This window comes from Novosphingobium sp. (genome assembly GCF_049240505.1).
Lineage (GTDB): Bacteria > Pseudomonadota > Alphaproteobacteria > Sphingomonadales > Sphingomonadaceae > Novosphingobium.
In genome coordinates, this window is record NZ_JBMLSM010000236.1 from 1 (window position 1) to 44,149 (window position 44,149).

At 63.0% G+C, this 44,149-nt stretch carries 37 protein-coding genes; 17 read left to right on the forward strand and 20 right to left on the reverse strand.

What is annotated here, in order from left to right; all coding sequences use genetic code 11:
- The first annotated feature begins 181 nt into the window (after positions 1–181).
- From ACOVQ0_RS19805 to ACOVQ0_RS19835, 7 genes are all read left to right on the forward strand, one after another.
- On the forward strand, positions 182–616 hold the full coding sequence (locus tag ACOVQ0_RS19805) for a ketosteroid isomerase-related protein (RefSeq protein WP_421888604.1): 435 nt from the start codon (positions 182–184) through the stop codon (positions 614–616).
- A complete protein-coding gene (locus ACOVQ0_RS19810) occupies positions 616–1,203 on the forward strand; it encodes a GNAT family N-acetyltransferase (protein ID WP_421888606.1) in 588 nt (195 codons plus the stop codon). The genes ACOVQ0_RS19805 and ACOVQ0_RS19810 overlap by 1 nt, the downstream gene beginning before the upstream one ends.
- Positions 1,197–2,093 (forward strand): carbon-nitrogen hydrolase family protein, encoded by an 897-nt coding sequence (locus tag ACOVQ0_RS19815; RefSeq protein WP_421888608.1) that lies wholly within the window; start codon positions 1,197–1,199, stop codon positions 2,091–2,093. Before ACOVQ0_RS19810 ends, ACOVQ0_RS19815 begins: the two co-directional genes overlap by 7 nt.
- Positions 2,094–2,138: 45 nt before the next feature.
- On the forward strand, positions 2,139–4,343 hold the full coding sequence (locus ACOVQ0_RS19820; RefSeq protein ID WP_421888610.1) for a dehydrogenase E1 component subunit alpha/beta: 2,205 nt from the start codon (positions 2,139–2,141) through the stop codon (positions 4,341–4,343).
- Positions 4,336–5,349, forward strand: coding sequence for an ACP S-malonyltransferase (locus ACOVQ0_RS19825; RefSeq protein WP_421888612.1), 1,014 nt, complete (start codon positions 4,336–4,338; stop codon positions 5,347–5,349). Before ACOVQ0_RS19820 ends, ACOVQ0_RS19825 begins: the two co-directional genes overlap by 8 nt.
- Complete coding sequence (locus tag ACOVQ0_RS19830) at positions 5,346–5,807, forward strand: low molecular weight protein-tyrosine-phosphatase (RefSeq protein WP_421888614.1); 462 nt, start codon at positions 5,346–5,348, stop codon at positions 5,805–5,807. The genes ACOVQ0_RS19825 and ACOVQ0_RS19830 overlap by 4 nt, the downstream gene beginning before the upstream one ends.
- 89 nt (positions 5,808–5,896) lie before the next feature.
- Positions 5,897–6,187: a hypothetical protein gene (locus tag ACOVQ0_RS19835; protein WP_421888615.1), complete on the forward strand. Its 291-nt coding sequence runs from the start codon at positions 5,897–5,899 to the stop codon at positions 6,185–6,187.
- Between the two features lie 2 nt (positions 6,188–6,189).
- On the opposite strand, the gene ACOVQ0_RS19840 is transcribed toward ACOVQ0_RS19835, so the two are convergent.
- The 3 genes from ACOVQ0_RS19840 to ACOVQ0_RS19850 all read right to left on the reverse strand — a co-directional run bounded on the left by ACOVQ0_RS19840 (position 6,190) and on the right by ACOVQ0_RS19850 (position 11,322).
- Complete coding sequence (locus ACOVQ0_RS19840) at positions 6,190–8,073, reverse strand: AMP-binding protein (protein ID WP_421888616.1); 1,884 nt, start codon at positions 8,071–8,073, stop codon at positions 6,190–6,192.
- Between the two features lie 138 nt (positions 8,074–8,211).
- Positions 8,212–9,888 carry an MFS transporter gene (locus ACOVQ0_RS19845; RefSeq protein WP_421888617.1) on the reverse strand — a complete coding sequence of 559 codons (1,677 nt, stop codon included), beginning with the start codon at positions 9,886–9,888 and terminating at the stop codon, positions 8,212–8,214.
- Between the two features lie 18 nt (positions 9,889–9,906).
- Positions 9,907–11,322, reverse strand: a complete 1,416-nt coding sequence (locus tag ACOVQ0_RS19850; protein WP_421888619.1) for a DcaP family trimeric outer membrane transporter — start codon at positions 11,320–11,322, stop codon at positions 9,907–9,909.
- Positions 11,323–11,569: 247 nt separating this feature from the next.
- Between ACOVQ0_RS19850 and ACOVQ0_RS19855 the strand changes: the two genes are divergently transcribed.
- Positions 11,570–12,193: a response regulator transcription factor gene (locus tag ACOVQ0_RS19855; RefSeq protein ID WP_421888621.1), complete on the forward strand. Its 624-nt coding sequence runs from the start codon at positions 11,570–11,572 to the stop codon at positions 12,191–12,193.
- On the opposite strand, the gene ACOVQ0_RS19860 is transcribed toward ACOVQ0_RS19855, so the two are convergent.
- Positions 12,170–15,583: a PAS-domain containing protein gene (locus ACOVQ0_RS19860; RefSeq protein WP_421888623.1), complete on the reverse strand. Its 3,414-nt coding sequence runs from the start codon at positions 15,581–15,583 to the stop codon at positions 12,170–12,172. The genes ACOVQ0_RS19855 and ACOVQ0_RS19860 overlap by 24 nt on opposite strands.
- 100 nt (positions 15,584–15,683) lie before the next feature.
- On the opposite strand from ACOVQ0_RS19860, the gene ACOVQ0_RS19865 reads away from it, so the two are divergent.
- The gene (locus ACOVQ0_RS19865; RefSeq protein ID WP_421888625.1) at positions 15,684–16,199 is read left to right on the forward strand and encodes a hypothetical protein; all 516 of its coding nucleotides are present in this window, start codon (positions 15,684–15,686) and stop codon (positions 16,197–16,199) included.
- A gap of 6 nt (positions 16,200–16,205) precedes the next feature.
- Here ACOVQ0_RS19865 and ACOVQ0_RS19870 read toward each other — a convergent pair whose 3' ends face one another.
- From ACOVQ0_RS19870 to ACOVQ0_RS19880, 3 genes are read right to left on the reverse strand one after another with little or no spacing between them, the layout of a single operon-like run.
- Positions 16,206–18,380: a CHASE2 domain-containing protein gene (locus ACOVQ0_RS19870; RefSeq protein ID WP_421888627.1), complete on the reverse strand. Its 2,175-nt coding sequence runs from the start codon at positions 18,378–18,380 to the stop codon at positions 16,206–16,208.
- 4 nt (positions 18,381–18,384) lie between these two features.
- The gene (locus ACOVQ0_RS19875; RefSeq protein WP_421888629.1) at positions 18,385–19,749 is read right to left on the reverse strand and encodes a FecR domain-containing protein; all 1,365 of its coding nucleotides are present in this window, start codon (positions 19,747–19,749) and stop codon (positions 18,385–18,387) included.
- On the reverse strand, positions 19,749–20,432 hold the full coding sequence (locus ACOVQ0_RS19880; protein ID WP_421888631.1) for a response regulator transcription factor: 684 nt from the start codon (positions 20,430–20,432) through the stop codon (positions 19,749–19,751). Before ACOVQ0_RS19880 ends, ACOVQ0_RS19875 begins: the two co-directional genes overlap by 1 nt.
- A gap of 147 nt (positions 20,433–20,579) precedes the next feature.
- Here ACOVQ0_RS19880 and ACOVQ0_RS19885 point away from each other — a divergent pair, with 147 nt between their 5' ends.
- The 4 genes from ACOVQ0_RS19885 (at position 20,580) to ACOVQ0_RS19900 (ending at position 23,293) form a co-directional block, all read left to right on the forward strand.
- The gene (locus ACOVQ0_RS19885) at positions 20,580–20,717 is read left to right on the forward strand and encodes a hypothetical protein (RefSeq protein WP_421888633.1); all 138 of its coding nucleotides are present in this window, start codon (positions 20,580–20,582) and stop codon (positions 20,715–20,717) included.
- Between the two features lie 246 nt (positions 20,718–20,963).
- Positions 20,964–21,323, forward strand: a complete 360-nt coding sequence (locus tag ACOVQ0_RS19890) for a hypothetical protein (protein WP_421888634.1) — start codon at positions 20,964–20,966, stop codon at positions 21,321–21,323.
- Between the two features lie 121 nt (positions 21,324–21,444).
- Positions 21,445–21,744 carry a hypothetical protein gene (locus ACOVQ0_RS19895; RefSeq protein WP_421888636.1) on the forward strand — a complete coding sequence of 100 codons (300 nt, stop codon included), beginning with the start codon at positions 21,445–21,447 and terminating at the stop codon, positions 21,742–21,744.
- Positions 21,745–21,769: 25 nt separating this feature from the next.
- The gene (locus ACOVQ0_RS19900; RefSeq protein WP_421888638.1) at positions 21,770–23,293 is read left to right on the forward strand and encodes a methyl-accepting chemotaxis protein; all 1,524 of its coding nucleotides are present in this window, start codon (positions 21,770–21,772) and stop codon (positions 23,291–23,293) included.
- 10 nt (positions 23,294–23,303) lie between these two features.
- Here ACOVQ0_RS19900 and ACOVQ0_RS19905 read toward each other — a convergent pair whose 3' ends face one another.
- From ACOVQ0_RS19905 to ACOVQ0_RS19945, 9 genes are read right to left on the reverse strand one after another with little or no spacing between them, the layout of a single operon-like run.
- Positions 23,304–24,227: a YncE family protein gene (locus ACOVQ0_RS19905; RefSeq protein ID WP_421888640.1), complete on the reverse strand. Its 924-nt coding sequence runs from the start codon at positions 24,225–24,227 to the stop codon at positions 23,304–23,306.
- Between the two features lie 24 nt (positions 24,228–24,251).
- Entirely contained in the window at positions 24,252–26,021 is a 1,770-nt protein-coding gene (atzF, locus tag ACOVQ0_RS19910) for an allophanate hydrolase (RefSeq protein ID WP_421888642.1), read from the reverse strand.
- Positions 26,018–29,614 (reverse strand): urea carboxylase, encoded by a 3,597-nt coding sequence (uca, locus tag ACOVQ0_RS19915; protein WP_421888644.1) that lies wholly within the window; start codon positions 29,612–29,614, stop codon positions 26,018–26,020. The genes atzF and uca overlap by 4 nt, the downstream gene beginning before the upstream one ends.
- Positions 29,611–30,246: an urea amidolyase associated protein UAAP2 gene (locus ACOVQ0_RS19920; protein WP_421888646.1), complete on the reverse strand. Its 636-nt coding sequence runs from the start codon at positions 30,244–30,246 to the stop codon at positions 29,611–29,613. Before ACOVQ0_RS19920 ends, uca begins: the two co-directional genes overlap by 4 nt.
- Before the next feature lie 16 nt (positions 30,247–30,262).
- Entirely contained in the window at positions 30,263–31,087 is an 825-nt protein-coding gene (locus ACOVQ0_RS19925) for an urea amidolyase associated protein UAAP1 (protein ID WP_421888648.1), read from the reverse strand.
- The gene (locus tag ACOVQ0_RS19930; RefSeq protein WP_421888650.1) at positions 31,084–31,563 is read right to left on the reverse strand and encodes a CopG family ribbon-helix-helix protein; all 480 of its coding nucleotides are present in this window, start codon (positions 31,561–31,563) and stop codon (positions 31,084–31,086) included. The genes ACOVQ0_RS19925 and ACOVQ0_RS19930 overlap by 4 nt, the downstream gene beginning before the upstream one ends.
- Positions 31,560–32,315 carry an ATP-binding cassette domain-containing protein gene (locus ACOVQ0_RS19935; protein WP_421888652.1) on the reverse strand — a complete coding sequence of 252 codons (756 nt, stop codon included), beginning with the start codon at positions 32,313–32,315 and terminating at the stop codon, positions 31,560–31,562. Before ACOVQ0_RS19935 ends, ACOVQ0_RS19930 begins: the two co-directional genes overlap by 4 nt.
- On the reverse strand, positions 32,312–33,127 hold the full coding sequence (locus ACOVQ0_RS19940; RefSeq protein WP_421888654.1) for an ABC transporter permease: 816 nt from the start codon (positions 33,125–33,127) through the stop codon (positions 32,312–32,314). Before ACOVQ0_RS19940 ends, ACOVQ0_RS19935 begins: the two co-directional genes overlap by 4 nt.
- 40 nt (positions 33,128–33,167) lie before the next feature.
- Positions 33,168–34,250 (reverse strand): putative urea ABC transporter substrate-binding protein, encoded by a 1,083-nt coding sequence (locus ACOVQ0_RS19945; RefSeq protein ID WP_421888656.1) that lies wholly within the window; start codon positions 34,248–34,250, stop codon positions 33,168–33,170.
- A 233-nt stretch (positions 34,251–34,483) separates the two neighbouring features.
- Here ACOVQ0_RS19945 and ACOVQ0_RS19950 point away from each other — a divergent pair, with 233 nt between their 5' ends.
- On the forward strand, positions 34,484–35,365 hold the full coding sequence (locus ACOVQ0_RS19950) for a sterol desaturase family protein (protein WP_421888658.1): 882 nt from the start codon (positions 34,484–34,486) through the stop codon (positions 35,363–35,365).
- 10 nt (positions 35,366–35,375) lie between these two features.
- Here the strand turns inward: ACOVQ0_RS19950 and ACOVQ0_RS19955 are convergent, their stop codons facing one another.
- Entirely contained in the window at positions 35,376–36,659 is a 1,284-nt protein-coding gene (locus tag ACOVQ0_RS19955) for a DUF3422 family protein (RefSeq protein WP_421888660.1), read from the reverse strand.
- A 238-nt stretch (positions 36,660–36,897) separates the two neighbouring features.
- Here ACOVQ0_RS19955 and ACOVQ0_RS19960 point away from each other — a divergent pair, with 238 nt between their 5' ends.
- The gene (locus ACOVQ0_RS19960; protein WP_421888661.1) at positions 36,898–38,097 is read left to right on the forward strand and encodes a molybdopterin-dependent oxidoreductase; all 1,200 of its coding nucleotides are present in this window, start codon (positions 36,898–36,900) and stop codon (positions 38,095–38,097) included.
- Positions 38,097–38,399 carry a cytochrome C gene (locus tag ACOVQ0_RS19965; protein WP_421888663.1) on the forward strand — a complete coding sequence of 101 codons (303 nt, stop codon included), beginning with the start codon at positions 38,097–38,099 and terminating at the stop codon, positions 38,397–38,399. Before ACOVQ0_RS19960 ends, ACOVQ0_RS19965 begins: the two co-directional genes overlap by 1 nt.
- On the opposite strand, the gene ACOVQ0_RS19970 is transcribed toward ACOVQ0_RS19965, so the two are convergent.
- The gene (locus ACOVQ0_RS19970; RefSeq protein ID WP_421888671.1) at positions 38,396–39,475 is read right to left on the reverse strand and encodes a YeiH family protein; all 1,080 of its coding nucleotides are present in this window, start codon (positions 39,473–39,475) and stop codon (positions 38,396–38,398) included. The genes ACOVQ0_RS19965 and ACOVQ0_RS19970 overlap by 4 nt on opposite strands.
- Positions 39,476–39,603: 128 nt before the next feature.
- Here ACOVQ0_RS19970 and ACOVQ0_RS19975 point away from each other — a divergent pair, with 128 nt between their 5' ends.
- Positions 39,604–40,839, forward strand: a complete 1,236-nt coding sequence (locus ACOVQ0_RS19975; RefSeq protein ID WP_421888665.1) for an MFS transporter — start codon at positions 39,604–39,606, stop codon at positions 40,837–40,839.
- Between the two features lie 6 nt (positions 40,840–40,845).
- Here the strand turns inward: ACOVQ0_RS19975 and ACOVQ0_RS19980 are convergent, their stop codons facing one another.
- Both ACOVQ0_RS19980 and ACOVQ0_RS19985 read right to left on the reverse strand, forming a co-directional pair.
- Positions 40,846–41,538, reverse strand: coding sequence for a hypothetical protein (locus tag ACOVQ0_RS19980; protein WP_421888667.1), 693 nt, complete (start codon positions 41,536–41,538; stop codon positions 40,846–40,848).
- Positions 41,539–41,729: 191 nt separating this feature from the next.
- On the reverse strand, positions 41,730–44,063 hold the full coding sequence (locus tag ACOVQ0_RS19985; RefSeq protein ID WP_421888669.1) for a TonB-dependent receptor: 2,334 nt from the start codon (positions 44,061–44,063) through the stop codon (positions 41,730–41,732).
- Positions 44,064–44,149: the final 86 nt, after the last annotated feature.

Here is a 44,149-nt window from a genome sequence, read left to right on the forward strand (position 1 = left end):
CAAAACCCCGGCATCGCGTTGGAGGCGAATCCATCGCAAGCGCCGGGGCGTTCTTCCGGCCCATAAGCGAACGAGCGCAAAAGTGCAATTGCACGCGCGGCTGCAATGAAGCGTTGCGGGGTGGGGTGCTGGAACGGCGCGGCGGTTGGCGTTAGGGTCCGGTGCAAAGGAGACACTGCCGATGACCAGCCCCGCCGCGCGTACTGATGCGATTGCCCTGCTTGCCCGCTATTATGCGGCCTTCAACGCTGGCAACTGGCAAGGAATGCTCGATTGCCTGAGCGACGATGTGGCGCATGATGTGAACCAGGGTGAGCGGGTGACGGGCAAGGCGAAATTCGCCGAATTTCTGGGGCACATGGAACGCTGCTACAAGGAGCGGCTGGAAGGTATCGTGCTGATGGCGAGTGAGGATGGCACCCGTGCTTCGGCAGAGTTCGTGGTCCACGGCGAATATCTGGCGACCGATGAGGGCCTGCCGGAGGCGGACGGGCAGACTTATGTGCTGCCCGCAGGGGCGTTCCTTGCCATCGACGGCGGGAAGATCACGCGGCTGACGATGTATTACAATCTGGCAGACTGGAATCGGCAGGTTATTGGGCAGGTGGTCGGCTGATGGCAATTTCGGTCAGGCCGCTGACCGGGGCTGAGATTGCCGACGCGCTGGACGATCTGGGACGGCTGCGGATCGCGGTATTTGCGGCCTTTCCCTACCTCTATGATGGCGATCCGGCTTATGAAGCAGGTTATCTGGCCGAATATGCCGCTGCGCCCGATGCTGTGCTGGTTGCGGCTTTCGACGGCGCGAGGATCGTGGGGGCAGCGACGGCGGCCCCGATGATGCATCAGAAAGCCGATTTTCGCAGGCCATTCGAAGCGCAGGGTATCAAGGTGGAGCGGCTGTTCTATTTCGGGGAAAGCGTGTTGCTGCCCGAATATCGGGGGCACGGTATCGGCCATGCCTTTTTCGATCACCGTGAGGCGCAGGCGAAGAAGTGCGGGGCGAACGCGGCGTGCTTTGCGGCCGTGGTGCGGGCGAACGATCATCCGGCGCGGCCTGGGGGCTATGTGCCGCTTGATGGGTTCTGGACGAAGCGGGGCTATGCGGTGGTGCCGGATCTGACCACGGAGCTTGCCTGGAAAGAGCATGGGGCTGAGGGTGAGCGGGTGAACACCATGCAGTACTGGCTTCGGCAATGGTGAAGTTCACGGTCGCTGCCGCGCAATACCCCGTCGATCAGCTGGATAGCTGGGATGCCTATGCGGCCAAGCTGACGCGCTGGGTTGAAGAGGCTGCCGAAGCTGGTGCCGCGCTGGCGGTTTTTCCCGAATATGGCGCGATGGAACTGGCCAGCCTCGATCCCGCTACGATGGGCGATCTGGCGCTTTCCATCGAAACAGTTTCGGCGCTGCTGCCGCGCGTCGATGCCTTGCACGCGGAACTGGCAGGGCGCACCGGCCTGCATATTCTGGCCGCTTCGGCACCACGCAAGGATGCGGACGGGCGCTTTCGCAACGCCGCGCGCCTGTTTGCGCCGAATGGCAAAGTGGGCGTTCAGGATAAGCTGGTGATGACCCGGTTCGAACGCGAGCAGTGGCATATTGCGGCGGGATCTGCCTTGCGCCTGTTTGATACGATGCTTGGGAAGATCGCTGTAAACATCTGTTACGACAGCGAGTTTCCGCTGCTGGCGCGGGCTGGTGTAGAGGCTGGGGCGGACCTGCTGCTCGTGCCATCGTGCACGGATTCGCTGCATGGCTATTGGCGGGTGCGGCTGGGATCGCAGGCCCGCGCTTTGGAAGGGCAATGCTATGCCGTGCAATCGCCCACGGTGGGCGAGGCGGCTTGGTCCCCTGCGGTTGACGTCAATCGCGGGGCGGCGGCAATCTATGGCCCACCGGATCGCGGGATACCGGAGGATGGTGTGTTGGCTGTCGGCGTGGAAGGGGCTTCGCAGTGGGTCTTGGCCGAAGTGGACACCGCACTGGTGGCAGAGTTGCGCGCCGATGGTGGCGTGCTTAACGCGCGGCACTGGACAGAGCAGCCGGGCGCGATGGCGCTTCCTGCGGTAGAGGTCGTGGACTTGCGCTGATCGCGCAGGTATCGATGGGTTTCGTTACGAAGGAAACCATCGAAGATGTCGCTTGATGCCGCCGAGCAGGTCCACCGGCAGTTTCTGAACGCACTGGAAAGCGGCACGCTGCGGCGCAGATCCAATCTTGGGCTTGGCGATGTTGGCCTTTCGCCTGAACGGGCAGCAGCGCTTTTTCGTTCTCAGGCCCTGTCTCGCCAACTCGACCGGATGAGCAGGAAACTGCAGGCGCGGGGCGAGGGGTTTTACACCATCGGGTCTTCAGGGCACGAGGGCAACGCCGTGCTGGCCGAAGTGCTGCGCGTGGATGATATGGCGTTCCTGCATTACCGCGACGCCGCGTTTCAGATCCACCGCGCGCATAGCGTGCCGGGCGAGAACCCAGCGTGGGATATGCTGCTGAGCTTTGCGGCGAGCGCGGAAGACCCGATTTCCGGCGGTCGGCACAAGGTGCTGGGATCGAAGCGGCTGTTCATTCCGCCGCAGACATCGACCATCGCCAGCCATTTGCCCAAGGCGGTGGGGGCGGCATTTTCCATCGGTATTGCGCGCAAGATGGGGTTTGAAGAGACGGTTCTGGCGCGCGATGGCGTGGTTCTGTGCAGTTTTGGCGACGCCAGCGCCAACCATTCGACCGCGCTGGGGGCGATCAACACCGCGTGCTGGGCGGCGTTTCAGGGCACGCCGATGCCGATCATTTTCCTGTGCGAGGACAATGGGATAGGCATATCCACCCGCACACCGCCCGGCTGGATCGAAGCGAACTTTTCGGGCCGGGCGGGGCTGACATATATTGCCTGTGACGGGTGCGATCTGATCGACACCTACGCGGCGGTAAAGCGCACAGAGGAGGTCGCAAGGCGGCAAAGGAAACCGGTTTTCCTGCACATGAAGACGGTGCGACTTTATGGTCATGCGGGCAACGATGTGCAGCTTGCCTATCGTTCGAAGGATGAAGTGCGCGCCGAGGAGGAACGCGATCCGCTGCTGGCCAGCGCGGCGCTGCTGATCGAGGAAGGTGTGATGTCTGCGGCGCAAGTGCGCGGGCTTTATGACGAGATCGAAGCGACGCTGGAACGGCAGGTGGAACTGGCGATCCGGCGGCCCAAGCTGCCCGATGCGGCGGCGGTGATGGCGAGCATCGTGCCGCAAAAGCGCGCTGGTGTGGGGCGTCCGCTGGCGGCAGAGGCGGATCGTGCGGCATTGTTTGCAGATGATGCCGAGGCGATGGCCAAGCCGCAGCATATGGCGAAACTGATAAGCTGGGCCTTGGCCGACATGTTGCTGCAATACCCGAACGCGATTGTCTGTGGCGAGGACGTGGGGCCGAAGGGCGGGGTCTATGCCGCCACGCAGAAGCTGCACGCACGGTTTGGATCGGCGCGGGTTATCAATACCTTGCTGGATGAACAGGCGATCCTGGGGCTGGCGATTGGGGCTGCGCACAACGGCTTGCTGCCGCTGCCGGAAATCCAGTTCCTGGCCTATGTCCACAATGCCGAGGACCAGATCCGGGGCGAGGCGGCGACGCTTTCGTTCTTTTCGGATGGGCAGTTCACCAATCCGATGGTCGTGCGGATTGCGGGCCTGCCTTATCAGAAGGGCTTTGGCGGGCACTTCCATAACGACAACTCGCTAGCCGTGTTTCGCGACATTCCGGGCGTGGTGCTGGCGGTGCCGAGCAACGGACGCGATGCGGTGGCGATGCTGCGCGAATGCGTGCGGCTGGCGCATGAGGAGAGCCGCGTTGTGGTCTTTGTCGAGCCGATTGCGCTTTACATGACGCGCGATCTGCACGCGCCGGGCGATGGGCTGTGGGCCAGCGTCTATCAGCCGCCGGGGGAGGGGGCGATTGCCTTTGGCGAGATCGGCGTTGCGGGCGAGGGGACGGACCTTGCAGTCGTGACATATGGCAACGGGTTTTATCTTTCGCTGCAGGCGCAGAAGCTTCTGGCCGAACGGGGCGTGGGCGTGAGGGTTATCGACTTGCGCTGGCTGGGGCCGGTGAATGAAGAGGCGGTGCTGGCCGCGGTTGCGCCGTGCGCGCGGGTGCTGGTGGTGGACGAATGCCGGGTGACCGGCGGGCAGAACGAGGCATTGATGGCGCTGCTGGCGGAGCGCGCGCCGGACAAGGTGATTGCGCGAATGGCGGCGACGGACAGCTTCATTCCGCTTGCCCGCGCGGCAACGCATACTCTGCCGAGCAGGGATGGGATCGTGGCGAAAGTGCTGGATATGGTGCGTGGTTAAGGAAACCGTAGTTGTCGTCTGTCCGGGGCGGGGCACCTATAATCCGCCGGAACTGGGGTATCTGGCGCGGTATCATGGCGGGGCGGAGTGGCTGGCGCGGTTTGATGCTTTGCGGGTTGAGGCGGGCAAGCCGCCGCTGAGCGCGCTTGATGGCGCGGCGAAATTTACGCCCGCGCATCTGCGGGGCGATAATGCCGCGCCGCTGATCCATGCCTGTGCCTGGCTCGATTTCCTGAAGCTGGATCGAGAGCGGTTCGAGGTTGCGGCCGTTACGGGCAATTCGATGGGTTGGTACACGGCGCTGGCCTGTGCGGGGGCGGTATCGCCTGAACATGGCTTTGCCATTGCCGATGGTATGGGTGTTAACTCGCAGAAGCACGCGCCGGGCGGGCAGGCGGTGCTGGTGCTGGCGGATGAGGACTGGACGGTCGATCCGGCGCTGCGGCGCGCGGTGGAAGCGGCGATGGCGCGGCATGGCGTTTGGCCTTCGATCCGGCTGGGCGGGATGCTGGTGGTGGCGGGGGCTGAGGCGGCACTGGATGCGCTGGAGAAGGATCTGCCAGCGCTTTCACGCCCGCCGATGCGGTTGGCGGGGCACGGGCCGTTTCACACGCCACTGATGGGGCCAAGCAGCGATGCGGCCAAGGCGCAGTTTCCCGCAGAGTGGTTCGGGCAGCCGACGATCCCGCTGATTGATGGACGCGGGAAAGTGTGGCGGCGGTTCGAAAGTTCGGCGCAGGAGCTGTGGGACTACACGTTTGGTCACCAGATATTGCAGCCCTATGATTTCACTGCCGCGATGACCGTGGCGATGCGCGAGTTCGCGCCTGATCGCGTGGTGCTGCTCGGCCCCGGCGAGACACTGGGTGGGGCCATCGGTCAGGTGCTTGTCAGCTTGAAATGGCTGGACATTTCGTCACGTAACATGTTCACTGCGGTGCAGGGAGAGGATCCGTTACTCATCAGCATGGGGCGACCCAGCCAAAGAGGTATCGTGATCCCGTGAGTCAACCTTCGGTTCTGTTCGTCTGCCTTGGAAACATATGCCGCTCGCCACTGGCCGAAGCGGCGCTGCGTGCGCGGGCGGTTGAGGCGGGGGTGGCAATTACCATCGATTCTGCCGGGACCGGGGACTGGCATGTTGGGCGGGCACCCGATCCGCGCGCGCAGGCTTTGGCGATGGCGCATGGCATTGATATCTCCGGTTATCGTGCCCGTCAGGTAACATCTGAGGATTTTCGCCGGTTCGGCTATGTCTACGCGCTTGATCCGCAGAATCTCAAGGATTTGCGCAGGATAGAGCCTTCACGGCACATGGCCGAGGTACGCCTGCTGATGGACATGGTGCCGGGTCGCAAGGGCACAGCCGTGATCGATCCCTATTATGGCGATCAGCATGATTTCGAACAGGCATGGGCCGACGTTTGCGCGGCGGCGGATGCGCTGGTGAAGCGGTTCCGCTGACCATTCAGTCTGTTTTCCGCCGCTTGCTTGACAGGGTGTGCCTGCCAGTTAAGCCCTCGCCTCTCTGAAATGTGTGGGGAGGGAAATCTATGCGTAAATTTGTTGCAGGCGTTGTTTTTGCAGGTCTGCTTGCAGGATCGGTCGCGGCGCAAGTGGCTCAACCTGCGGCAACGACTCCGGCTCCTGCCCCCAGCCCAACACCGACGCCAACCGCCAGTGCAACGCCTACGGCAACCGCAACCGCAACAGCAGCCCCTCAGCCTGCATCAACTGCGCAGGCGCAACCTGCGCTGACCGAAAACACGGATTCGTCCTACAGCAGCATTGGTCTGCGTCAGAACAGCACTGGCACCATGTCTGCCGGAAGCGACGGTCCGTAATTTCAGGCGACCTCGTGCCGGTGGACCAGCGCGTGTAATGCCGCCGGCACAAGAGGATCGTCGATTGTTGGCGGCGTCGTCCATTCTTCGCCGTTGACGATCTTCCGCAGAAGATTGCGGAGGATCTTGCCCGAACGAGTCTTGGGCAGGCCAGCGGCAACATAGGCAGTCTTGAGCGCGGCAACGGCGCCCAGTTCCGCGCGCACGGCAGCGACGACCCGGAGTTCCAGCGTATCGTCGACATCGAAGCCTGCACGCGGCACGACGAAGGCGATGGGCGTCATGCCTTTGATCGCGTCATCCGCGCCGATCACCGCGCATTCGGCCACGCCATCCACGCTGGCGACGATTTGTTCCATCTGCCCGGTGGACAGGCGATGGCCAGCGACGTTGATGATATCGTCCGTGCGGCCCATGATGTGGACGAAGCCTTCATCGTCGATGAAGCCTGCGTCGCCGGTTTCGTAATATCCATCGAACGTAGCGAAGTTCTTCGTATAGCCTGCCGGGTTGTTCCAAAGCGTGCGGAACGCGCCGGGGGCGAGTGGGGCCTTGATGGCCACGGCACCGCTTTGCCCGGCGGGGACCGGCTGGCCGCCTTCGTCGAGAATGGCGAAGGCGTAACCCGGCACCGGGAACCCTGCGCTGCCGCGTTTGCGGCGCAGATCGCACAGTGCAAAACACGATGCGATGGCAGGCCAGCCGAGTTCGGTCTGCCACCAGTGATCAATCACGGGCAGGCCGGATTTGTCTTCCAGCCAGCCGATGGTGTCGGGATCGGCGCGTTCGCCTGCGAGGAACACGGCCTGACACTGGCCGGTGCCGATTTCCCGAAGGAACGTGGCGTCCGGGTCTTCCTTGCGGATGGCACGGATTGCGGTGGGGGCGGTGAAGAAGGTCTTCACGCCGTGGCGCGCGATCACACGCCAGAACGTGCCGGGATCGGGCGTGCCAACGGGCTTGCCTTCGAACAGCACGGTCGTAGCGCCGACCAGCAGCGGGGCGTAGACGATATAGCTGTGGCCGACGACCCAGCCCACGTCCGACGCGGCCCAGAACACGTCGCCCGCGTTGATGCCGTAGATGTTGCGCATCGACCATGCGAGCGCGACGGCGTGGCCACCGCTTTCGCGCACAACACCTTTGGGTGTGCCGGTGGTGCCCGATGTGTAGAGGATATAGAGCGGATCTGCCGAGGTGACTGGCACGGGGGCAGGGGCCGGATCGGCTGCGGTTGCGGCACGCAGATGGTCCCAATCGATATCGCGCGAACCTGCAAGGTCGGCGTGCAGTCGGTCCCGCTGGAACACGACAACACGTTCGACCTGATGGTGGGCCAGCGTCAGCGCTTCGTCCACCATCGGTTTGTAGGCGATGGTGCGCGCGCCTTCGATCCCGCACGAGGCGGTCAGCAGGACTTTCGGGGTGGCATCATCGATGCGTTTGGCCAGTTCCAGCGGGGCAAAGCCGCCGAATACCACCGAATGGATCGCGCCCAGCCTTGCGCAGGCGAGCATGGCGAAGACCGTTTCGGGGATCATCGGCATATAGAGGATCACGCGGTCACCCTTGCCCACGCCCAGCGCGGCGAGCATGGCGGCGGTGCGGCCTGCCTCTTCCAGAAGTTCCGCGTAGGTGATGCGGCGGACCGTATCCGTGACCGGACTGTCATGGATCAAGGCCACCGCATCCCCACGACCCGCCGCCACATGGCGGTCAAGGCAATTGGCGCAAGTGTTGAGCGTGCCGCCGGGGAACCAGCCTTCGGCTTCGTCGAAGGTGGCTGACGGTTGCGTGGTCCAGTCCAACGCCTTGGCCGCAGTGCCCCAGAAGGTTTGCGGATCGGCAATGCTGGCTTGCCATGCCCGGTTGTAGGCTTCGCTCATGTCCTTTCCCCTCAATATTCCCCTTCGTCATTGCGAGCGACCGGAGGGAGCGCGGCAATCCAGAGGCGGTGTCCCTCGCTCTGGATTGCTTCGTCGCACAGCTCCTCGCAATGACGACAGGCGATGGCTAGTCAGACCTTAGTCGTCGATGCTGCGCTTGTAGGTTTCCGGCAGGAAGATCAGGCCGAAGACGCAAGTGGCGGCGGCAACGATCACCGGATACCAGAAGCCGTGGTAGATATCCCCGTTGGCCGCCACCATCGCAAAGCCGATGGCGGGAAGCAGGCCGCCGAGCCAGCCGTTGCCGATGTGGTAGGGCAGGCTCATCGAGGAATAGCGGATGCGGCTGGGGAACAGTTCGACCAGCATGGCCGCGATCGGGCCATAAACCATCGTCACCAGCAGCACGAGGTAGAACAGGATTGCCACGACCAGCGGCTTGTTGATCTGATCGGGATTGGCGCTGGCCGGGTAGCCTACCTTTTCAAGATCGCCGGTCACTTCCTTGGCAAAAGCGGTGATGGCGGCTTTCTTTTCGTCGCCCGAAATCTTTGCCGGATCGGGAGCGCTAATGGTGGTGCCGCCGATCTGTACCGAAGCGATGGTGCCTGCAGGCGCTTCGACGTTTTCGTAGTTCACCGCTGCCTTGGCGAGGGCATTCTTCACGATATCGCAGCTTGTCGTGTCGAACTTGTTGCCGCCCACCGGATCGAACTGTGAAGAGCATTCGGCGGGGTTGGCCAGAACCCTGACCGGGGCGTTCGCCTGCGCGCTGGCGAGTGCCGGATTGGCGGCGGCGGTCAGAGTCTTGAACGCGGGGAACAGGGTCAGCGCAGCAAGCGCGCAACCGGTGAGGATGATCTTCTTGCGGCCGATCTTGTCAGACAGCCAGCCGAAGAACAGGAAGAACGGTGTGGCAAGGCCCAGCGCAATGATGATCAGGGTATTGGCGGTGAGACCATCGACCTTGAGCATCTTTTCAAGGAAATACATCGCGTAGAGCTGACCGGTGTACCAAACGACAGCCTGTCCGGCGATGGCGCCGAAGAAGGCGATCAGCACGATCTTGAGGTTCTTCCATTCGCCAAAGGCTTCGGCCAGCGGACGCTTGGATGATGTGCCTTCGTCCTTCATCTTCTGGAAGACGGGCGATTCATGCAGCTTCAGGCGCAGCCAAAGTCCGATGCACAGGAACACGCCCGAAAGCAGGTAAGGAATGCGCCAGCCCCACTGCTTGAACGCTTCCTCGCCCACGCCGGTAACGGGCGAGCGCACAAGGATCACGATCAGCAGTGCCATCGCAAGGCCCGCCGTGGCGGTGATCTGAATCCAGCTGGTGTAGAGGCCGCGCTTGTCGTTGGGCGCGTGTTCGGCAACGTATGTCGCCGCGCCGCCATATTCGCCGCCAAGGGCAAGGCCCTGGAACATGCGCAGCACCACCAGCATGATCGGCGCGGCGACGCCAACGCTTTCATAGGTGGGCAGGCAGCCGACGAGGAACGTGGACAGGCCCATGACCAGCAGCGTGACGATGAAGGTGTAGCGTCGCCCGACGATATCGCCGATGGCCCCGAACACCAGCGCACCGAACGGGCGCACGATGAAGCCCGCCGCAAAGACCAGCAGTGCCATGATGAACGACGTGGTGGGGTTCAGCCCGGTGAGGAACTGCGCCGCGATGATCGCGGTTAGCAAGCCATAGAGGTAGAAATCGTACCACTCGAACACCGTGCCAAGCGACGATGCGGTAATGATCAGCTTTTCGTTGTGCGTTGCCTTGTGATGTTTGGGCACGGCATCGTCCACAGTTGCCATCGGTCCTCTCCCTTGTTCTTAGAACGTATATTTCGCCGCCATTTCGACGCGATCCATCTTGCCCACCAGACCGCTTGCAACTTCGCGCACGGCATGACGGTACTCTATCCCGAAATCGAGATTGCGCACCGGTGACCAGAACAGGTTTCCGGCAACGCTCCACGCTTCGACATTCGCCAGACCGGGCGTGGCCAGCGTATCGGGATAATCGGCGTGCTGATAGCCCGCCATGAACGTGGAGCGCAGCGTGTCGGTCCAGCCCAGCTTGACCGAGGCCCAGCCCGCCATGTTGCTGACCAGATTGAGCCGATCGGCCACCGCGCGGTCGTAGATCGCATCAGGGGCATAGCCGACGGTGAAGTAGCGTCCGATCCCGCGACCGGCGGAGGCGACAAAGCGGAAATCGTGTCGCAGGTTCGGGCCGAACAGGATCTTGCCGCCGACGGTGCCGCCAAAGCCCAATGCGCTGTCGCCGGTGCCGGCGCTGTGAACCGAAACGCTGCGGACCAGACCTGCGACGTGCAGTTCCTTGGTCTTATCCTTGAACGCCAGCTTGGCGATCAGATCGGGCATCCGGTCCTGATCGTTATCGACCATCGCAGCGGAGGTGGAGGTGAGTGTTTCGGTCTGCGGGTTTTCGGCGGCAAGATAGAGGTCAAGCCCGCCGCCCAAGGGCCGGCGATATTGCACCATCATCTGCCGCACGAAGATCGACCCATCCATCGGACCGACGAAATCGGTGGTTTCGGGCAGGTGCGCGGCGTTCTGGAAAGTAGTCCATTCCTGCCCGATCAGCAGGTTGCCATAGCTGATGAAACCGCGCCGGAAGGTTGGGGTATAGGCATTGGTCGCGCGCTGTGCGCCGAGCGGTGCGGCGGCAAGGGCGAAGTCGAATTCGATGTGGCCTTTCAACTCCTTGCCAGCAACCGGGGTGCTGGTGGAGAAGAACAGCCGCGTCTGGCGCGCATGGCCGATAACGTCGGTGCTGGCAGCGCCGCCCACCGGGATCTGCTGCGGCAGGAAGAATTCCTTGCCCAGTGAACCGCCCGCGAGTTCGCCGTTGCCGAAGCGGGTGACGCTGCCGACGACTTTGACGAAGCCGCCCATCTTGTAGGTCGTGCCACGCACCTTGAAGCCATCGGCTTGGGGCTTTGCCTCAAGCGCGGCAAGTTTGGCCGTGGCGGCATCGGCCTTGGCTTCGGCGGCGCGGGCGACTTCGATCGCCACTGCGTCGTCTGGAACTGAAGAGGCGCTTCGTTCTGCGCGGGCCTGCTGGAGGTCGGCCTTCATCGCGGCCATTTCCGCCTCAAGCCGCAAGAGGCGGGCTTCTAGTTCCGCCTCACGGTCGGTGGGAGCAGCCTGCGCCAGCGCGGGCAAGCTCAAACTGGTTGCTGCAAGAAGCAAGGCTACGCGCCTTGCGATCGATCCCGACATTTTCCCTCTCCCGGCGTGCGTACTGTGCACTGTCCGGGTTGCAGGCTGTCGCACGCAGCGCGGTGCCACCAGCGCGCGATTGGTGTTAGATATTCGACCAAAGTCGTGGACTACGACCAGTGGCCCGCAAGGCATGATGTGCGAAAGGCCACGAAACGCGGGACTTGCCGAACGGGCGGCGATGAATAAGCTGGCGAGACGCGGGCGATATTAGACGAACGTGCGGTGGCCAAACGGGGGAGCCAGGTTGAGCGAAACGATCCTGATCGCAGACGATCATCCGCTGTTCCGGCAGGCCTTGGCGCTGGCGGTGGCGAATGTCGCGCCCGACGCGCGCGTGGTGGAGGCGGGAACGCTGGCTGCGGCAGCCAAGGCTGCCAGCGATGCGCCCGATCTGAAACTGATCACGCTGGATCTGAAAATGCCCGGAGCCATCGGCTATTCCGGCATTGCGCTGCTTCACGCCGAACGGCCCGACGTGCCGATACTGGTCGTATCCAGCGCCGAAGGGGCAAAAGTGGCCGAGGAGGCCCGTGCGTTTGGCGCGGTGGGCTTCTTGCGCAAGGATGCGGACCTGGCCCGGATCGAGGATGCCATCCGCGTCGCTTTGGGCGGAAGCTCTGCCACCGTGGTCAGCGACGAACCGGTTGAGCAGGTGCGGCGCGAAGTGGCTGGGCTTACGCCGACGCAACTCAAGGTTCTGCTGGAGGTGCTGGACGGTAAGCTCAACAAGCAGATCGCGTTCGATCTGGGGATGAGCGAGGCAACGGTGAAAGCGCACATGACCGCCATCATGCGCAAGCTGGACGTGCAGAACCGCACGCAGGCGGCGCTTATCGCCCGTTCGCTAGGGCTGGACCTCATCAACTGACCGGGCCGCAGCATCTGCCAGAAAGGCAGCAAGGGCAGCGGGGTCGGCGGGTTTGACGAAAAGCGGCACGCGCCGCATCCGCAACCGGTTGCGCAGCGCAGGGCCGCTCTCTGCACTGACCATCGCGATGACCAGCGCCGGATTGCGCAGCCGCGCCTGATCGATCAGGCGCAGCCCGTCATCTTCGCCATCAAGGTGGAAGTCCGCCAGCAGCACGTCGATCTGGCCGACATGGACCAGCGCTTCATCTATGGTGCGTGCGCCGATGGCGCGGTGTCCCAAACCTGCGATCATGGCCACCGATGCATCCACGATGTCAGGTTCGTTATCGACCACAAGCACGCGCAAGGGCTTAAACTGCACAGCAATTGTGGTGGGGACCATCGTTGCGACCGAAGGTTCGGGCAAGGCGAGGGCAGGGAGTGTGATGCTGAACCTGCTGCCGTGTCCTTCGCGCGATGCAACTTCGATCCGTGCTTCCAGCAGCCGGGTGATGCGTTCCACAATGGCAAGGCCAAGGCCCAATCCTTCGGCCTCTACCGTGCCAAGCCGTGTGAATTCCCCAAATATCTCGCGCTGGCGATGTTCGGCAATGCCGACGCCGCTATCGATGACATCGATCCTCAGATCGCCCCCGCGCTGCCGCACCCCGATAATGACGCCACCTTTGGGTGTATAGCGCACGGCGTTGGTGACGAGGTTTTGCAGCACCGAACGAAGCAGGCCGGGATCGGTCATCACGGCACCGCGCAAAGGGCCTGTGCGCAGAATTAGGCCCTTTTCCTCGGCCAGAGGGCGCAGAGTCTCCACCACTTCGCCGATCAGCGGGGCGAGGGCGACCGGTTCCGGGCTGGGCTGGATGCCGCCTGCATCCAGCTTCGAGATATCGAGCAGTGCGCGCAGCAAGGCTTCGGCTGAAACGATGGATCGGTCGATGCGTCCCGCCAGCGTCCGCGCCGATCCTTCAAGGTTGCGGTCGAGCGCGGAGGTGAAAAGTCGCGCTGCGTGCAGCGGTTGCAGAAGATCGTGGCTGGCTGCGGCCAGAAAGCGCGTCTTTTCGCGCGTGGCCGAAGCGAGGCGCTGGTTCACCTCGCGCAGTTCGAGCGTCCGCTCGGCCACACGCTGTTCAAGCTGTTCGAGTGTGCGGTTCAGTTCCGCGCGAACCTGTGCTTCTTCGGTAATGTCGGTGAACGATGTCAGATAGCCGCCGCCCGGCATCGGCCCGCCGACAGACTTGATCACACGCCCATCGGCCCGCACACGTTCGGAAACATAGGCACGCCGTGCGCGCAGATGGGTGAGGCGTTTGTCCACTTCAGCCTCGGCTGGCCCGGCGAAGGCACCGCGCATTACGTTGTAGCGGATCAGATCGGCGATGGGCACGCCCACGCGCACCAGCCCCGGCGGGTAGCCGAACAGATCGACATAGCGGGTGTTCCACGCCACCAGATTGAGATCGGCATCGATCACGCTGACGCCAGATTGGAGGTTCTCGAACGTGGCGGCCAGCAACTGGCGCGAGAAGCTGAGCGATTGCCCGCCTTCGTCAAGTAGCCGGGCAACGTCCTCTACGCTCATCCGCCCGCCCGCGAGTGCAGAGGCAACCAGCGCGCGGGCCGAAGCATTGCCCACCACGCCGGAAATCAGTTCCTGCGCCAACCGCGCTGCGTGTCGATCAACCGGCTGTGCGTGGCGGGCCGGTGGGAAAGCGGCGCAGGCCCTTTCTTCACCCACGAAGCGCGCGGTGAGGGCGGTGAGATCTCCGATGTTACCCGCGCTGCGACCGCTGGACAGCAGCCGTGGCAGACGCGGGGCCTGCTTTTTGCCCGCGCGGACGAGTGCCAGAACCGCAAGGTTGGCGGCGAGGCTCCACACCACGCCATGTACCAGCGGCGTGGCACGTCCGATGCCGAACAGCCGCACCGGATCAAGCAGAGAGCCTTCCAGCCCGGCCAGCACTTCGCGCGGCAGGATAGGCGGGAGGGCGAGCGTATAGAGCCAAAGGCCCAGGCCAGTGAGCAGACTGGCGCGGGCGGCCACCGGATCGTGCCCCGGCGACGATACAGCCAGCAGGAGATGCGGCACGAACTGCACCATCGCGGCAAAGGCGACGAGGCCGATGGATGCCAGCGACCGGCCCGGATCGACCAGCAGCGCCCATAGCAACGCCAGAGCCACGATGCCGATGATCGCACCGCGCCGCACGATCAGCATTCGCCGGCCAAGATCCCCGGCTTGCGCTTCGCTTTCGTTGCGCAGCACGGCTGGGAAGATCAGATCGTTGGACACCATGATCGCCAGTGCCGTGGCATCGACGATTACCATCGCGGCGCCCGCGCTGAGACCGCCCAACAGTGCCGCCACGGCAATCGCGCCATATCCCGCGCTGCCCGGCAGCATCAGCACATAGCGATCGGGCGATGCGCCGGGTGGCAGGGCGACCAGTCCCGCCAGTGCGATGGGCACGACCAGCCCAGCCATCGCGAGGATATAGATCGCCAGTCCCAACCGCGCCTTTGGCAGGTCGCGCGCCGAATGCGCCTCTGCCAGCCCCATATAGAACTGGCGCGGGAGAACGATGATTGCAAAGGCCGATACCAGCGCGATCACGCCGGTTTCCAAAGTGATATGATCCGGCGCGAACTGCTGCGCGATGGCGCTGGCCGCACCGGCCAGACGATCCGCGTCTGCATCGACCAGCACTGCGATGGCGACGATACCGACCAGAGTCAGCGCGATCAGTTTGATCAGCGATTCCAGCGCGATAGAGAACACCAGCCCTTCGCTGCGGCCTGCGATTTCATACCGTCTGGCCCCGAACAGTATGGCGAAGACCGTGAGCACTATTGCGGCTGCGATCATGGTCGGCACCGCCACGTTCTGGCCCGACGATGCGGCTATCGCCGTGCCGATAGAGCGCAACTGCAGTGCGATGTATGGGACGGTCCCGCACAGCGCGATCACCGTGATGATCCGCGCGACGCCCGGATCATGGCCGAAACGCGCGGCGATGAAGTCTGAAATGGTCGAGGTGCGTTCGCGGTGAACTTCCTCGGCCAATCGGGCCAGAAAGCCGGGTGCGGCGATCAGGAACAGCGCGGGCGCAAGGTAGATCGGCAGGTAGTTCCAGCCTTCGCTGACCGCGGTGCCGACCGCGCCATAGAACGTCCAGCTTGAACAATAGACGCCCAAGGCCAGCGTATAGGCACCGTGGCGCAAACGCGGCTGCACCCGCCATTTCAGCCCGCCGCGTTCAATCGTGGCGGCAACGCCGAATAGCAGCGCGAACAGCGCCAGCGCCATCAATGCCGCGATATTCGCACTCATCACGTCAGAGTGGCCCGCGCCTGCGCCATCGGCAAGTGCAATGTCGCTCGCTGGCGCTGGCACCGCCGCTGCATTTGCCAGATCGTGCAGGAGCGGCTAGGTCCGCGCGACTTCCATCGCAGCAGGGCGGCGTGTGATGATCCGTGCAAGGCAATTCTTGATTATGCCCGGCGTTATTGCCGTTCTGGGCGCTTGCGCCGGTCCTGTTGAAACCCGTGCTGGTTACGATGGGCGGGGTCTTGATGGGGGCGGGCTTGGCGGCCTGTCGGCAGTTGCGGTCGTATCGACTGATGCCGCGGACGGCGTTTCGGAACAGGCGCGAACCGCCGTGGCCGAGGCATTGGGTCGGCGCAATGTAGCTTCGGTTATCGCCCAGTCTGGCGCGCCGAGAGTTACTGTTTCGATTGCAGAACGGCCTTCGTCGCTTGCCGTGCTGACTGATGATGGCCGGGTCGTGTCCGGGGCCAAGCGCCGCCGCTTGTTGCAGAACTGCGAAGATCGCACCCAGCGGTTGCTGCTCGTGCTCGAAACCGCAGGCGCACCGCCAGTACGAGCCTGGGCGGAAGAGGATCATTGCAAGGGCGAATTCACGGCAAGCCTGATGCCGCTGGCCGAACGGGCCGTGGCCGCGCTTGCTGATCGCCGGGCGGGGGTTACCTTGCGGTCGGGGCGGGATTGAAGCGTATCAACCCTCGTCCAGTTCGTCTTCCAGCTGCGCCAATGGCAGTTCGACCGTGAACTGCGCGCCATAGCCTGCGTGATGGCGATAGGTTACCTTGCCGTCGTGGCGCTGGGTGATCGTTTGCACGAAGGCCAGGCCCAGACCAAGGCTACCGGTATCGTCAGCGGCGCGGCCTTCGGCATAGAGCGCGAAGGGATTGGCCGCACGGCCCTGCGGCATTTCGGGGCCGGGGCCAGTGACATTCAGAACGGCGCAGGCATCCACAGCCTCCACGCCGAAGCGGACAGTCGTGGCATCGGGTGCAAACTTCACAGCGTTTTCCAGCAGGTTCACAACGGCGCGCAGGATCAGGCTGCGATCGCCCAGAATCCAGATTTCGCCATCGACGCATTCATCCTGCACGACGACCTGTTTTTGCCGTGCGCGGGGCCATACAAGGTCAGCGGCTTCACGGGCTACGTCGCACAGATCGACCGGCTCCGGCTCCATCGGCCTGCGTCGAGCACGGGCGAGCTGTACGAAATCGTCGGCCAGCTTCAGCGCGTGGCGGGCATGGAGCCGAATGGCACCCAACGTTTCGGCAGCAGCCTTGGGAGAGCCGGACTTTCCGCCCAGCTTTTCCGTCTCAAGCAACGTGACGATGGCAGCGTTGGGCGAGCGGATATCGTGTGACAGAAACTGGAGAATATCGTCGCGCTCTTCGGCAATGCGCTGAAGATCGGTCACGTCGGCATAACTGAGAATGCGATAGTCACCTGAAAAATCAGCAGTTTCGGGCAGGAAGAAGCGGCCTTGCCGGTCACGCAAAAGCCCGTGATCCTTGTCTGGCACCAATGATAGGCCCGCGGTGACCGCTGCGATCGGCCTGCCTACAATATCCTCACCGAGAAGCGCCTTGGCAGCGCGGTTGCTCAATACGATCTGCCCATCCTGATCCACCACGCAGATGGCAGCGGGCAGCCATTCCACGGCTTCGCTCACAAAGCTGCGCAATTGGCGAAGCTGCTCGATCAGGTCGGAAAGGCGATTGGCATCGCGTGAGACGATATCCGCGCCACGCCGGTTTGATCGGGTTGCCAATGCCAGCCCCGGCTCCTTCTCCAAGGTAGCGATACGCGATATGACGAACCTGCCGATCACGTTCAGGCGCCGCCACCCCCACAGGATGTGCGCGGCCACAAGGCCAGCTATCGCACCTGCCGGGGGCAACCAGATATGGGCCATCACAAGTAGCCCAAGGCTGATGATCAACGTTCCAGAAGCGAGGCCGATGGCGAGCCAGAAGCTGCCGGACGGGGATAGCCGCAGAAAACCGATCATCAGCAAGATCAGCGGGATCAGCGCCAGTCCGGCCCGCTTTTTGGGGGCGATGGTGCGGATACCTGCATTCTGCAATTGGGTGTTGAGCAGGTTGGCTTCGATCTCAACGCCAGCAAGAAGCCCTCCTGCAAAGCGCGGCACGGGCTGCTGGTTGGCCAGGCCCGGCGCTGTTGCCCCGATGAGCAGCAGTTTGTCGCGGACCAGCGCGGACGGCACTTCTCCGGCGGCCAGGCTGGCAAAGGAGATTCGGCGGAAACTTTCGCGCGGGGCATAGGCGATCAGGTCTGCCTCGCTGGCATCCCCCCTCTCAGGCGCGGCGAGGTGCGAAAAGAGCGGTGGAATCCCGCCCGGTGCCGCCGGTTTGGGCATGGCGCGGATAACGCCATCCTCGTCAGGCAGAAGATCGACCGTGCCCAACCCGGCAGCGGCCGATTTCAGCGCTGCCGGCGGCAATTGCGCGGCCAACGCTTGCCCCGTGCTATCGTGTTCGACCAGCGCAGAGATATAGACCGGCGCTGCGCGGGTCAGAGCGCCTGCCAGTTCGGAATCCTGCAGCGTTTCGTCCAGAAACAGCACGTTGTAGGCGATGGCCTTGGGTCGATAGCTGGCAACCGTATCCAGCAGTTTCGCATGTTCGCTGCGCGGCCACGGCCAGCGACCCAGCGTTTGCAGGCTTGGCTCATCAATCTCAACGATGAGGATGCGATCATCCACCGGCGGCGCGGCAAGGCGCAGCGCCTGATCGTAGATGCGGTTGTCCACCATCGACAGGCGCTGGTTTGCGGTCGCCAGCCATGCCAGCGCGCCGGTGACGAGCGCGACGACAAACCATTCGCCATAGAGCCTCCGGTGAAGCACGGCCCTATTCCGGTGCCGCCACGGTAAGCTGCTCGAAGGGTAGCCAGTTTTCTACCACATCGGTGCCGTCATCCTGCCGCACCCCCACGCGCCAACGGTATACGCCGGGGGGCAGGTTGCGCAGACTGACACCACCGGTCTGCAATCCGGCTTCGTTGATCAGCCACGCGGCTTCGGCAGGCAGGCCGGGCTTGGCTACAGGGCCTAGCTGAAAGGCATAGCTGCGCTGCCCTTCGCCTTTGCCGCCCCATGTGAAACGCATCGTATCGGCATCGGCCTGTGCCGCAGCGGTGACGCCTGCAAGGACGCGGCGCATCGCAAACGTCTGGGGCAGCCCTTCAAGGCCCGATCCGGCGATGCCGCTTACGCGCACGAACAGGCTGCCGTTGGGAATGTCGGCAAAGGCGAAGTTCTGCGCGGCGTCCGTTCGTTCGGCCAGCACTTTGGCGAAGCCCGCGTCTTCGGATATCTGCACGTGATAGGCGCGCGCGCCGGGAAGGGTTGCCAGCGCCAGTTTGACCAGTGGATCGGTTTGCACGCGGCCCGGTTGTAGCAGATCCGGCGCGGCCAGCAGGTTTTCGGTGGCAAGATCGCCGCTGGCCGATACCACCGCGCCCAGCCCTTCGGTCAGGCTCGCCTGCGCGCGCGTGGCCTCGCTGCTGGCGGCAACGGTGCCCTCCAGCACTTCGGCAAGCGATGTATCCTCGCCAAAGCCCACGCGAAAGCGGGTGCCGCGCACGGCGGTGATGGCACGCGGGGTGCGGATGCGGAAGCGGTTGTTGCGGTCCTTGCCCAGCGGGCTGGCGGATGTTTCAACCTTGCCGCCTTCGACCGCGAAGTCATAATCGATGCTGCCCGTCAGAGCGATGCGGTGAAGCCGGGTGATACGCATCCGCGTGCGCGTGGGCATCGATGTGCGCGATCCGTTGGGCAGTTGCAGGGTGACGAACCCATCGGCCCCAGTCTCGATCGCCGCGCCGGGCGTGATTTCGCTGCCCACGCTGGGCGACAGCTGCCGTCCCGCCTGCTGCACCACCACATTGCCGCGAACCGCCACGATCCGTGCGGAAAGCGGTTCGGCTTTCAACAGGTCCACCGGAATGCGCAGGACCGTGCCCACCGGGATGCGGCGTGGATCGGCAATCTGGTTGATCCGTTGCACCGCGCGATAGCTCTCGGGCCGCACCAGCGATTGCTGGGCCAGCGTGAACAGATTGTCGCCCTTGCGCACGCCATATTCGATGATGTCCTGCAAGGCCGTAGCATCGACAATCGGGATGCGGCTCGTCTTGGCGGCTGCAGGGTGGGCGCCCCCTGTGGCCAGTGCAAGGGACGCCCCCGCGATCCACACGAAGGTTGCACGCTTCATCAGCAGGACTCCAGACGATAGCCATAGTTGAACACCGTCTGCAGCCTGTATCCGTTTTCCGAACGGAGCCGAAGCTTGGTGCGTATGCGCGAGACGTGCATGTCGAGCGTGCGAGTGGTCAGATCGGCAACCGATTTCCACACCGATTCCATCAGATATCCGCGCGACAGCGGTTTATGCTGATTGGCGAAGAACAGATAGGCTAGCGCAAATTCCTTGCCCGTCAGCACGATGGGATCGCCGCCCAGCGAAACCGTTTCGCCCGTCCGGTCGAATTCATAGGCGCCGAACCGTTCGAACCGTTCCGTCGCCGCTTTTGGTTGAACGCGGCGCAGCACGGCGTGGACGCGCGCGGTGATCACGATCGCGGATTCTGGCTTCACAATGTAATCGTCCGCTCCGGCGTGAAGCGCGGCCGCCACGTCGTCCTTGTCCGACCGGCTGGTCAGCATGATCACCTGCGGACAAGGCGTGATATGGGCCTGCACCCAGTTGAGGATATCCATCCCCGACATATCGGGCATGTTCCAGTCGAGGATCAGGAGATCGAAAGTTTCGCGCGCAAGCGCACTGACCAGATCGCGACCGCGCCTGAAGGATACGCAGCGAAATCCTTCGCCGTCGAACAATCGCGACACGAATTGTAGCATCGTGTCGTCATCGTCAACGATTCCGATTTTCATGATCTGCCCCGGCCAGCCTTTCAGAATGCCGCCATACCGTGCGGTTGCGCGCTCGTAACGCCAAAGTCTGCAAGTTTACATCTCTTTACAACCATCCTGCCGAATTGTCGGTTACTTGTCCCGCGTCGGGTCAAAGGAGCGGCGCAATTGGAACGGGCAGAAAGCAGTCAACCGCGTTGGGGGTTTGGACGGGAGCGTCTTGCCGTGCCCAAGTTGCTGGCAGCGCCCGGTCTGGCGCTGGTGCTTTGGGCGCTGATCGGCATTGCTATGCTGGTTTTGGGCTGAAGGTTCCGTTTTGGATCGCGGGGTTTTCGGCAATCCATTCGGTCGGTCGTGCGCCGGCGATCCGGCAATTCGCTGCCATCCGGGGTAGGCAGTGGCATTCTCAAAGTCCTCGGGTCGCACTCTGATCGGACCGCATGTGCTTCGCATGTGCGGTCCGGTCTTCAATGGCTTCACCAATTTACAGGGTCAGATCAGATGTCGGCAGTCCATTTCCTTCAAAAACCGCTTGAGGAGCATGGTCTCGAGATGAACCTGTACCATGTTGCCAGAAATTATCGCCGGCACCTGCAGGAATGTGAGAACCTGCTTCCCGGCCTTCAGCCCGCAGGATCGGGCTGGGTCATGCTGGCAGAACTTTACATTGCCAAGATCGAACATCGCAAGATGTCGGTATCGGGTGTGTGCGTTTCCGCTGGCGTGCCGTCCACCACCGGCCTCAGGTATCTCGACATGCTGATGGGTGTGGGCATGGCTGTGCGCATCCCTGATGAGAACGACCGTCGCCGGTCGTGGGTCCGTCTGACCGATGCCGGCGTAAAAGCGGTGGAACTGATGCTGACCGGCTTCGTCAACGCGATCGACTCTTCTCAGCGCACCTCCCGCTGAAACGAACTAGGTAGGTTCACCTAACCGGCGGGTTTCCTCAAATAGAGGAAGGTACGCTACTTCGGCAGGCGGTCCCATCACCGCCTACGGAGTGCGTCGTCGCCATGACGATACGTCAATCATGATGCCCGCCACGGGTGCCCTTGCGCAGATCGGCCTGCTTTGCAGCGTCCTGATCGCGACTGTCCTTTGGCCACATGCCGGAAAACCCGTTCTGCTCGTCCCGCTGGCCGGGGCAGGGCCATCGGGTTTGCGCGGGCTGGCTGATGAAGGCTTTGCCGTTACTGGCGCGGGAAGTCTGCCGCACAGCCTTGTGGTCTACCGGCACGATACATTCTCCATCCTTGCGGTTCTCAAGCAGGGCTACCTGCCGCTCGCCGCTCAAACAGTCCTGTGCAGCCAGAACGGCGTGCGCGGCTGATCCCTATTCGAGACGGAACCCCATCATGGAAGATCTGGTCAAGTTCAGGCAGCAAGGGCTGTCCATCGTCGTGGCAGTGGCATGGGCATGTAGCGCGATCATCGCCTTCGGCGCGTTTCTGGCGGAAAGTGGAATCGTGCCTGTCGTGCTTGCGCTGGCGATTACAGCCTATCCCACGCTCGCCTATTTCCGAAAGGCTTCGGACACCGTTTCGCGCTTTGTCATCGGCGGCACCATGCCGTTGTACTGCGCCATTTTGCTGCTGCAGTGGTCCGGCTCCGCATGGCAGATCGATCTGCACATGGCATTCTTCGCCATGATTGCGATCCTGGCGATCTTTGCCGACTGGCGGCCTGTTCTTGCCGGGGCGGGCGTTACTGCCGTTCACCACCTCGTCCTGAACTACGCCGCCCCCACGCTGGTGTTTACCGGTGGCGAGCCAGATCTGGGCCGCGTGGTTCTTCATGCGGTGATCGTCGTGGTTGAAACGGCGGTGCTGGTCACGCTCACAGTCAGGCTGGAAGCGCTGATCATCGCGCAGTTCACGGGCGAACGCGAACGGATTGAGCTGGAGGCCGCTACCAATGCCGAACGTACCCGCCGCCAGAATGAACAGCAGGGCGTTGTGGAGAAGGTGGAGGCCGGTCTGAAGGCACTGGCCCGTGGCGATCTCGATTGCCCGATCCAGCACCCGTTCCCGCCAGTGTTCGAACCTCTGCGCACCGATTTCAACACCACGGTGGCCACGCTGCGCTCGCTTGTCAGCAGCGTTGCCGGATCGTCGCGCCAGATCGAAGCCAGCGTTTCCGAAATCCACCACGCCGCCGATGACCTTGCACGCCGCACCGAAATCGATGCCGCAACCGTGGAGCAGGCTGCCCACACGATTACGCAGATGACCGCATCGGCCACCAGCGCGGCAACCCGCGCCACCGAGGTTCAGGGCGCGCTGGACGAATCGCAGCAGCGTGCCGTGCGGGGGCGCGAGATCGTGACCCGCGCGATGACCAGCGTGCAGAAGATCGAACAGTCCGCCAACGAGATCGGGAACATTGTCACCCTGATCGATGGGATTGCGTTCCAGACAAATCTGCTGGCGCTCAACGCAGGCGTCGAAGCGGCGCGTGCGGGTGAGGCGGGCAAGGGCTTTGCCGTGGTCGCCACCGAAGTGCGCGCTCTGGCCGAGCGGACCACAGAGGCTGCGCGGAACATCAAGGCGTTGATCAATACCTCGACAGTGCAGGTCAGCGAAGGCGTGGATTATGTGACGCAGGCTGGAACCGTGCTGCAGGACGTGATGGTCGAAGTCAGCGAAATCGGCGCACTGGTGACCGAAATCACCGAAGCGACACGATCGACCGCGCAAGTCCTGTCCGGCGTTCAGAACACGTTCGTCGCCATCGACAAATCGACCCAGCAGAACGCTGCAATGGTCGAGGAAAGCAATGCTGCCGTCCGCTCGCTGGCGCAGGAGGCCAAGGCGCTTATGGCGACGCTTGGCCAGTTCTCGCTGCGGGATGACAGATCACCGCTGCGCGCAGCAGCTTGATCGGGTGGCGTCAGGGCGTGGGTGAAAGCAGGCTTTTCATGGGCCAGAACGATAGCGTATGTTCGTCATGTGCGCTGGTCCACACGCCCTTGGGGGTATAGCGGATTGCGCCGCTGCCTGCCGGTTTCCCGTGCCGACCGGTGACGGTCGTCGAAACAGGATCAATCACGGCAAAGACCTGATCATCGGTGGTGCGCAACCAGATTTTGCCGCCGCCTGTGTCGATATCGCCCCACTTCAGGTTGGCGCCGACTTTCACCCGGCCCACGACCTGTCCGGTCGCAGGATCGGCGCGAACCAGCGTGCCGTCGCCCTGTTCCTGCACCCATACGCCGCCTTCGCCTGCAGCCAGAAAGCCGGGCATGGTGCCGAGCGAGGCGCGGGCAACGACAGTGTTGGTCTTTGGGTCGATCTTCTGCAGGGTCTGCTGGGTCGCGCTCACCGCCCATACCGCATCATAGCCGTAGGTGACATACCAGGTGTCCGCATCGACCGGGATACTGGCGATCACCGTGTTAGTCTTGGGATCGATGCGCGCGACCGCGCCTTCGGGTTTGCTGGCGATCCACACCGATCCTGCACCCGTTGCCACGATCAGTTCGCCTTGCTTCTGGTTGGCGATGCCGGTGGGGATCGTGGCGACGATCTTCGCACTTTCCAGATCGATCCGCACCAGCGTGCGTTCTGCACAATCAGCCACCCACAGCGAGCCGAACTCGATGGCCATCGCTCCGCAAGGCCGGGCCACGGGCACCTCGGCCACCTTTCCGTTGCGCGACCACTTCTCCACCTTGCCGCGGTTAGTCGCCCACACCGCATCGCCGTCAACGGCAAGGAAATCGGCAAATCCGGGCACGGTCTGCGCCTGTTCCTCCTGGGCGTGTACGGTGGAGGCGGCAAAAGCGGCAGCGAGGGCGAGCATCTTGCGGAGCATCGGGGAAGGCCTTTCGCTGAGGGATCAGGATTTGCTGGCAATATAGGCGCGCCACCCGCCAAGGTGCGTGATGTCTTCCGCCCCGGCAAGCGCGCGCGGCTCTGAAACGAAGCCTTTCACGCTGCTGCCGTCGGCCAGTGTCACCGTGCCGATGGCCAGCGGTGGGGGCACGTCCACCACGAAGCTGCCGAATTCGGCGACGCCCATTTCATAGACTTCCAGCTTGATCGCCGCGCCATCTTCGCTGAACACCAGCGCTGGCTTGGGCGGTACGCTGTCGGCAATCGCATAGAGTTTATAAGTGGGCGCGGTTTCGAACGCACCGACGAACGTGGCGTTGCGCGATGTCAGCTGCCAGTGCAGCGGCATTCCTTCCAGATGTGCGCCAACGACGGCCAGTTTCACGGTCTGCATCTTGCTCTCCAGATCGAGCGGGGGTGGGGGTGGTAATTGCGCGGCGGCGAGCCATGCTTCGGCGGCGGTCAGCAGGGCGCGGTCGCTGTCTGCCGGGCCGATCAGCGTGATGCCAAAGCCGGTGCCATTGGACCGTTGGCCTGCAGGCACGGCAACCGCTGCCATATCGAGCAGGTTCACGAAGTTGGTGTAGGCACCAAGATTGCTGTTGAGCGCCACTGGCGCCGCGAGCAGTTCGTCCACGCGATAGGTCGTGCCCGTGGTGGGGAAGGCCAGCATGTCGACCTGTTCGAGCAATCCGTCGGCATGGCGCTTCAATTCGGCCATGCGATAGATGCCGTTCCAAAGTTCGACCGCACTCTTGGCCCAGCCTGCTTCCACCACGCTGCGCACGGTGGGATCGACGGCTTGGGGGTTTTCGGTCAGCAGCTTTGCAATGGCCGCAGTGCGCTCTGCCACCCACGGCCCATTGTACAGCAGCAGCGCGGCTTCCTGCAGCGGGGCCATGTCGATTTCGATGACTGTCGCCAGTTCGCCCAGCTTTTCCAGTGCCTTGTCATAGAGGTATTCGGATTCCAGATCACCGAACCACAGCCGTTGTTCGCGCCGGGGCACGCCGATGATCTTGGCGGCAAGGTTCCGGTCGGCCAGTGGTTTCGACCACGGATCGGCGGGATCGAATCCTGCAATCACCTCGTCTATCAGGCGCGCATCGGCCACATCGTCGGCAAATACAGTGATGCAATCGATGCTGCGGCAGGCGGGGACAAGCCCGGTGGTGGACCAGCGACCCTTGGTGGGTTTGAAGCCGATCAGATGGTTGAACGCGGCAGGCACGCGACCGGACCCTGCCGTATCGGTGCCCAGCGCAATGGGCACCAGCCCTGCGGCCACGGCTACGGCAGACCCTGAACTCGATCCGCCGCTGACATAGGCAAGGTTCGAAGTATTGCGCGGAATGCCATAGGGGCTGCGCGTGCCGACAAGGCCAGTGGCGAACTGATCGAGATTGGTCTTGCCCACGCAGATCGCGCCTGCTGCCGTCAGTCGCGCGACGGCGGTAGCGTCGGCTTGCGGCTCGTAGGCAAACGCTGGGCAGGCGGCTGTCGTCTGGAACCCGGCAACATCGATGTTGTCCTTGGCCGCAAAGGGTACGCCTGCCAGCGGCAACCGCTCCCCCGCCGCGACGCGCGCATCCACCGCGCGGGCCTGTTCCAGCAGGCTTTCCGCCGATGCGCGGCTGATCCACACTTGCGGCTGCACCGCATCATAGGCGGCGATGCGCGCCAGCGTCTGCTCCATCATCGCCACCGCACTGGTCGCGCCTGAACGGACCGCTTCGGCAATTGCGGTGGCACTTTGCCGGAACGTCGCGCTCATGCCGCTTTCTCCAGCGCAAAGATCGGCGCGCCGGGCTGCAATGATTGCCTCTCGCTGACATAGAGCGCCACGACTTTGCCCGAATTGGGGCTGAGCACGGGGCATTCCATCTTCATCGATTCAAGCACGGCAATCGTATCGCCCGCTTGCACTTCGTCTCCCGCAGCAACGAGCAACTTCCACACGCTGCCTCCGAACGGCGCTTCCACCACATCCGCGCCATCGGGCACGGCAATCGTGGTTTCCGCAGGCGCATCGGCATCGGTCAGCGCGGAAACGCGGTCGAACTCGCCCTTGGCTTCCCAGTCGGCACGCTCGGCATCGAACGCGGCTTTGCGGCTGGCTTCGAAGGCGCTGATCGCTTCGGCATTGTCGGCAAGGTATTGGCGGTAATCTGAAAGCCGGAACTCGGAAGGCTCGATCCTGATGGACCGCCGCCCGCTGGGGAAATCGCGCCGCCATTCGGCCAGTTCTTCGGCGCTTACCGGATAGAAGCGGATCTGGTCGAAGAAACGCAGCAGCCACGGCTTGCCTTCGATGAAGTCGTCTGTCTGGCGGTGGGTGTTCCACACCTGAACGGTGCGTCCGAAAAGCTGGTAACCGCCGGGGCCTTCCATGCCATAGATGCACATATATGCCCCGCCGATGCCGACGACGTTCGGCGGCGTCCAGGTGCGCGCCGGGTTGTACTTGGTTGTGACCAGACGGTGCCGGGGATCGACCGGAGTGGCCACCGGCGCGCCGAGGTAAACGTCGCCAAGGCCCATGACCAGATAGCTGGCCTCGAAGATCAGGTTCTCCACCGCTGCCGCATCGGGCAAGCCGTTGATGCGGCGGATGAATTCGATGTTGTCCGGGCACCAGGGCGCATCGTCGCGCACCGCGCCCATGTATTTCTCGATCGTCTCCAGCGTGGCCGGATCGCGCCAACTCAGCGGCAGGTGAACAATGCGCGAAGGGATCGCGAAATCCTCAAGATCGCCAAGCCGCTCTTCGGCTGCGATAAGCGCGGCCAACGCTGCAGCCTGATCGAGCGCCGTGCCATCGAAGTGCAATTGCAGCGAACGGATGCCGGGGACGATGTCGATCACGCCGGGTAGGGCCATGCGCTCAAGTTCGGTCATCAGCGCGTGGACGCGGATGCGCAGTTCGATGTCGAGCACGATCGGGCCGTATTCTACAAGGATGTTGCGGTCGCCCTGCTGGCGATAAACGGTGCGCGGTCGTGCCGGTCCTTCGGGCAGTTCTGCCAGCACCGGAGTCTGCGTTGCTATCGCGCAGGTGCGGCTAGGTGTCACCTTGGTGCCGTTCAGAAACAGGTCGTTTTGCGCCGTTGCAGCGGCGCTTGCTTCAGCCATGTTCACGGGCACGAAGCGCAGCTTGTCTCCGGCGGAAAGCTGGCCGACCTTCCACAAATCCGCCGCGATCACCACGAAGGGGCAGACGAAACCGCCCAGCGATGGGCCATCGGGGCCAAGGATGATCGGCATGTCACCGGTGAAATCCACCGCGCCGATGGCATAGGGATTGTCGTGGATGTTCGACGGGTGCAGCCCCGCTTCGCCCCCATCGCGCCGCGCCCATTCGGGCTTGGGGCCGACAAGCCGCACGCCGGTGCGGTTGGAGTTGTAGTGCACCTGCCAGTCAGCGGCGACGATCATGTCGATATCGTCATCGGTGAAGAAATCGGGCGCGCCGTGCGGGCCGTATAGCACGCGCAGGGTCCAGTCGGCGGGCAGTTCGGGCAGCGGAATGGCAGGCGCGGCAACGGCGGTCGGCGCGTTTACAAGGTGCAGCACATCACCAGCAACCAGCCGCCTCGCCGCGTGGCCACCGAACTGGCCGAGTTCGAAAGTGCTGCAACTGCCGAGATAGGGCGCAATGTCCAGCCCACCCGCAATCAGCAGGTAGCCGCGCATTCCGCCGCCAGAGGCTCGGCCCATGCTGAGCGTCTGACCTGCTGCGACATCGAACGGGGTGCCCGGCGGCACGGCTACACCATCGAGCATCGCGCCGAAATCCGCGCCGGTCAGGCATATGCGCGCGCCTGCCGAGAACGTCAGCGTGGGACCGGTCACGGTCATTTCCAGCCCGGCCATGCCTTCGGGGTTGCCGAGCAGGCGGTTGCCGATGCGGAAGGACTGGTCGTCCATCGGGCCTGAAGGCGGCACGCCTACAGCCCAGAGCTTCTGCCGTCCCGGCCAGTCCTGCACGGTGGTTGCAGTGCCGCCGCTGACAACGCGGATGCTTTGCGGGGCATAGGCCACGCTTTCCAGCGCGCGGGTGGAAACTTCGCCAGTGGTGAACGCATCCGAGGCTACGACGCTGCGCAGCCAGCGCAAATTTGTCTCGATTCCGTCAATCCGGCTGTGCGCCAGCGCCGCCTGCATCGCGGCTACAGCCGCATCGCGGCTGTCGGCATGAACGATCAGCTTGGCCAGCATCGGATCGTAAAACGCGCTGACTTCACTGCCCGCCATGATCCACGTTTCGGTGCGCACGCCTTCGGGGAACTGCACGCAGGTCAGCTTGCCGGAGGTAGGGCGATAATCGAGCGACGGGTCTTCGGCATAGAGGCGGACCTGCACGGAATGGCCGCTTGGCGTCTTTGGCGCAGTATCGAGAAAAGCGTAATCGCCTGCTGCACCCCGGATCATCCATTCCACCAGATCCACGCCGAAGACCATTTCGGTCACGCCGTGTTCCACCTGAAGGCGGGTGTTCATTTCAAGGAAGAAGAACTCCTTGCGGTCGGCATCGTAGAGGAATTCGACCGTGCCTGCGCTGCGGTATTGCGCTGCTTCGCCCAGCCGGATCGCGGCAGCGAACAGTGCTTGCCGCACCGCTTCGGGTAGAAGCGGCGCGGGAGCTTCTTCGACAACCTTCTGGTTGCGCCGCTGAAGCGAGCAGTCACGCTCGCCCAGTGCCACGACGCGGCCTGCGCCATCGCCGAATATCTGCACTTCCACGTGCCGCGCGCGGCGCACGAAGCGTTCGAGGAACACGCCCGCGTCGCCGAAATTGCTCTGGCCGAGCCGCGCCACGGCGGCAAAGCCATCGCGCACGTCGGCTTCGTCCTCGCACACGCGCATCCCGATGCCGCCGCCGCCTGCGGTGGCCTTGAGCATCACGGGAAAACCGATGGTGTGGGCTGACGCAATGGCTTCGGCCTCGTCGGTCAGCAGATCGCTGCCGGGGGCGAGGGGAAGGCCATGCGCTGCCGCCAGTTCGCGGGCACTGTGCTTCAGGCCGAAGGTGCGGATGTTGTCCGCCGTAGGGCCGATGAACACGATTCCCGCTTCGGCACATGCTGCCGCAAATTCGGTGTTCTCCGAAAGGAAACCGTATCCCGGATGGATTGCGCCTGCGCCGGTGCGCTTTGCCGCGTCGATGATCCTGGCAATGTCGAGGTAGCTCTCGCTTGGCCGCGCCCCGCCGATGCACACGGCTTCATCGGCTTCCGCGACATGCAGCGAGCCTTCATCCGCATCCGAATAGACCGCGACAGAGCGCAGGCCCATGCGCCGCAGCGTGCGGATGATCCGGGTGGCAATCGCGCCCCGGTTGGCGATCAGGACGGTATCAAAAGTCATGCGGCCACGATCATGCGAACGGGGGTGGGGTTGAAGGCGTTGCACGGATTGTTGATCTGCGGGCAGTTCGAGACGACGACGATCACGTCCATCTCGGCCCGCAGGTCCACGGTCAGGCCGGGGGCGGAAATGCCATCGACGATGCCCAGCGCTCCGTCAGCTTCCACCGGGACGTTCATGAAGAAGTTGATGTTCGAAACGATATCGCGCTTCCCCCGCCCTTCCAGCAGGTTGGCCTCAAGGAAGTTCTCGACGCAGGCATGTTGCGATTTGGTGTGATGGCCATAGCGCAAGGTATTGGATTCGCAGGAACACGCTCCGCCGATGGTGTCGTGATAATCCACCGCCGAAGCCGCGATGGTCATCATCGGGCGGCCTTCGTTCGACATCAACTGCGTGCCGGTGCGCAGGAACAGATTGCCCTGCGCCGCCACGGTATCCTGCGCGCTGTAACGCTCGGCATCGTCGGCGGCGCTGTAGAGCAGGAAATCGACCGCCTGATTGCCTTCAAGATCGACGATGCGCAGCGTCTGACCTTTCAGCACATGGTAAAGCCAGGGCGCGCGTGCGGGCACGATCTCGTCATGGACGATGGTGGCGGGAAGGCCGGAGAGATGGGGATCGCTGGTCATTACGGGCATCCTCGTGTCAGCGGCGGTAGTAGTCTTCGACGTTGAGGAAGGCGCGCAGGCCCTCTGGCGTCGCGTTACGGATGGGGTCGGCTTCGGCCGCCACTGGTCCGCGCCATGCGGTTGCCCGCAGCGGGGTGGCGCTGTATTCCGGCCTTGGATCAAGCACATGCGGGCAATTGGCGATCACAACGATCACGTCCATTTCCGCCCGCAGCACCACCTGCCGTCCCGGCGAAAAGGGGCCGATCTGCGGTGTGATCGTGCCGTCCATTTCTATCTTCGTGCCCTTGAAAAGGTTCACGCAAGGATGGACATCGCGCCGCCCGAGGCCGTGCTTGGCGACCCCCAGCAGGAAGCGGTCGCGCCCGTTGGGGTAGGCACCGCTGTTGCGGCCTTCTCCATATTTGGCGAGGTTGGTGGTGGCGTTCGATGTGCCGGAAAAGCAATCGTGCGTTTCGGCATCGTCGGCTTCGATGCTCATCAGCACGCGGCCCATGTCTGACAGGAGCAACTTACCTGCAGCGAGATAGGCGTTCCACTGAACCTTGACCGTATCGGCCACGTTCAACCGCTCGGTAGGCATTTCGGCGTTGAACACCTGAAGGCCCGCGCAGGCATCGCCCTTCACGTCGATCAACCGCAACCTGCTGCCGCGCGCCAGACGCCGTGTGGCATAGCCGCTTGGCGCAATCGTTTCTTCCCACACCACGTCATCGGTAGAAATGCCTGCCGGAAGATCGGCGGCAACGGGTGGCAGCACCGGCATGGCTTCCACCACGGTGCCGCCCATGCTGCGCGCATGATCGCGTGCGGCCATCGGGTTTGCGAGGGTCTGCGTCATTCCACCGCTCCATCGGTTTTGCCTTCGCTTCCGTCCTGCTCGTAGAGCGGCGGGAGAAGGGCGGTTGTCGTCACGAGTTCAAGCTGCTGCACGCCGCGCACCCGGCGCAGCGCATCGGAAAGGTCTTTCAGCCGCACGGCCGGTCCCTGAACCAGCAGCACTTCCAGCGACTGGTCATCCTGCAGAAAGACATGCTGCGAGGAGATAACTTCCTTCAGGTAGTGCGCCTGCGTTTGCGCCAACTGGTGCCGCACGCGGCCACGGTCGCCGCGATAGACGACGGTGATGGTGCCCGCGAGCATCTCTTCCGGGCGGGTATAGGCTTCATGCGCGGCGAGCGCATGGCGGATCAGTTCGGCAATCAGTTGCGAGCGTGAGGGCAGGCGGCGCTCTTCCACCATCATGTCCAGCTTGCGGAACAGGCTGGCGGGCAGGCTCATGCTCATCCGCGCAAGCGGTTCGGGCGAGGGCGTCATGCCGCTTCCTCCTCTTCCGCAACCGGAGCAGGCTTGGTCAGCGGCAGGTCATAGACCGCCGTCGCACCAAAGCGGTGCGGCGCGTGGGGATCGTGGCGGCGCTTGTCCAGCGCCAGAACGCGCGTACCGAGCGAAAAGGCTTCGCGGATATCGTGCGTGACCATGATCACCGTCAGGTCATACTGCCGCCACAGCTTTGTAATCAGCGCGTGCATGTCTGCCCGGATGCCGGGATCGAGCGCACCGAACGGCTCGTCCAGCAGCAGGATGCGCGGGCGCTTGATCAGGGCCTGCGCGATGGCAAGCCGCTGCTGCATCCCGCCCGACATCTGTGCGGGGTAAAGGTGCATACTGTCTGCAAGGCCCACCGCTGCCAGCATTTCTGCGGCTTCCGCTTCTGCCGCCTTGCGCTTTGCGCCGAACAGGCGGCCCAGCAGCGGCGCTGCAGTGCATTCCAGCCCGAACACTACGTTGCCCAGCACGGTCAGGTGCGGGAACACCGAATACCTCTGGAACACCACGCCCCGGTCCGGCCCGCACTCCGGCGGCAGCGGCGCGCCATCAAGCGTGATCGTGCCGCGCGTGGCTTGTTCCTGCCCCAGCACCACCCGCAGGAACGTGCTCTTGCCCGCGCCCGATGGCCCGACGACGGACACGAATGAGCCTGCCGCAACATCGAGATCGACTTTTTCAAGGACGATGCGGTCGCCATATTCGACCCACACGTCGCGTAAGGAGAGGAGCGCGTTCAATGTGCTGCTCCATGCGCCCAGGGGAAGGCTTTGCGGCTGAGCTTTGTCAGCCCGATGTCCATGATGATCGCCAGCAGCGCGATCCACGCGACGTAGGGGATGATCACGTCCATCGACAGGTAGCGGCGCACGAGGAAGATGCGGTAGCCAAGGCCGACATCTGATGCGATGGCCTCTGCCGAGATCAGGAAAACCCATGCCGGGCCAAGCGCCAGTTTCAGCGCCACGATAAGCCGGGGCAGCGCCTGTGGCAGGGCCACGCGCAGCAGGATCTGCCAGCTTCCCGCCCCCAAAGTCTGCGCTTTTACGATCTGTTCGCGCGGCAAAGCGCCCACGTGCCCGGCCACATCGCGGACCATGACCGGGGCAATGCCGATGACGATCAGCGCCACCTTGGCTGTCTCGCCCAAGCCCAGCGCGATGAACAGGATGGGCAGGAGCGCGATGGGCGGGATCACGGCGATGCCGGTCACCAGCGGGCCGAACATGGCACGTACCGGGGGCAACACGCCCAGCACCAGTCCCACAAGCATGGCCATCAGCGTGGCAATGCCAAGGCCAAGGCCAAGGCGCTGCAGGCTGGCCAGCGTATCGGCCCAGAACACCAGATTGCCGGTCAGTGCATCGGGCTGCAGCATCATCTTCCACAGCGCCGATGCCATGCCCGTTGGCAGCGGCAGGATCTTGTCGGCGGGGTTCAGCGCGTGGCGCTGTGCCGATGCAACGAGGTAGGCGATTGCCAGCAGGACGATCGGGATCGCGCCAAGGCCGATGGCTTGCCTGCGTCCGATCTGTCGGTTTACCCAGCGCATTCTTGCGCCTCCATCAGCGGGGATTTGAACGCGGAGCGGATCAAAGCTTGCCGTCGGCAGCCAGCTTCATGAAGCTTTCGTCAAAGCGCAGCGTCACCCGCGCCGGATCGCCCAGCGTTACGCCGCCGGGGAAACCCATGCCCACCGCATCGGCAGAGGTCGCGCCCTGGAACAGCCCTTTCGAGAAGCTGAAATCGCGCACCTTGGTCATGGTGGTGATCAGTTGCGGCGCAGTGGTTGCGGCTACGGCTTCCTTGGCATCGACATAGAGCCGCGTGGTCTTCAGCTGTGCGTCGAACACATCGGGCGTGGTCCCGGCCAGCTTGGCCATCGCGGCGCGGGCTTCCTTGCCCTGCGCATCGTCGCGCACCATCAGGCTGACGGTTTCGTACCAGATGCCCGCCAGCGCCTTGCCCAGATCGGGATTGGCCTTCAGGGTGGCGGTATCGACAACCAGCAGGTCGAGGATTTCGCCGGGAATGTCAGCGGAACTGAAGACCTGATTGACGCCCGTCTGTCCGCGCATCACCGAAAGCTGCGGGTTCCATGCCACGGCGGCCTTGGAATCGGGGCTGGCGAAAGCGCCGACGATGTCGGCGTCGGATGTGTTGATCGTCTTCACATCGGTCAGCGACATGCCGTTCGAATTGAGCGCGCGGGCAAGCAGATAGTGCGAAACCGAAAGCTCGACGAGATAGACCGACTGGCCTTTCAGCGCGGCCACGCTGTTGCCGCCCTTAAGCAGTACGCCATCGTTACCGTTAGAATAATCGCCCACGATGATTGCGCTGGTGTCCTTGCCACCTGCTGCGGGGATTGTCAGCGCGTCCATGTTGGCCACGGTCACGCCGTCAAACTTGCCGGCGGTGTACTGGTTCACCGATTCAACGTAGTCGTTCACCTGCACCACGTTGATCTTGATGCCGTATTTGTCGGCCCACTTCTTCACGATCCCGGCCTGTTGCGCATAGGGCCAGGGCATCCAGCCAGCGTAGATCGACCAGCCGATGCTGAACTCGGTCCGCTTTGCCGCAGGGGCATCGGCAGAAGGCGAACACGACGCCACGGCCAGCGTCGCCGCGATCAGTAGCGTCTTTCCGGTCCTGCTGATCAGTCTGAGCACTGGTGATTCCCCTTTTGCACTGCAACATCATCTTGATGGGGGAATTTACCGAGGCTGCGTATTACGCTTTTTGCGTATGGTAATAATGGCTGCGCGCCATGATACCGCCCTGCCAAGGACTTTGGCCCGTGCGCTTTTCCCCGTCAACGCGGGGTTCTTACGTCAATCGACGTATGCTATCGTCGAATGCGGGCCGCATACCTTTCTTACGTCTTCAGGAAGGCTGTCGGGGCATGAACAAGGGCATCGGAAAACTTGGTATCGACTTGCTGCCGCCAGTCATGGTGGCCATTGTCGTCGCCTTTTGGGCCTATGCGCCCGAAGCGTGGATCAAGAACACGTGGGTCGTGATTGGCGTCAGTTCAGCCATCACGCTGACGGTCTTGTTGCTGGAAATTCCGTTTGAACGGCACGCGGGCTGGCGCATCAACCGGCGCGAGTTCTTCACCGACCTTTTCTATGTCGTGCTCAGCGCCACGGTCATTTCCAAGGCGACCAATTTCCTTGCCGAACAGCCGCTCGAATCGCTCAAGAAATCATGGGGCATCGCCACGCCCTGGGCGGAACATATGCCTTGGCTGCTGCAGGTGGCGCTGGTCGTGTTTCTGGTTGAGTTCGGGCAATACTGGATGCACCGGCTGATGCACAACTGGACGCCGTTCTGGCTGACCCACGCGCCGCATCATCATATTACGCAACTCAATGCAATGAAGGGTGCGGTCGGCAATCCTATCGAACTCTGGTTGATCAGCCTGAGCGTGGTGGCGCTGTTCGATCTGAACCAATCGGCGGCGCTGGCGGGTTACAGTGTGATGGGCGTGGTTTCCACGTTCGCTCACGCCAACGTGCGCTCCAATCCGCCGCTGTTCTATTCCTTCTTTTTCACCACCATCCGCCACCACAGCCTGCATCATTCGGTTCCTTATGAGGATACGCGCTGCAACTATGGCAATTCGCTGATCGTGCTGGACCGGATTTTCGGCACCTACAAGGAGGGCGAAGCCTCGATCGTAGGGCAGGATGAACGGCGGCGGCTTTCGATCATGGAGCAGTGGTTGTTCCCGTTCACACCGCTGATCGAAAGGTACAAGGCGGGCAGGGCGAAAGCTGCCTGACGCGATTGCATCAGGTGTGAGCCAATACGCGGCTTTTGACCATGTGCATCCCCAGCCACACGCCCAGCACCACGGGCACAACCAGCAGTCCGATGACAAGTTCGTCCGAGATGCCCAGAGCCCCGTCAGGCACTGCGTAAAGCGCGTACTTCAGCAGCCCCAACGCATAGTAGCTGAGCGCGACCGCAGACAGGCCTTCGACCAGTTGCTGCAACCGTGCCTGCATCGTGATCGATTGCTCCATCGAGCGCAGCATCTCGGCGTTCTGGTTCTCGATCCGCGTATCGATCCGGGCGCGCAGCAGCGAGGTCAATTGTTCGGTGCGCGCGCCCAGCCGTTCAATGCGCTCACCCGTGGCGAAGCAGGTGTTCATGGCGGGGCGGAACCGGCGCTGGGTGAAATCCACCAGCGATGCGAAGCCTTCCACCGGCAGCACGTCCAGTTGGTCAAGCCGCTCCTCCACGATCTGTCCATAAGCGCGCGTGGCATCCATTCGGAACGAGATCGCGGTGGAAACCGATGCGAGATCGAGCGCCAGCCCTGATAGTTCGGCCAGCAGGCTGTCATCGCGTGCATCGCTATTGGCAATGCGGTTCGCAAGATCTCGCAGACGCGCTTCGGCAGCGTCCAGCTTGGGCCAGCATTCGCGCGCCACCGGAAGGCCAAGCAGGGCCTTGTTCCGGTAATTTCCCAGTTCCTGCATCCGCTGCATCTGCCGCGTCAGATCGCGGGGATCAGCCCCGTTGGCTGCCACCACCAACCGTCCGAAGCCATCGTCCATTACGCGGAAATCCGACCATATGCGGATGTCACCGTCCAGCGTGCTGGACACCAGCTCATCACGATTGAACGACTGGCTCGCCAGCACGCGCGCGACGTCGGCATCGCTTTGCCCGATCCACACACGGGTGCTGCGGACGACTTGCCCGGGCAGGGTTTCAGCCCATGCGATGGCTTGGGCAATCAGCGGGTCGGCTTGTGCGTCGACAAAGCCTGCCTCGTCACAGGGGCTGGCGAACAGCGTCAGGCTGCTGCCCTCGCTCTGCCTTTCCCATGTAAAGGTCACGGCGGCATTGATCCGCCCTTCGCGATGCGCAGGATTGTTCACGGCATCGCGTGCATCGCAGCGCGCATGAATTGCGGAGATTTCCTCCGCCCGCTCGTCTTCTGAGATGGCCAGCACCCATTGTATGATGTGACATGGTGCGGGTAGCAACGGCCAGCGGCGCAAGTGCATTTCTCCCACCGCACGGCGTCTGAGTTCGTGATCGCGCACCGGTGCATCCCTCTGCATTGGCGGCTCTGCCGGACCATCCTTGCGTCTCGCCGCTTTGATCAAGCGCTATTGCACGATGATGATCCGGCCAAACGGATTGCCCACTTTATGAGGCATTCCGGCCAAAAGGATGAGACGGGCAAGCGGTGGCTGGTCAGCCCGTATGTGGCGGAATGGCGCCTTTATGACTACCGGTGGACATACGACTTCGGTTGCGCGAAAAGGGTGAGAGAATCCCAGCGCAGCCGGAGAGGAAATGGCCGTGTTCGACCGCAGAATGTTTCTTGCCGGAGCAGGCGTGGCGGCGCTTGGCGGCCCAGCCATCGCGGCTGAACGTGGCGTGACGCTTCCGTTCGGCAACGGCGCAAGGCCGCTGGTGCGAATGCCGCAAAAGCGCGAGATGATCCTGCTCACCACGCGCCCGCCGCAACTCGAAACGCCTTTTGCTGTGTTCAACGATGGGCTGCTGACGCCCAACGATGCGTTTTTTGTACGCTATCACCTGTCCGGGCTGCCGACTGTGATCGATCCTGCCACCTTCCGGTTGAAAGTGGGCGGGCATGTGGGCAAGCCGCTCGAACTTTCGCTCGCCAGCCTGAAGCGCGATTTCCCGGTGAGCGAAATCGTGGCGGTAAATCAGTGTTCGGGTAACAGTCGGGGCTTTGTGCAGCCGCGCGTGGGCGGCGGGCAACTGGGCAACGGGGCGATGGGCAATGCGCGCTGGCGGGGCGTGGCGTTGAAGCATCTGCTTGAAAAGGCGGGGCTTCGAGAAGGCGCGCGGCAGGTGACGTTCAACGGGTTGGACAATCCGCCGCTCGACGGCATCCCCGATTTCGTCAAGGCGCTCGATCTGGATCATGCGCTGGATGGCGAAGTGATGGTGGCGTTCCAGATGAATGGCGCGGACCTGCCGTTCCTTAACGGATACCCGCTGCGACTGATCGTGCCGGGACACTACGGCACCTATTGGGTCAAGCATCTCGACGAGATCAACGTGGTGGACGCGCAGTTCGATGGATACTGGATGAAGACCGCCTATCGCATCCCGGATAACGACTGCAATTGCGTGGAACCGGGCCAGAAGCCCGATAAGACCAAGCCCATAGGGCGGTTCAACGTGCGCTCGTTCGTGACCAGCCATGCCGATGGTAGCAAGGTGAAAGCAGGTGGCATGACCGAATTGCGCGGTATCGCCTTTGCCGGGGGCGACCCTGTGCGACGGGTCATGGTTTCGGCGGACGAAGGGCGTAGTTGGCAGGAGGCGAGGCTGAGTGAGGATCTGGGGCGCTATTCCTTCCGCGAATGGCGGCTGGGGCTGACGCTTCCCGCCGGAAAGCACGCGGTAAAGGTGCGGGCCGAAACGCTGGGCGGTGAAATGCAGCCTTTGACCTCGCGCTGGCAGCCTGCGGGCTATATGCACAATCCGGTCGAAACGATCATGGTGGAGGCGGTTTGATGCGGCCGTTTGTTCTCTCTGCCGCACTGGCGATGTCTGCTGCCGCCGTCGCTGCGAAGCCGGTCACGTTCGAAATGCCGGAAGAGGCGGTGCCTGCCGAACTTGCCGACGAGGCGGGCGAGCCTGTGGTTGCGGCCTGTTCGACCTGTCATTCGCTGGAATACATCACCACCCAGCCACGCGGCAAAGGCGCGCAGTTCTGGCGCGATGCGGTGGCGAAGATGGTCAATGTCTACAAGGCCCCGATCGAGCCTGCGGATGCTGATGCGGTGGCGGAGGTTTTGACGAAGCGGTTTGGTTAACCGACCAGCATTGCCGCGCCGAGCGAGGCCGCGAAGCTGACCGCAGTGGCGATAGCCACCGGGATTGCGGGTTTGAGGCCGGTTTCCATCAGCAGGTCCAGACGGCTGCGCATGGCAGTGGCGATTACGGCGATCAGCAGCAGGCCCTTCGAACCGTTCAATGCGGCGTCTCTTGCAGGGGCGGGAATGCTGGTGAGCGAATTGAGCAGGACTACGCCGAAGAAGGCGACGATGAACCACGGCAGCGCGAGGCGCTTCCAGATCGGTCCGTCCTTGCTGTGTTCGACATTCCCGATGGCAAGGCCGGTGACGATGACCACCGGTGCGAGCAGGGCGACGCGCGATAGTTTGACGATGGTGGCATAGCTGCCCGCAGGCTCCGAGAAGGCATAGCCGCCGCCGATGGCCTGCGCGACGTCGTGGATCGAGGCACCGATGAGGAAGCCCGCCTGGCTGTCGGTCAGGTGCAGATATTCGGCAAGGATCGGATAGAGCGACATGGCCAGCGCGCTGGCGAGCGAAACGACGACCAGCGTGATTGCGAACTGCGCCTGGCTCAACCGTTCGCGACCGATCACGCCGTAGAGCGCCATTGCCGCGCTGGCCCCGCAGATCGCGGTGGCGCCGCCTGCCAGAATGCCGGTGTAGCGTGATTGGCCAACCATCTTTGCGCCCGCGATTCCGGCAAGGAAAGTTACTGTCATGATGGCCACCAGCGCGGCGAAGGGGGCCGGTCCCAGCGATCCGATCTGCGAGAAGGTGACTTGCAGGCCGAGCAGCACCACGCCGAAGCGCAGGCAGGTGCGTGAAGCGAAATCGAGGCCCATGTGGCTGCGCGGATCACGCGCGACGAAGCTGAGCGAAAGGCCGATCAGCAGGCCGAGCAGGATGATCGGAAAGTGGTAATGTTCCGAAAGCCACGCGGCGGCAGCGGCGGCAATGGCGCAGATGGCGAGGCCGTGAAACACGGTTTCGCGCGGTTCGGCAGCAGGCGGGGCCACTTCGGCAAGGTGCATTTCGCCGAAAAGATCAGCCGCAGAGGGGAGGGACTCCCAATCGATCTCCTGCCGTGCCACGCCAAACACTCCCTTGCTCACCCGTTCTATGTCCTACGGTGTCACATTGTGCTTTCCTTACGCGCGGGAGCGGCTATCGTGCAAGCAGGAAGCGCCAGTAGAGCGACCGGAGTTTGGGAGAATCTCGGATGACGCAGGGTAAGGGCATGGGCCAGGGGAATATGGGGCGCGGAGCAGCGATTGCGCTGGTGGCACTACTGTTCCTTGGCAATGCGCTGAACTATGTCGACCGGCAGGTGCTGGCGCTGCTCAAGCCCACGCTTGAGGCGGAATTCGGCTGGTCCGATGCGGATTATGCGCACCTTGGCTCCTCGTTCCAGATCGCTGCAGCGGGGACGTTACTGTTCGTCGGCTGGTTTGTTGACCGGCTGGGCGTGCGGGTGGCCTATGCCATTGCGGTAACCGTGTGGAGCGCGGCGGGCATGGCGCACGCGCTGGCGCAGACCGTGCAGCAGTTCGTGGCGGCGCGGATCGTGCTGGCGGCGGGCGAATCCGTTTCGACGCCGGCGGGGCTGAAAGCAGCGGCGACCTATCTTCCACCGGCCCAACGCAACATGGCCATTGGGCTGGTCAATACCGCGCCCAATATCGGGGCGATCCTCACGCCCCTGCTGATTCCGCCGTTTGCGCTGGCGTTCGGGTGGAAAGCGGCGTTCGTGGTGACGGGCGCGCTGGGCTTCCTGTGGCTGGCGGGCTGGTGGTTTGGCACGCGCAACCTGCAACCTGTGGGCAACGTGCCTGAACGCGCGCGGGTGCCGTGGGGTGAACTGCTGCGCGACCGGCGGACCTGGACCGTGATCGGGGCGAAGTTCTGTACCGATGCGGTGTGGTGGTTCGTGCTGTTCTGGATGCCCGATTTCTTCAACCGGCAGTTCGGACTGGGGCAGGGCGCGCTGGGCTGGCCCATCGCCATCATCTTCACGCTGGCCGCGCTGGGCGCGCTGACTTCGGGCGGGCTATACCCGATCCTGCTGGGCAAGGGCTTCAGCGTGAATCGTGCACGCAAGACGTCGATGCTGTTCTATGCGCTGGTCGTGCTGGCAATGCCGCTGGCGTTGCAGACGGACAGCCCGTGGATTGCGGCGATCCTGATCGGCGTGGGCCTGTTTGCGCATCAGGGCTTTTCCACCAACGTCTTCGGCATGACCGCCGACGTGATCCCCGCCACCCGCGTCGCCAGCGTGATCGCGCTCGGCTCTGTCGCGGGGAACCTGTCGGGGACCGGCATCATTGAGTTTGCGGGCTGGTCGCTGACCAATGGGCTGGGGTATGTGCCGTTGTTTGCGATTTGCGGGAGCGCCTATCTGGTGGCGCTGGGGTTCATTCAGGTGATGCTGCCGGAGCTGGAGTTGGCGGGGGAGTAGCGGCAGCTAAGCGACAGTTCCTGTCCCTGCACGAATAACGGGAAGCAGGCGATCCTCAAGCGCGGCAATAATTGAATCAACCGAGTCTGCAATTTCGTCTGGTTTATCGTGCGTAGGGATCGCCCAAAATTGTTGTTCCAAATCTCGTCTTAGAGTGCTTTCCTCTTCGCTAAGAGGGCGTCCAGTGTCACGGATATTCCCATAAACGACCGCCGCGCCGCTTATATTATGCTGGATTTTCCAAATATTTTCCAGTTTTTCCGAAATTTCATTCCCAAAAATTGCTTTAGAGCTTGGGGACAAATCAGTAAGATGGTCCCACATATTTTGATGTCGTAGAATTCTAGAAAAAACTATCTGCGCTGTGGTCAATGCTTCTGACCTGCCATCTTCTTGGCCATCGTGGATCATACCTGTATCCAGCAACTTGGTTTTTGCCGCAGAACGCTCGCCACCATAAGTCATCGGTGAGCGTATCGCTGCCAATATTTGCTTCGCTTTGTACGCCGCTGTAAGAATTTGCTCGGCTAGATTCATTCTTCGCTCTTCGCTTTTTTGGCGTTTCCACGCATCGAAGGTGTTCGCAGCGCGCTTTGCCGCAATGAGAACTGCGACGCCGCCAAAGGCAGTGGCTCCCGCACCTAGCAATGCTCCCCAGCCTGCCATTGCAGTCCCAGTGGTTGCCCAATCTATCGCCATGATCGTGCCCTTGTTGCGTGTACCGGACGGATGTGAGTCACTTGAAGCATCTTGTCAGTATCGTAATTGATTCGGAGGCGGACGGCGCTTTTCGAAGGCATAAAAGCCACATTTTTTTCGAGCTAGCGCAAAGAAAAGGCCCCGGGCCAACGCCCGGAGCCTCTCCTGCCGCCCGAGGGAGGGATGGGCGGTTACTGGAACTTGGCGCGCAGGCTCACGCCGAAGTAGCGGTCGGCGTCGCGCGGGATTTGCAGGCGTTGGCCGGCGCTGACGTTGAGCAGGGCGTAGGACTTGTCGGTGATGTTCCGGGCGTGGAACGTCAGGCGATAGAGGTCTTCCGCGTCCGAAAAGCCGATCCCGGCGTTCCAGATGCCATAGGCATCGATCGGGCCGCTCTCGCCAAGGTCGGAGAACTGCTTGCCGACATGGCGGAAATCGGTGTCGAGGTAGAGCTTGATGCCACCCAGATCCCGTTCGTAGCTGCCGCCCAGCGTGTAGGTGAACTTGGGCGCAAGCGGCAGGCGCGTGCCGTTGCGGGCGTCGGGCGCGTTGGTGGAAGGGTTCGGATTGAACTTCAGCACCTTGGCATCGGCATAGGCCGCGCTGGCGCGCAGGGTCAGCCCTTCGACCGGCACGGTGAGCAGGTCGGCTTCGAAGCCCTTGCTGCGCACCGAACCCGCGTTGGTCAGGTTCGAAACTACCGCGCCGTTGAGCAGCACGAAGTTGTTCGCCTGAAAGCCGTTGTAGGTGACGGTGAAGGCCGAGACGTTGAACTGCACGCGGTTGTCGAGGAACTGCGATTTGAGGCCGACTTCGAAAGCGTCGGAGGTTTCCTCGTCAATCGGCACGGCGTTGGTCGGCGCGGTGTGGTTGAAGAACACGTTGAACGCCGGGCCTTTGTAGCCACGGGTGTAGCTGCCGTAGAGCATCACGTCGTCGCTGGGCGTGATCTGCAGCACGGCGCGGCCCGAAAGGTTGCCGTTGCTACTTGATCCGGCAGAAGTGTTCGTGCCGTTTCCGCCCGAAGCCAGCGTGCCGCCAGCAGGGTTGCCGTTGGTGCCGGGGCCGGTGGCAGGAAGGCCGTTGGTGGCGTTGACCGCCGGTGCGCGGGTATGCGTGTAGTCCAGTTCATCCTTCGTGTAACGCAGGCCGCCCGTGAGCGAGATCATGTCGCTGAAGCGATAGGTGGCCTGGCCAAACACGGCGTAGTTGCGCGATTGCACATCGCTGAACGAGGTGGCGGTGGGGAACAGCGTGTTCACCGTATCCGCCGTGTTGCACGGACGCGCGCCGGATGCTGCGACGGGCAGGGTGGACGTGGCGCAGGTGATGTTGCGGCGGGTGAAGTCCTGCTGGTTATTCGATCCCCACGCAAATGCGCCAACCTGATAGAAGAACGGCTGCGTCTGGTCCGAGGCCAGGCGCACTTCGAGGCTGAGCTGCTGGGTGCGGACTTCGCCGGAGTCGTGCAGTTCGCCGGTGCCGACGATGGCACGGGGAAGGAAGTCACCCTCGCGCACTTCCACGTTCTTCCAGTTGCGATAGCCTGCGATGACGCTGAGCGTGTGGCTTTCGAACACATCGAAATCGCCCGACGCAGTGAGGCTCCACTGACGGTCCTTCGTCTGGGTGACGAGGTTGTGGTTCACGTAGCGCTGGTTCAGCCCTTGCGCGACGCCGCCCGGCAGGCCGAGTTCTGCATCCAGCACGGCACCACGGCTGACGGTGGTGACATCGGCGCAGCAGTCGTCGTTTGCCTTGAAATAGTCCGCGATCAGGCGGAACTTCGATCCATCGCCTTCGTAATCGAGGATGCCGCGTGCGCCGTAGTGTTCGTAGCCGTTGATCTTCTCGTTCTTGCCACCGAAGACATTGGTGATGTTGCCATCATAGCTGCCGTAGAAGCCGGTGACGCGGGCCGACAGGCCTTCACCCAGCGGGCCGGAAACCGATGCGCGCAGGCGGTACTCGTCGCCCTCATAGGCTTCGGCGCGAGCTTCGGCCTGCAACGTGTCGGTGCCGCCCTTGGATACGATGTTGACGAGGCCCGCGGAGGCGTTCTTGCCGAACAGCGTGCCCTGCGGGCCGCGCAGCACTTCGAGGCGTTGTGCGTCGACCAGATCCATGAAGGCCTGACCCGAACGGCTGAGGACGACGCCATCGACCACGGTGGACACGCTGGGTTCGGCCGCAACCGAGAAGGTGATGGTGCCGACGCCGCGCATCACGATGGCGCTGTTGGCGCTGGTCGTGCCTTTGCGGAAGGTGACCGAGGGAACAAGCTGGGTCAGCCCTTCAAGGCTGGTGGTGCCAGCGGCTTCGAGGCGGTCCGACGTAAGCGCGGTGATCGCAATCGGAACGTCCTGCACGTTCTCTGCCACCTTCTGTGCGGTGACCACGATTTCGCTGATGCCGCCCGTTTCCTCGGCAGCTTCCTGCGCGTGGGCCTGACCGGCGAAGGCCAGCGAAAGCGCGGTGGCGGACAGCGCCAATGCGCGAACGGATGGATTCTGGGTGAACTTCACGATGTCTCTCCCTGCAAAAAGCGGTCTTCCAAGGGTAGTCATGCTCCCTCGTCGATCGGCCGCGATTGGTGCTTGATCTGCTATGG

Coding starts and splice junctions, on each gene's coding strand:
- ACOVQ0_RS19925 (WP_421888648.1), bottom strand. CDS start 31,087: ATGACGCAGACCCTCGCAAACCCGATGGCCGCACGCGATCATGCGCGC.
- ACOVQ0_RS19895 (WP_421888636.1), top strand. CDS start 21,445: ATGATGCCCGCCACGGGTGCCCTTGCGCAGATCGGCCTGCTTTGCAGC.
- ACOVQ0_RS19920 (WP_421888646.1), bottom strand. CDS start 30,246: ATGACCAGCGATCCCCATCTCTCCGGCCTTCCCGCCACCATCGTCCAT.
- ACOVQ0_RS19850 (WP_421888619.1), bottom strand. CDS start 11,322: ATGTCGGGATCGATCGCAAGGCGCGTAGCCTTGCTTCTTGCAGCAACC.
- ACOVQ0_RS19890 (WP_421888634.1), top strand. CDS start 20,964: ATGAACCTGTACCATGTTGCCAGAAATTATCGCCGGCACCTGCAGGAA.
- ACOVQ0_RS19950 (WP_421888658.1), top strand. CDS start 34,484: ATGAACAAGGGCATCGGAAAACTTGGTATCGACTTGCTGCCGCCAGTC.
- ACOVQ0_RS19865 (WP_421888625.1), top strand. CDS start 15,684: ATGCCCGGCGTTATTGCCGTTCTGGGCGCTTGCGCCGGTCCTGTTGAA.
- ACOVQ0_RS19980 (WP_421888667.1), bottom strand. CDS start 41,538: ATGGCGATAGATTGGGCAACCACTGGGACTGCAATGGCAGGCTGGGGA.
- ACOVQ0_RS19955 (WP_421888660.1), bottom strand. CDS start 36,659: ATGCAGAGGGATGCACCGGTGCGCGATCACGAACTCAGACGCCGTGCG.
- ACOVQ0_RS19840 (WP_421888616.1), bottom strand. CDS start 8,073: ATGAGCGAAGCCTACAACCGGGCATGGCAAGCCAGCATTGCCGATCCG.
- ACOVQ0_RS19820 (WP_421888610.1), top strand. CDS start 2,139: ATGTCGCTTGATGCCGCCGAGCAGGTCCACCGGCAGTTTCTGAACGCA.
- ACOVQ0_RS19805 (WP_421888604.1), top strand. CDS start 182: ATGACCAGCCCCGCCGCGCGTACTGATGCGATTGCCCTGCTTGCCCGC.
- ACOVQ0_RS19815 (WP_421888608.1), top strand. CDS start 1,197: ATGGTGAAGTTCACGGTCGCTGCCGCGCAATACCCCGTCGATCAGCTG.
- ACOVQ0_RS19875 (WP_421888629.1), bottom strand. CDS start 19,749: ATGAAGCGTGCAACCTTCGTGTGGATCGCGGGGGCGTCCCTTGCACTG.
- ACOVQ0_RS19900 (WP_421888638.1), top strand. CDS start 21,770: ATGGAAGATCTGGTCAAGTTCAGGCAGCAAGGGCTGTCCATCGTCGTG.
- ACOVQ0_RS19940 (WP_421888654.1), bottom strand. CDS start 33,127: ATGCGCTGGGTAAACCGACAGATCGGACGCAGGCAAGCCATCGGCCTT.
- ACOVQ0_RS19835 (WP_421888615.1), top strand. CDS start 5,897: ATGCGTAAATTTGTTGCAGGCGTTGTTTTTGCAGGTCTGCTTGCAGGA.
- ACOVQ0_RS19810 (WP_421888606.1), top strand. CDS start 616: ATGGCAATTTCGGTCAGGCCGCTGACCGGGGCTGAGATTGCCGACGCG.
- ACOVQ0_RS19975 (WP_421888665.1), top strand. CDS start 39,604: ATGACGCAGGGTAAGGGCATGGGCCAGGGGAATATGGGGCGCGGAGCA.
- atzF (WP_421888642.1), bottom strand. CDS start 26,021: ATGAGCGCGACGTTCCGGCAAAGTGCCACCGCAATTGCCGAAGCGGTC.
- uca (WP_421888644.1), bottom strand. CDS start 29,614: ATGACTTTTGATACCGTCCTGATCGCCAACCGGGGCGCGATTGCCACC.
- ACOVQ0_RS19965 (WP_421888663.1), top strand. CDS start 38,097: ATGCGGCCGTTTGTTCTCTCTGCCGCACTGGCGATGTCTGCTGCCGCC.
- ACOVQ0_RS19930 (WP_421888650.1), bottom strand. CDS start 31,563: ATGACGCCCTCGCCCGAACCGCTTGCGCGGATGAGCATGAGCCTGCCC.
- ACOVQ0_RS19845 (WP_421888617.1), bottom strand. CDS start 9,888: ATGGCAACTGTGGACGATGCCGTGCCCAAACATCACAAGGCAACGCAC.
- ACOVQ0_RS19960 (WP_421888661.1), top strand. CDS start 36,898: ATGGCCGTGTTCGACCGCAGAATGTTTCTTGCCGGAGCAGGCGTGGCG.
- ACOVQ0_RS19905 (WP_421888640.1), bottom strand. CDS start 24,227: ATGCTCCGCAAGATGCTCGCCCTCGCTGCCGCTTTTGCCGCCTCCACC.
- ACOVQ0_RS19880 (WP_421888631.1), bottom strand. CDS start 20,432: ATGAAAATCGGAATCGTTGACGATGACGACACGATGCTACAATTCGTG.